Origin of the sequence: Cryobacterium sp. MDB2-A-1 (assembly GCF_004402675.1) — a bacterium.
Taxonomy (GTDB): domain Bacteria; phylum Actinomycetota; class Actinomycetes; order Actinomycetales; family Microbacteriaceae; genus Cryobacterium; species Cryobacterium glucosi.
This window is the reverse complement of record NZ_SOFK01000020.1, coordinates 54039-111086: the sequence shown is the minus strand read 5'-3', so window position 1 is coordinate 111086 and position 57048 is coordinate 54039. Positions and strand designations below refer to the sequence as shown.

At 67.0% G+C, this 57048-nt stretch carries 54 protein-coding genes, 4 tRNA genes and 2 pseudogenes (2 of these 60 running past the window's edge); 41 read left to right on the top strand and 19 right to left on the bottom strand.

The features are described from left to right. A protein-coding gene (locus E3O39_RS04785) for a DUF389 domain-containing protein (protein ID WP_198413382.1) crosses the window boundary here: on the bottom strand, positions 1-810 show its 5' portion. The gene continues 177 nt to the left of window position 1, outside the view; the window shows 810 of its 987 coding nt (coding positions 1-810); it begins with the start codon at positions 808-810; its stop codon lies off the left edge, out of view. 143 nt (positions 811-953) lie between these two features. Between E3O39_RS04785 and E3O39_RS04780 the strand changes: the two genes are divergently transcribed. Further along, a complete protein-coding gene (locus E3O39_RS04780) occupies positions 954-1634 on the top strand; it encodes an NUDIX domain-containing protein (protein WP_134446277.1) in 681 nt (226 codons plus the stop codon). A gap of 139 nt (positions 1635-1773) precedes the next feature. On the opposite strand, the gene E3O39_RS04775 is transcribed toward E3O39_RS04780, so the two are convergent. From E3O39_RS04775 to E3O39_RS04765, 3 genes are all read right to left on the bottom strand, one after another. After that, a complete protein-coding gene (locus E3O39_RS04775; protein WP_134446278.1) occupies positions 1774-2010 on the bottom strand; it encodes a hypothetical protein in 237 nt (78 codons plus the stop codon). 105 nt (positions 2011-2115) lie between these two features. Continuing rightward, positions 2116-2958 carry a sigma-70 family RNA polymerase sigma factor gene (locus E3O39_RS04770; protein ID WP_241984974.1) on the bottom strand — a complete coding sequence of 281 codons (843 nt, stop codon included), beginning with the start codon at positions 2956-2958 and terminating at the stop codon, positions 2116-2118. 65 nt (positions 2959-3023) lie between these two features. Further along, positions 3024-3926: a LysR family transcriptional regulator gene (locus E3O39_RS04765; RefSeq protein ID WP_134446279.1), complete on the bottom strand. Its 903-nt coding sequence runs from the start codon at positions 3924-3926 to the stop codon at positions 3024-3026. A gap of 12 nt (positions 3927-3938) precedes the next feature. Between E3O39_RS04765 and E3O39_RS04760 the strand changes: the two are divergent. Further along, positions 3939-4844: pseudogene (locus tag E3O39_RS04760) on the top strand (DMT family transporter); the annotation flags it as partial. Positions 4845-4914: 70 nt separating this feature from the next. On the opposite strand, the gene E3O39_RS19815 reads toward E3O39_RS04760, so the two are convergent. Together E3O39_RS19815 and E3O39_RS04750 are read right to left on the bottom strand one after the other, a co-directional pair. Then, on the bottom strand, positions 4915-5445 hold the full coding sequence (locus tag E3O39_RS19815) for an N-acetyltransferase (protein ID WP_134446281.1): 531 nt from the start codon (positions 5443-5445) through the stop codon (positions 4915-4917). Positions 5446-5508: 63 nt separating this feature from the next. Further along, positions 5509-5937, bottom strand: a complete 429-nt coding sequence (locus E3O39_RS04750; RefSeq protein ID WP_134446282.1) for a GNAT family N-acetyltransferase — start codon at positions 5935-5937, stop codon at positions 5509-5511. A gap of 513 nt (positions 5938-6450) precedes the next feature. Between E3O39_RS04750 and E3O39_RS04745 the strand changes: the two genes are divergently transcribed. From E3O39_RS04745 to E3O39_RS04730, 4 genes are all read left to right on the top strand, one after another. After that, positions 6451-7026, top strand: a complete 576-nt coding sequence (locus E3O39_RS04745; RefSeq protein ID WP_134446283.1) for a helix-turn-helix domain-containing protein — start codon at positions 6451-6453, stop codon at positions 7024-7026. Continuing rightward, positions 7026-7628: a DUF6036 family nucleotidyltransferase gene (locus E3O39_RS04740; protein WP_134446284.1), complete on the top strand. Its 603-nt coding sequence runs from the start codon at positions 7026-7028 to the stop codon at positions 7626-7628. The genes E3O39_RS04745 and E3O39_RS04740 overlap by 1 nt, the downstream gene beginning before the upstream one ends. 755 nt (positions 7629-8383) lie before the next feature. Beyond that, complete coding sequence (locus E3O39_RS04735; RefSeq protein ID WP_241984971.1) at positions 8384-9292, top strand: nuclease-related domain-containing protein; 909 nt, start codon at positions 8384-8386, stop codon at positions 9290-9292. Positions 9293-9530: 238 nt separating this feature from the next. Next, entirely contained in the window at positions 9531-10199 is a 669-nt protein-coding gene (locus E3O39_RS04730) for a hypothetical protein (protein WP_134446285.1), read from the top strand. Positions 10200-10409: 210 nt separating this feature from the next. Here E3O39_RS04730 and E3O39_RS04725 read toward each other — a convergent pair. From E3O39_RS04725 to E3O39_RS04715, 3 genes are all read right to left on the bottom strand, one after another. Beyond that, positions 10410-10482, bottom strand: a tRNA-Phe gene (locus E3O39_RS04725). 68 nt (positions 10483-10550) lie between these two features. Then, positions 10551-10624 (bottom strand) — tRNA-Asp (locus tag E3O39_RS04720). 97 nt (positions 10625-10721) lie between these two features. Beyond that, positions 10722-10794, bottom strand: a tRNA-Glu gene (locus tag E3O39_RS04715). 251 nt (positions 10795-11045) lie between these two features. Between E3O39_RS04715 and E3O39_RS04710 the strand changes: the two genes are divergently transcribed. Then, on the top strand, positions 11046-12443 hold the full coding sequence (locus tag E3O39_RS04710; RefSeq protein ID WP_134446286.1) for a M23 family metallopeptidase: 1398 nt from the start codon (positions 11046-11048) through the stop codon (positions 12441-12443). Beyond that, on the top strand, positions 12436-13851 hold the full coding sequence (locus tag E3O39_RS04705; protein WP_134561769.1) for an NlpC/P60 family protein: 1416 nt from the start codon (positions 12436-12438) through the stop codon (positions 13849-13851). Before E3O39_RS04710 ends, E3O39_RS04705 begins: the two co-directional genes overlap by 8 nt. Positions 13852-14102: 251 nt before the next feature. On the opposite strand, the gene E3O39_RS04700 is transcribed toward E3O39_RS04705, so the two are convergent. Beyond that, complete coding sequence (locus E3O39_RS04700) at positions 14103-14594, bottom strand: inorganic diphosphatase (RefSeq protein ID WP_134446288.1); 492 nt, start codon at positions 14592-14594, stop codon at positions 14103-14105. A 45-nt stretch (positions 14595-14639) separates the two neighbouring features. Here E3O39_RS04700 and tilS point away from each other — a divergent pair, with 45 nt between their 5' ends. From tilS to cls, 16 genes are all read left to right on the top strand, one after another. Then, complete coding sequence (gene tilS, locus E3O39_RS04695; RefSeq protein ID WP_134446289.1) at positions 14640-15878, top strand: tRNA lysidine(34) synthetase TilS; 1239 nt, start codon at positions 14640-14642, stop codon at positions 15876-15878. Further along, the gene (hpt, locus tag E3O39_RS04690; protein WP_134446290.1) at positions 15859-16410 is read left to right on the top strand and encodes a hypoxanthine phosphoribosyltransferase; all 552 of its coding nucleotides are present in this window, start codon (positions 15859-15861) and stop codon (positions 16408-16410) included. Before tilS ends, hpt begins: the two co-directional genes overlap by 20 nt. An 87-nt stretch (positions 16411-16497) precedes the next feature. Further along, positions 16498-18510, top strand: a complete 2013-nt coding sequence (ftsH, locus tag E3O39_RS04685) for an ATP-dependent zinc metalloprotease FtsH (protein ID WP_134446291.1) — start codon at positions 16498-16500, stop codon at positions 18508-18510. A 7-nt stretch (positions 18511-18517) separates the two neighbouring features. Continuing rightward, on the top strand, positions 18518-19087 hold the full coding sequence (gene folE, locus E3O39_RS04680; RefSeq protein WP_134446292.1) for a GTP cyclohydrolase I FolE: 570 nt from the start codon (positions 18518-18520) through the stop codon (positions 19085-19087). Beyond that, positions 19084-19890 (top strand): dihydropteroate synthase, encoded by an 807-nt coding sequence (gene folP / locus E3O39_RS04675; protein WP_134446293.1) that lies wholly within the window; start codon positions 19084-19086, stop codon positions 19888-19890. The genes folE and folP overlap by 4 nt, the downstream gene beginning before the upstream one ends. Beyond that, a complete protein-coding gene (gene folB, locus E3O39_RS04670; RefSeq protein WP_134446294.1) occupies positions 19887-20252 on the top strand; it encodes a dihydroneopterin aldolase in 366 nt (121 codons plus the stop codon). The genes folP and folB overlap by 4 nt, the downstream gene beginning before the upstream one ends. 95 nt (positions 20253-20347) lie before the next feature. Continuing rightward, positions 20348-20851: a 2-amino-4-hydroxy-6-hydroxymethyldihydropteridine diphosphokinase gene (folK, locus tag E3O39_RS04665; RefSeq protein ID WP_134446385.1), complete on the top strand. Its 504-nt coding sequence runs from the start codon at positions 20348-20350 to the stop codon at positions 20849-20851. Then, positions 20848-21333 carry a DUF3180 domain-containing protein gene (locus tag E3O39_RS04660; protein WP_134446295.1) on the top strand — a complete coding sequence of 162 codons (486 nt, stop codon included), beginning with the start codon at positions 20848-20850 and terminating at the stop codon, positions 21331-21333. Before folK ends, E3O39_RS04660 begins: the two co-directional genes overlap by 4 nt. A gap of 115 nt (positions 21334-21448) precedes the next feature. After that, positions 21449-21919, top strand: coding sequence for a PH domain-containing protein (locus E3O39_RS04655; RefSeq protein WP_174774641.1), 471 nt, complete (start codon positions 21449-21451; stop codon positions 21917-21919). Further along, positions 21916-23619, top strand: a complete 1704-nt coding sequence (locus E3O39_RS04650; RefSeq protein ID WP_134446296.1) for a PH domain-containing protein — start codon at positions 21916-21918, stop codon at positions 23617-23619. Before E3O39_RS04655 ends, E3O39_RS04650 begins: the two co-directional genes overlap by 4 nt. Beyond that, a complete protein-coding gene (locus tag E3O39_RS04645; RefSeq protein WP_134446297.1) occupies positions 23616-24431 on the top strand; it encodes a Rossmann-like and DUF2520 domain-containing protein in 816 nt (271 codons plus the stop codon). The genes E3O39_RS04650 and E3O39_RS04645 overlap by 4 nt, the downstream gene beginning before the upstream one ends. Further along, positions 24428-25318, top strand: a complete 891-nt coding sequence (gene panC, locus E3O39_RS04640) for a pantoate--beta-alanine ligase (RefSeq protein WP_241984970.1) — start codon at positions 24428-24430, stop codon at positions 25316-25318. Before E3O39_RS04645 ends, panC begins: the two co-directional genes overlap by 4 nt. Positions 25319-25431: 113 nt before the next feature. Further along, positions 25432-26997: a lysine--tRNA ligase gene (gene lysS / locus E3O39_RS04635; protein WP_134446298.1), complete on the top strand. Its 1566-nt coding sequence runs from the start codon at positions 25432-25434 to the stop codon at positions 26995-26997. 5 nt (positions 26998-27002) lie between these two features. Further along, on the top strand, positions 27003-27215 hold the full coding sequence (locus tag E3O39_RS04630; RefSeq protein WP_134446299.1) for a hypothetical protein: 213 nt from the start codon (positions 27003-27005) through the stop codon (positions 27213-27215). 12 nt (positions 27216-27227) lie between these two features. Next, complete coding sequence (locus tag E3O39_RS18905) at positions 27228-27401, top strand: hypothetical protein (RefSeq protein ID WP_166787248.1); 174 nt, start codon at positions 27228-27230, stop codon at positions 27399-27401. 6 nt (positions 27402-27407) lie between these two features. After that, entirely contained in the window at positions 27408-28871 is a 1464-nt protein-coding gene (gene cls, locus E3O39_RS04625; RefSeq protein ID WP_134446300.1) for a cardiolipin synthase, read from the top strand. A 47-nt stretch (positions 28872-28918) separates the two neighbouring features. On the opposite strand, the gene E3O39_RS04620 is transcribed toward cls, so the two are convergent. After that, positions 28919-30073, bottom strand: a complete 1155-nt coding sequence (locus E3O39_RS04620; protein ID WP_347233234.1) for a pirin family protein — start codon at positions 30071-30073, stop codon at positions 28919-28921. A gap of 124 nt (positions 30074-30197) precedes the next feature. On the opposite strand from E3O39_RS04620, the gene E3O39_RS04615 reads away from it, so the two are divergent. Next, positions 30198-31523, top strand: a complete 1326-nt coding sequence (locus tag E3O39_RS04615; protein WP_134446301.1) for an amidohydrolase — start codon at positions 30198-30200, stop codon at positions 31521-31523. Between the two features lie 22 nt (positions 31524-31545). Here E3O39_RS04615 and E3O39_RS04610 read toward each other — a convergent pair whose 3' ends face one another. Then, complete coding sequence (locus E3O39_RS04610; protein WP_166787249.1) at positions 31546-32757, bottom strand: AI-2E family transporter; 1212 nt, start codon at positions 32755-32757, stop codon at positions 31546-31548. 216 nt (positions 32758-32973) lie between these two features. On the opposite strand from E3O39_RS04610, the gene E3O39_RS04605 reads away from it, so the two are divergent. The 4 genes from E3O39_RS04605 to E3O39_RS04585 all read left to right on the top strand — a co-directional run bounded on the left by E3O39_RS04605 (position 32974) and on the right by E3O39_RS04585 (position 39140). Then, positions 32974-35499: an ATP-dependent Clp protease ATP-binding subunit gene (locus E3O39_RS04605; protein WP_134446303.1), complete on the top strand. Its 2526-nt coding sequence runs from the start codon at positions 32974-32976 to the stop codon at positions 35497-35499. A 117-nt stretch (positions 35500-35616) separates the two neighbouring features. Continuing rightward, positions 35617-36129 (top strand): amino-acid N-acetyltransferase, encoded by a 513-nt coding sequence (locus E3O39_RS04600; protein ID WP_134446389.1) that lies wholly within the window; start codon positions 35617-35619, stop codon positions 36127-36129. Positions 36130-36198: 69 nt separating this feature from the next. Beyond that, positions 36199-36828 carry a hypothetical protein gene (locus E3O39_RS04595; protein ID WP_134446304.1) on the top strand — a complete coding sequence of 210 codons (630 nt, stop codon included), beginning with the start codon at positions 36199-36201 and terminating at the stop codon, positions 36826-36828. A gap of 680 nt (positions 36829-37508) precedes the next feature. Beyond that, positions 37509-39140 carry a diguanylate cyclase gene (locus E3O39_RS04585; RefSeq protein ID WP_134446305.1) on the top strand — a complete coding sequence of 544 codons (1632 nt, stop codon included), beginning with the start codon at positions 37509-37511 and terminating at the stop codon, positions 39138-39140. An 18-nt stretch (positions 39141-39158) separates the two neighbouring features. Here the strand turns inward: E3O39_RS04585 and radA are convergent, their stop codons facing one another. Together radA and E3O39_RS04575 are read right to left on the bottom strand one after the other, a co-directional pair. Beyond that, on the bottom strand, positions 39159-40526 hold the full coding sequence (gene radA, locus E3O39_RS04580; RefSeq protein WP_134446306.1) for a DNA repair protein RadA: 1368 nt from the start codon (positions 40524-40526) through the stop codon (positions 39159-39161). A gap of 120 nt (positions 40527-40646) precedes the next feature. Then, positions 40647-41447, bottom strand: coding sequence for an SGNH/GDSL hydrolase family protein (locus tag E3O39_RS04575; RefSeq protein ID WP_241984969.1), 801 nt, complete (start codon positions 41445-41447; stop codon positions 40647-40649). A gap of 148 nt (positions 41448-41595) precedes the next feature. Here E3O39_RS04575 and E3O39_RS04570 point away from each other — a divergent pair. The 3 genes and pseudogenes from E3O39_RS04570 to E3O39_RS04560 all read left to right on the top strand — a co-directional run. After that, positions 41596-41685: transfer RNA gene (locus E3O39_RS04570), tRNA-Ser, on the top strand. Between the two features lie 391 nt (positions 41686-42076). Next, entirely contained in the window at positions 42077-42538 is a 462-nt protein-coding gene (locus E3O39_RS04565; protein WP_166787250.1) for an SRPBCC domain-containing protein, read from the top strand. 442 nt (positions 42539-42980) lie between these two features. Then, a pseudogene (locus tag E3O39_RS04560) lies at positions 42981-43136 on the top strand (transposase); the annotation flags it as partial. Between the two features lie 21 nt (positions 43137-43157). Here the strand turns inward: E3O39_RS04560 and E3O39_RS04555 are convergent. Then, positions 43158-43988, bottom strand: a complete 831-nt coding sequence (locus E3O39_RS04555) for an aldo/keto reductase (protein ID WP_134446308.1) — start codon at positions 43986-43988, stop codon at positions 43158-43160. Between the two features lie 422 nt (positions 43989-44410). On the opposite strand from E3O39_RS04555, the gene E3O39_RS04550 reads away from it, so the two are divergent. The 6 genes from E3O39_RS04550 to E3O39_RS04525 all read left to right on the top strand — a co-directional run bounded on the left by E3O39_RS04550 (position 44411) and on the right by E3O39_RS04525 (position 50256). Further along, on the top strand, positions 44411-44776 hold the full coding sequence (locus tag E3O39_RS04550) for a hypothetical protein (RefSeq protein WP_134446309.1): 366 nt from the start codon (positions 44411-44413) through the stop codon (positions 44774-44776). Positions 44777-45174: 398 nt separating this feature from the next. After that, positions 45175-45858, top strand: coding sequence for a TetR/AcrR family transcriptional regulator (locus E3O39_RS04545; RefSeq protein WP_134446310.1), 684 nt, complete (start codon positions 45175-45177; stop codon positions 45856-45858). 11 nt (positions 45859-45869) lie between these two features. Continuing rightward, the gene (locus E3O39_RS04540) at positions 45870-47633 is read left to right on the top strand and encodes an oleate hydratase (RefSeq protein WP_134446311.1); all 1764 of its coding nucleotides are present in this window, start codon (positions 45870-45872) and stop codon (positions 47631-47633) included. Positions 47634-47873: 240 nt separating this feature from the next. Continuing rightward, entirely contained in the window at positions 47874-49064 is a 1191-nt protein-coding gene (locus E3O39_RS04535; RefSeq protein WP_134446312.1) for a CE1758 family FMN-dependent luciferase-like monooxygenase, read from the top strand. Continuing rightward, complete coding sequence (locus E3O39_RS04530) at positions 49061-49537, top strand: MarR family winged helix-turn-helix transcriptional regulator (protein ID WP_241975547.1); 477 nt, start codon at positions 49061-49063, stop codon at positions 49535-49537. Before E3O39_RS04535 ends, E3O39_RS04530 begins: the two co-directional genes overlap by 4 nt. Continuing rightward, positions 49534-50256 (top strand): CE1759 family FMN reductase, encoded by a 723-nt coding sequence (locus E3O39_RS04525; RefSeq protein WP_134446313.1) that lies wholly within the window; start codon positions 49534-49536, stop codon positions 50254-50256. The genes E3O39_RS04530 and E3O39_RS04525 overlap by 4 nt, the downstream gene beginning before the upstream one ends. Positions 50257-50340: 84 nt before the next feature. On the opposite strand, the gene E3O39_RS04520 is transcribed toward E3O39_RS04525, so the two are convergent. From E3O39_RS04520 to E3O39_RS04510, 3 genes are all read right to left on the bottom strand, one after another. Continuing rightward, on the bottom strand, positions 50341-51945 hold the full coding sequence (locus E3O39_RS04520; RefSeq protein ID WP_134446314.1) for a M1 family metallopeptidase: 1605 nt from the start codon (positions 51943-51945) through the stop codon (positions 50341-50343). A 133-nt stretch (positions 51946-52078) separates the two neighbouring features. Next, positions 52079-53365 carry a DJ-1/PfpI family protein gene (locus E3O39_RS04515; RefSeq protein WP_166787251.1) on the bottom strand — a complete coding sequence of 429 codons (1287 nt, stop codon included), beginning with the start codon at positions 53363-53365 and terminating at the stop codon, positions 52079-52081. Positions 53366-53388: 23 nt separating this feature from the next. Beyond that, positions 53389-54333, bottom strand: coding sequence for an alpha/beta fold hydrolase (locus E3O39_RS04510; protein ID WP_166787252.1), 945 nt, complete (start codon positions 54331-54333; stop codon positions 53389-53391). Positions 54334-54478: 145 nt separating this feature from the next. Between E3O39_RS04510 and E3O39_RS04505 the strand changes: the two genes are divergently transcribed. From E3O39_RS04505 to E3O39_RS04495, 3 genes are all read left to right on the top strand, one after another. Continuing rightward, a complete protein-coding gene (locus E3O39_RS04505) occupies positions 54479-55438 on the top strand; it encodes a GlxA family transcriptional regulator (protein WP_198416937.1) in 960 nt (319 codons plus the stop codon). A 102-nt stretch (positions 55439-55540) separates the two neighbouring features. Then, positions 55541-55999, top strand: a complete 459-nt coding sequence (locus E3O39_RS04500) for a hypothetical protein (protein WP_134446317.1) — start codon at positions 55541-55543, stop codon at positions 55997-55999. Positions 56000-56002: 3 nt separating this feature from the next. Continuing rightward, positions 56003-56575, top strand: coding sequence for a TetR/AcrR family transcriptional regulator (locus E3O39_RS04495; RefSeq protein WP_134446318.1), 573 nt, complete (start codon positions 56003-56005; stop codon positions 56573-56575). Positions 56576-56681: 106 nt separating this feature from the next. On the opposite strand, the gene araA is transcribed toward E3O39_RS04495, so the two are convergent. Next, a protein-coding gene (araA, locus tag E3O39_RS04490; protein WP_134446319.1) for an L-arabinose isomerase crosses the window boundary here: on the bottom strand, positions 56682-57048 show its end. It continues 1154 nt past the right edge of the window; 367 of the gene's 1521 nt are visible here — the last part of the coding sequence; its start codon lies beyond the right edge, outside the window; its stop codon occupies positions 56682-56684.

Genomic DNA, 57048 nt, shown 5'->3' with positions numbered 1-57048 from the left:
GACCGACTGCGCCCAGGTCTCCGCGACCCGATGGACGCCCTGCTCGACGATGGCGCGCGCACTGATGCCGATGCTGGTGATCGCGAGCGGCACGCCGATCACGAGGAACATGACGGTGAGCAGGGCGATGGTGCGGCCCATTCCCCGGTGTGGTTCACCCGCAAGGGGGTCGCGCGCGAGCCGGGTCACCCCGTAGACCGACATCACGACAACGCCCGTCCCGATGATGGCCACGACATTGGTCACGAAGAGCAGCAGGGCGCCGAGCGACTGGGCGACGGAGCCGGACTCGAGGGCGAGGCCCGCAACGGTGAGCGGCGGGACGAGCGAGATCGCGATCGCAACGCCGGGCAGGGTGTCCGAGATGTCCTTGCGCACGAGTGCGACCGACCCGACAAGGCCGGTGCCGAGCGCCGCGAGCAGGTCGATGAGGCCGGGCGTGACCCGGGCGGAGACCTGTGCGTTCGTCTCCGCGAGCACGTCGTTGACGACGAGGAAGCCGACCAGGTACCCGATCGCGACCGCCGTCGCGGCGCCTGTGACGACCAGGAGCAGCGATCGGAGCAGGTTCGCCCGGTCTCCGATCACCGTCGCGAGCATGGTGCCCATGATCGGCGTCATCAGTGGGGCGACGATCATCGCCCCGATCACGGTCGCCGTGGAGTCGCCGACGATCCCGGCCGAGGCAATGACCGCGGACAGAACGAGCAGCATCCAGAAGCGGCTGTAGCGGCTGCGCACGTCCGGGCCGTCGAAGAACACCGACGCGCGCATGTTCGCGACGGTGTTGAAGCGGGCCTCATCCAGCACGGTGCCGCCCTCCCGCTGTCGCGAGGCCTGGCATGCGGGACGTCGGTGGGGGCATGCAGTGATCCTAGGGAGAATCCCGGGTCAGCGGCAGGGGCACTTCGCTCGATGGTGTCGCCTGGGCGCATCACCGTACGTTTGTAGTCATGACTTCTCTTCCGACCCTTCCCCTGCCCGGCCGGCCCGGCGAGGACACCCCGGACGGCCGGGGCAGAACCGGCCTGGATCGGGTCGGAGCCGACCTGCACGGGAACCCTGACGTCACCGTGGACCGCGTGGAGGTGACCTCCGACGGCTGGCACGTTCTGCGCCGCACCACCTTCCGGTACCGCGGACGCAACGGGAAGCAGACCAGCCAGCAGCGCGAAACCTACGATCGCGGCAACGGTGCCACGATCCTGCTCTACGACCCGGATCGCAGGACGGTCCTGCTGACGCGCCAGTTCCGGTATCCCGCCTACGTCAACGATCACCCCGACGGCATGCTCATCGAAACCGCGGCCGGCCTTCTCGACGAGGACTCGCCCGAGGTCGCGATCCGGAGGGAGACGAGCGAGGAGCTCGGAGTGACGGTCGGGGAGCTGCGGCACGTGTTCGATCTCTACATGAGCCCGGGTTCGGTCACCGAGCGCGTGCACTTCTACGTCGCCGCCTACGGCCCTTCCGACCGGGTGTCGGCAGGAGGCGGCCTCCCCGAGGAGGGCGAGGAGATCGAAGTCCTCGAGATCCCCTCCGGTGAAGCCCTGGCCATGGTCGCCGACGGCCGCATCGTCGACGGCAAGACCGTGCTCCTCCTGCAGTGGGCCGCCCTGGCCGGCCTTCTCTGACTCGCTCGGCGACTCTGGGCGGATGCCGGTTGCAGCAGGGGCGCATGCCGCCGAGCGTCGTCCGTTCATCATCCGCGGGCGTTTGTTCCAGCAGTCCGTCGTCCGCGTTCTGGAGTCAGGTTCGAACGCTATCCAACGGTCACGCCCCTGGGATTTCGGCAAACTCCTTCTTCGCTGAGGTGTACCAATCCATCGACTGCTTCGGATGCCTCCAACGAGCTTTCATCTCATTGTGGGCTTGCTCATGAGTGGCGTCTCCGGCTTTGACCGCGTCCTTGAGATGGCGGTTCTGGGCCTCGATGACGTCATCGGCGGTCTCGCCGTGCAGCGGTTGATCGCACGGTCCACCCAGCTGGCGGCAGGTCATGGTCTTCATCGATTCGGGTCCTCACTGTAAAGGCGGTCCCCGTTTGAGGCCCGCTATCTATATGACGATCGATCGGCTCCAAGTGTGACCGCTGCCGTGGTGGACGGTCGCAGGTCAATCTCGGCTCGCTCCCGCTTCACGCCGGATGATGTGTTCCAGGACCTCCGGGTCTGCGCGGAAGTCGATTCGAGACACGACGCCGTCGAGGACCGTGAAGTCAAACGCAACACGGGGGGAACCGCGATGAAACCATGCGGCCCCGGCGCGCCCGTCAACAAAGACGGGGAGAGCGGCCTTGGCTGCGCCGTTGAACATCGTTGCCACCGCTGTCCGCCCTTCGATCCGCGACGGGGTCCCCGCCGCTATGGCCGCGTCATCGCCGACGACCACTACGTTCGGTGCCAGCAGCTTGAGGAGTTGCTCGAAATCGCCTTGCCGCGAGGCGGCGAGGAATGCGTCCACGACTTTCCAGTCGGCGCGGCCGTGCTCCTGGCCCTGCGGGCGGATCTTGCTTCGCGCCCTCGAAGCGAGCTTGCGTGCAGCGGCTGGAGTGCTCCCGAGGATTGCGGCGATCGTGGGAAAGTCAATGCTGAAGCTGTCGTGAAGGACGAACGCGACACGCTCCGTAGGCGTGAGGCGGTCCAACACCACCTGGAGGGCGATCCCGACCGTGTCGGCGAGGGCGAGCTCATCCGCTGGATCGGCGGTTCGCGACGGGGACTCGAGGTCGTCAACGAGAATGGGTTTCTCGACGCGCAGTCTGTCCAGGCACAGCCGTGTCGTGACCGTGGTCAGCCAGGCCGGCAGATTGTCGATCACGGCCTCTGTGGCGTGAAGCCGCAGCCAGGCCTGCTGGACGATGTCTTCGGCTTCCGCGCCATCGCGCAGGATGCGTCCGGCAATACGCAACAGCCGGGGACGCTCTCGCTCGAAAACTGCTGTCTCGTCCATGATCATCACGCTTTCAGTGGAGGTCTCATGTTATGGCTGACCTGTGGGCGTCGGGCCGTGAAACGGAAAGATCACTGGGTGAGAGTCTCGGTTATCGCCTTGATCTGCGCCAGTACCGCCTGCGCGTTGGCGCGCTCGAGGGTCTCCGGCCGGGCAAGGCAATCGATGTGCCGTCCGAGTCCGGGGTAGGCCAGCGGACGAAGGACCAACCCCGGGTGGTCGCGCAGGTCGGTTGTGTAACGAGGCATCAGGGCGACGCATCCGCTCGCGTCGACGATGGACGCGGCTACCGAGAATTCGTTGATCCGGTGCAGGATCCGCGCCTCGTTCCCTCCGATTCCCGCGATCAGGGCGAGAGCCTGCGTGAGCGGAAAGCCTTCGTGCACCGCGACCCATTCCTCGTCGCGAAGATCCGCCGGCTCGATTGCGGCTTTCGCTGCGAGTCGGTGATCGTGTCGGACCGCGATATCCAGGGGCTCGTACAGGAGGGGTTCCACCCGAACCGACCCCGGCCATGCGGGGCTGCCGACCAGCCGATGGGCGAGCACAAGATCATGATCGATGGTGAGGAGGGGGAAGTCCTCCTGGGCCACATCAAAATCGCTCAGCCGAACGCCGGGCAGGTCGGGCCTCCGGCAGGCCGCGATCAACGATCCGAAGACGGCCAGGCCCACGCTATGGAAGGCGGTCACGGAAACGGTGCCCAGGTGATCGCCCTGGAAACGCGCCACCGCCTGCGCGGCGCGTTCGAGTGCCACCTCGACGTCGATCGCCGCCAGCGCGAGGGCGCGCCCGGCATCCGTGAGTGCCGTCCTTCTGCCGTCCCTGAAGGTCAAGGGAGCGGGCGACTGACGTTGCAGGGCACTGATCTGCTGGGACACCGACGACGGCGTGACGTGCATCGCCGCCGCGACGGCAGCAATGCTGCCCCGGTCACCCAGCTCTCGCAACGCGCGAAGCTGACCGAGTTCCATAAGTTGAAACTAATGCATGTGACACTAAAGTGCTCTCTTGTATTACGTGAAGTCAGGCCGGACGATGGAGGAATGCCCGCCCTCCTCAGTCGATTCCGCGTCGACCTGCTCCTGCTCCTGGTGGCCGCCGCGTGGGGATCCACGTACCTCGTCGCCAAAGAACTGGTCACGCCCCAATCCGTCGTCGCCCTGCTCGCAACACGGATGCTGCTCGCTGCGGTCATCATGGCGGCCCTCGTCGCCGCACGGCGGCACCGGATCACGCAAGCGGAATTGCGATCCGGGATACTGCTCGGGATTGTGCTGGCTGCCGTGTTCGCCTTCGAAACCTTCGGGATCGCCCACACATCGGCCACGAATGCCGGAGTCATCATCAGCCTGACGATCGTATTCACGCCGATTCTGGATTCCGCCGTCTCGGGTCGCCGGCTGCCCGGCAGGTTCTTCCTGGCCGCGCTGATCGCCATCGGTGGAGTCGCCCTGCTCGCCAGCGGCGGTGTCTTCCAGGCGCCGAGCCTCGGCGACCTGCTCGTGCTCGCCGCGGCCATCATCCGTGCCATCCACGTCACGTCGATGTCCAGGCTCACGGGCAACACTCCGATGAACTCGCTCCACCTCACCACGGTGCAACTCTCGACCTGCGCGATGATCTTCTCGGCGGCGTCACTGTTCTACGGCGACTCGATCCCGCACTTTCTGGCTCGTCTCGACCCCGGACGTACGGTCCTGTTCCTCTACCTCGTCGTCGCGTGCACCGTCTTCGCGTTCCTGATCCAAACCTGGGCCGTCCGACGCACCTCGCCCTCCAGAGTGAGCCTCCTCCTCGGAACTGAGCCGGTCTGGGCTGCACTTGTCGGAATCGCCGTCGCCCATGACCCGGTGGCCGTCGTCGGATACGTCGGTATCGCCCTCATCCTCGCCGGAACCGCCTGGGGCCGGTCCGTCGAGCAACGGCACCGCCTGGCGTCATCGTTCTCGCGTCAACGGATCAGCCCTTCGCGCGTGAATCCAGGTCGAGCGCATAGGTTTGCGCAGGCCTCTTCAGAAGTGAGTGTTGGAACGGCTCTCCCAACGGCCGCCATCCCTCATGCCGATAGAGATCGACAGCAGGGTGGTTGTCCGTGAGGACGTGCAGGACAGCGTGCTTGTGACCGTGGTGCTTGAGTTCCTCGGCAACACTGACCAGAAGCGCTCTCCCGAGCCCACGTCCCTGCGCGTCTGGTGCAACGGCGAGCAGGCTCACCACCGCAGCGTCGGGTGGATCGGTCGGTAGCCCTCTCTTCGGCGTTGTTGCGAGAACGAAGCCCCGGATTCCGGCACCGGTTTCCTCAGCCACGATCCAACTCTCGGCGTGGTCGAACTTCGGTCGAGCCCGTTCGGCCACTCCTGCGACGGCCGCCCCATCGCGCGTGGCGCATGCCCGGACCCACAGCGCGACGCACTCCGCGGTGTCAGCAGCACTACCGGTGCGGAACGCGGGGGACTGGCGGGCGCTCGCCCCTCGAAGCCGGATACTCATGACGCGAGCCTAGCGACGGCCCGCCCTGCCATCCCGTGATCATCGCCCGACGGCGCATGTGGATCAGGAGTGTGGCTGGTCGGGACGTTCCATCCAGGTCTCAGGTGCCACCACGCGGGTGAATCCGAATTTGGCGTACAGGCCGTGAGCGTCAGCGGTCGCGAGAGCGATGCGGCGCAGTCCGAGGGGTCGGCAGTCTTCGACGATGCCTGCGATGAGCATTTCCCCGAGGCCCTGGCCGCGAACCTCCGGGTCGACGAACACGTCGCACAGCCAGGCAAATGTCACTCCGTCGGTGACCATTCGGCCGTACGCGACCTGCCGGCCCGATGCACTGTCGTAGACGCCGAAGTTGCGAGAACCGTCGATCGCCGCGTCCTGTCGTGAACGGGAGCGCCCAGGGGCCCAATATGACTGCTCGCTGATCCAACGATGGACCTTGTCCCGGTCGATCTCAGTAGAATCTGCGGAAAACCGATAGTGAGCAGTCATGACATCATCTAACCGGTCACAAGCGCCGAGAATCGGCCCTATTGTCGAGCTCCTGTGCGTAGGCGATTCTCAGAACGAACGGAGATTCTCGACGGAGAACGTCGAGGCATCCACTTCCGCTGAACCGGGAGGCCGGAGAAAAGGCATCCGTTAACGATAAAAACCCCGGATAACCGGGGATTTCAGCGGGTGGCCCCGACGGGCGTCGATCCCGTGACCTCTCGATTTTCAGTCGGATACAGGCCCCTGTGACCATGCGGAAGGGGGTCAAGATCCGCGTAAAATCAACGAAGTTGCCGTCACAGTGATTACTGAAATCACCTAGTTTTCCCCCAGTTGTGGGCAAAATGTGGGCAAAGATACGGGCACCGAAGGTCCATGGAGAGCCCGTTCAGCCGTGATATTCGTCACAGTCTGACGTGATCCATTTTCTGAAAACTCGGCTGAATGAACCGGTGACTTCACGCGGCGACGGTGCTAGATTTTTACTAACTAGTAAAAGGTGGTGGGGTCATGAGCGCAGGAATCTTGGCTCGTTCTGCCCGTGCGGCCAGCGGCCTGAGCCAGAGTGAGTTGGCAGTGCGCTCCGGGATCGCCGGCTCCTCGCTGTCGCTGATCGAGAACGGCAAGCGCGAGCCCACTGTCGCGACGCTCGAGGCGCTCCTCCTCGCGACGCGGCACACCGTGGTCACACTGCCGACTGTGCGCAGCGACGCCGCCCGGATCGCCTCGGAGATCGCTGCCGCGCTCGCCGTATCCGACGAGCCCCTGGCCTTCCGGCGCTTCCTGCAGCTCGCCGACAACCTGGCTGCCGAGCGAGGCGCGACACGGGTCGGCCTGACCCTGACCGAGCCGCTCCCGACCGGCTCCGAGCGTTGGGACACTGCCATCGCCGCGCTGTGCGAGTACCGACTGAACGCGGATGCGTTGCCAATCCCGGACTGGATCATCGCGAGAACCGGGGCCCCGGGCAGCCCGTGGTCGCCCCGGACGAGCGACTACGACATCCCCGCAGAGGTGGACCGGGTGCCGCGCGAGTTCCGTGACCGCGGCATCCTGATCGAGGCTGCCACGCTGGAGAGCGTCTGATGCCTGGTGACCAACTCGACCGCGACGACCTCATCCGCGGCCTTAGTGCGGTCATCGCGAAACTCCGCACGGCGGGCCAGCCCGTCGGCATCCGGATCGTGGGCGGCGCGGCGCTTGCTCTGCGCTATTTCGACCGGCGCACGACCGCCGACATTGATGCGTACCTGCTGCCCGAGGAGCCCATTCTCAAGGCGGCCGCCGAGGTCGCCAACGAGCAGGGTTGGCCGCACGACTGGCTCAACAGCAGCGCCACCATCTTCATCCCCGCTTACGGTGCCGACCCGGACTGGGAGATCCTCTATTCGGATGAAGACGTCACCGTGGAAGTCGCCTCCGCGCGCGCGTTGCTTGCCATGAAGCTCAACGCCTCGCGGCCCGGGCGAGACGTGCAGGACATCGCCAACCTGCTTGCAATCTGCGACATTCAGAACGTCGACGAGGCAGAGGCTCTGCTGGAGGAGTTCTACCCGGGCGACGGACTCCCCGACAAGGCGCTACGTCTACTGGGTCCGATCTTCGCGCAGGGGCTCCCGGCCGTGCCTGACACGCCAGCCTTCCCATTCCTCGGCGTGCCACCTGCGGACTCGGCCCCAGAGCAATAGCGAGTTGCGCGGGCTCAGGATGGTATCCATTTCGGGGACGAAGACGGTCAGCGTCTGGCCCAGGGAATGGAAGAGCGTCGGCTCGAATTGCGGATGCCTTGGCGTGAGCGATCGGTAGCTACCTCCGGTCGATACGTCAAAGCGCGACCGTCAGCGAGGGTGCGACCATCGCTGACCGGTGTGCCGAGCGTTGTTCCGAGGCGGGCAGGACCGCAGTCGTGTGGCCCATTTTCGTCACCGAAACGAGCACCACGGAGGGGGCCCGAGACGGCTGCCTATTCGTTTGGGTATTCGTTGAGAGCGAATACCCAAACGAATGGGTAAGGGGCCTCTTTCCCTGTCCCACCGCGACCCCCTCGCTGCGCTCGCTTCCCAACCCCCCACACCCAACGGCATTGTGTGGGGGGTTGGGAAGTAAAGGGGTAGCGGTGGGACAGGGAAAGAGAAAGAAGTGTGAGGGAGAGAGAAGAAGAAAAAAGAAGAGAAGAGAGAAATACAAAGACAAGTACAAAAAACAGAGGGACCAACGGGAATAGCAGGGCGAACAGAGTCAGGAAATCAGGAGCTTCAAGGTGTGCCGAGATCGCGAAGTGGCGGACCGGGGCAGTGCGATTGGCGACTGACTGGAAGGAATGCGTTCGGACAGATGGATGCAATCGGAAGCGCAGGCATCCTCGGAGTCGTGGCCCCCAGTCGTGGTCACACGGGCCCGCTATTGCCTGAGTTCTCGTCTGGGCCGCCGTAGCGTTTCAAGAATGAGCGGTGAAGCGGCGTTGACGCCCAAGAGAATGCGACTGCGGTACTCCGGTCCATGCCGCATATGCGACGTCGAAATCCTCGCAGGGACACTGGCACTCTACGAACGCGAGACCAAGACGGTCTCCTGCTTGACCTGCGCTCAGGATTCGGCGGTGGCCACTCCAGCCGTCGCCGGCCCGATTGAACGCGGCCCTATCGATGCAGACGCGGTCACGAGCCCGGAGCCAGCACCCGAGAACCTCGAGGTGTTTGGGGGCACGGCCGGCGCATCGGCACGGCGAGAGTACGACCGCCGCAAGGACAAGCGTGAGACAAGGATCCGTGAGAACCACCCGCATATTGGTGGGCTCATCCTGGCGCTGAGCGATGAGCCGCAGAGCACCCGGGCGTGGGCCGTCGGGGCGCAGGGCGAGGTGGCCCTGGGCCAGCGGCTCGACAAGCTCAGCGGGAGTGGCGTGCACGTTCTGCACGACCGTCGCATTCCTCCGACGCGAGCCAATATCGATCACATTGCGGTCTGCCCCTCGGGAGTCTTTGTCATCGACGCGAAGAAGTATCAGGGTCGCCCCCGGCTGCAGGTCGAAGGAGGTCTGTTCCGGCCCCGGACCGAAACGCTCATGGTCGGGTCGCACAAACAGGACGGGCTGGTTGCCGGTGTGCTCAAGCAAGTCGCACGAGTCAGCGCGGCACTCGCGGACGCAGGCATGGACGGGGTCCCTGTGCACGGGATGCTGTGCTTCGTGGCCGCCGAGTGGCCGCTTTTCGGCGGAGACTTCGTTATTGACGGAGTTCACGTCCTGTGGCCCAAGAAGGCGGTCGAGCACCTGCAGAAGGCGGGGCCTCTCGACGAGCCGACTATGAGGCAGATCCACCGAGCTCTCGCGTCGGCCTTCCCGCCGGCCTGATTACGTGACCCGTTATTGAGTACCGCTGGGCCAGGGCGAGTCAGGCATCGGTCGAAGGTTTCGAATTCTTCAGGGCGCGGATAAGACGGGTCAGCCCTGGGGTCTCAGCTATCGCTGTGCGTTCGTAGGGGTGAGTACGCGCGGATTTGAGCTGATCGACCGTTATGTTTGGCGGAAGGACCATGCGTGCGCGTGTCGAGTTCTCGATCGCGGGTTCGTGCTCGTGGTGGAAGCCCGCTTGACCGTGAGCGACATGGTCTTGGGAGGACATGTGATGGAGACCGATTCGGGTCGGGGAGTCGGCAGCAGACGCTTAGGGACTAGCGGGCGCCAGCGGGGTATCGTCGCGATCCTGCTCATTTTGGTCGCCGTTGACGCTGTATTGATGATGGTTGGGCCGTTCCTTGGACGAGGGTATGTCGTGTCGGTGATCGCTGGGGCAGTGCTGGTCGTGGCTGGCATGCTTTACCAGCGGCGCGTCATGAACGAGCTGCGGGCTGCCATGCTCCGAGCTGATCCAGGCGCGAGGGTGATCCTGGGTCAACTGACACGCACGTCCCCAACTCCGGCCTCGATCGCTGGTTTTCACAAAAGCTCCTCGATCAACCGGAGCAGCTGGCAAGTCGGAGTTTCTATTCGGGCGAACTCGATGGAGACCTGGGCGTGGGACAGCCGCACTCCCCGTCGCGCCAGCCGGATTTCACGTTCCGTGATTACGTCGGTGACTATCGACTCTGGCTATGTTGATTTTTTGCGGATCGAGTGGACGGAGCGCGGAACGACTCAATGGATCGAGCTTGCGCTCATCGACTTGGATCGGATAGTTCCGAGATTCATGAAAAGCGCTGCGATTGAACAAGCCACTGCCGGGCTGCGAATTGAAGCCACGGGATCGCTGATCGAATGACGCTGTTGTTTCGGCAAACCGGAACACTGACGGCACCAACCTCCGTCCGTACGCCTGCACGGAATCGCAGTCTGAAGGCCGTTCCAACCGCCGTCCTGACCACGTAACTGGTTCAAGTGTGGGCAAAATGTGGGCAAAAGCCGAATTCGAGGCCGGAGAAAAGACATCCGTTAACGAGAAAAACCCCGGATTACCGGGGATTTCAGCGGGTGGCCCCGACGGGCGTCGATCCCGTGACCTCTCGATTTTCAGTCGAACGCTCTACCAACTGAGCTACAGGGCCAGAAAGTAACTCGAGAAGTCGCTTTCCAAGGAAAAAACCCTCTCTCGCGAAAGGGCGTTTTACCTTTGCGACCCTGACCGGACTTGAACCGGCGACCTCCGCCGTGACAGGGCGGCGCGCTAACCAACTGCGCTACAGGGCCTCACAATGAGAACCAAACGTACGTTTTCATTTATTCGGTGTTACTTGTACTGATTTACTACCTGCTTATTGTTGCACATTCAGTTAGGCAGGTTGCGTAGCCCCAACGGGATTCGAACCCGTGTTAACGCCGTGAAAGGGCGCCGTCCTAGGCCTCTAAACGATGGGGCCGAGACGCCATAAACATCATGACTACCGACGAGTAAGCATACGGTCTCTTGGGTGAAAACCCCAAATCGGCACGTGGACCGATGCCCGCGGCGTGTCGCCCGCGCCCCGGCGCGCCCGCGAATGGCGGCCGATCCGCCCGGTTGGGGGTTAGATTCGGGTCCGATAGCGGGCGATACTGGCGCGAACTTGTTACTGTGAAAAGAGTGGCATCGTGACCAGTGTGTTCACGCGGTGCCCAATCAGGGAGTTCTATGCGCAAGGCAGTGACGAGTGACCGCGGGGCCAGCGAACAGTCGGGTCCACTCCGGCCGGCCGGCGGACGCCGCGTTCACAGTCATCGGGGCCTGTTCAGAGGCACCGCCGCAACGGCCCTCGCAACGGCCCTCGCCCTCATCGTGACGCTCGTGATTCCCGCCGGCGGCGCCCAGGCGGTCGACTACCCGAGCTGGCAGGACGTGCAGAACGCGAAGTCGAACACGGCCGCCGCGTCCGCCAAGGTCACCGAAATCCAGAATCTGATCTCGAATCTTCAGACCCAGGTCGCCCAGACCCAGGCCGAGTCCGAGAAGCGCGGCGCCGAACTCCAGGTCGCCCAGCAGAACTACGACGACGCCACCCGGCGCGCATCCGACCTCCAGGCGCAGGCCGATACGAGCAAGGCGACAGCGGACGCCGCGACGAAGCAGGCCGGTCAGCTCGCGGCCCAGCTCTACCGCACGGGAGGCACCGACCTCACCGTCAACCTCTTCCTCGACGGTGATGCGAGCGGCCAGGGCGCCGACGCCCTGCTCGCCAAGCTCGGCAGCATGAGCAAGATGGTCGAGCGCAGCACCGGCGTCTACGAGGAGGCCCAGGCCGCCACGAACTCCGCCCAGGCGCTCGGAGACCAGGCCAAGATTGCCCAGACCGAACGCGAGACCCTGAATGTCGCTGCGCAGGCCGCGATGGTCGCCGCGCAGGCGGCCGCAGAGGCCGCCGCGAGCGCTCTCGCCGAGTCAGAGTCCAAGAGTGTCGAACTCGCCGCCCAGCTCGCCTTCATGCAGGACGCGCAGGCGTCCACCACCGCGGGCTATGAGGCCGGCGTCGCCGAGCGCGCCCGTCTCGCGGCGATCGAAGCCGCCCGGGCGGCGGCGGCTGCTGCCGCGGCCGCCGCAGCCAACCGCGGCAACTCGAGCGGCGGGGCAACCGGCAGCGCCGGAGCCGGCCTCGGCGGCGGGTACATCAGCTCCCAGGGCTGGGCCGTTCCGGCCAGCGGGCGCATCACCGATGGATTCGGCCCGCGCGCATCCATCTGCGGCTCGACCGGCTGCAGCGGAACATTCCACTACGGTACCGACCTCGGCGCCAGCTGTGGCGCTCCGATTTACGCAGCCCACGACGGTGTCGTTGAATACGCCGGCCCCAATGGTACGTACGGCAACTACATCCAGATCAACAACGGCGGCGGAATTTCGACCGGGTACGCGCACATTCGTCCCGGCGGCATCTTCGTGTCGAACGGCCAGAGCGTCAGCGCTGGACAGAACATCGGCAGCGTCGGGATGACCGGGGCCGCAGATGGCTGCCATCTCCACTTCGAAGTGCGGATCAACGGCGTCAAGTCCAACGCCGTGCCCTTCATGGCAAGCAAGGGAGCACCACTTGGCTAACGACGGCACGTCCTTCACGAAACGGAAGCCCGTGCGCCTCTTCGCCGCGGCCGTCGCGATCGGCGCGGTCTCGGCATCCGTCGGCATCATCGCTCCCGCCGCCTACGGCGACCAGGGTTACCCTAGCTGGGACGACGTACAGAACGCGAAAGCCAATGAGGCGACGAAGCAGGCCGAGATCGAGAAGATCACGGCGCTGCTGACGGGCCTGCAAACGGCGGCGGATGCCGCGTCCAAGGCCTCACAAGTCGCCGCCGAGGCGTACCGGGTCTCCCAGGACGAGCTCGACGCCGCCACCCTGCGTGAGACGAGCTTGACCGAACAGGCCGCGACCGCGTCGAAGAAGGCGGACACCTCGAAGATGCGGGCCGGCCTGATCGCCGCGCACCTGGCCAAGACCGGCGCGCAGGACCTCTCGCTCAACCTGTTCCTGAACGGCAGCAGCGCCGACGACCTCCTCGAGCAGCTCGGAACCGCGAGCAAGCTCAGCGAGCAGTCCGAGACCATCTACCGGGAGGCCGTCCAGGACAAGAACTCGGCAGAGTCCCTCGGCGGGCAGGCCGCCGCGGCGACCGTCGAGCGCACCCGGCTCACGGGCGAGTCCATGACGAAGTTCGATGCGGCAAGTGGCGCGGCCCAGGCCGCGGAAGCCGCCCTCGAGGCCGAGCAGCAGAAGTCGAACGATCTCTACGGGCAGCTCGCCCTCCTCAAGGACACCACGGCAGACACCGAGCGTTCCTACCAGGCCGGTGTGGATGCCGCGGCTGCGGCGGCCGCGCTCGCTGCGGCGCAGTCCGCGGCAGCGGCCAGGGCTGCCGCAGACCAGGCGGCGTCGGCCGCGCGGGCTGCAGCCGCGTCTGCTGCTGCTGCGGCTCAAGCCCAGGCTCCGGCCGCGGGGGGCGGGAGCAATTCGGGATCCGGCAGCTCCGGGTCCGGCAGTTCGGGATCCGGCAGCAGCTCCGGCTCCGGCAGCTCGGGATCCGGCTCGTCCTCGGGCGGCGGCGCGGCGACCGCGCCCGCTCCGAACGCGAGCGCCGTGCAGACCGCAATCGCCTTCGCCCGCGCTCAGCTCGGCGACCGCTACCTCCTCGGCGGCTCGGGCCCCGACGCGTGGGACTGCTCCGGTCTGACCAAGGCCGCCTATGCCGCGGCCGGGGTCTACATCGGCACCCATTCCGCCACGAACCAGTACAACACCATGGCCAGCCAGGGCCGGCTCGTCTCCTTCAGTAACGTGCAGGTCGGGGACCTCGTCTTCTGGGGCAGCGGCGGCGACTACTACCACGTGGCCATCTACGTCGGCGGTGGCCAGGTTCTCGAGGCCCCCGACGTCGGCAAGCCCGTGCGCATCCACTCAATCTGGTCGCCCGGCGACGTCGCGTCCTACGTGGGCCGCCCCACCGGCTGACCCGACCGCCCCTCGCCCGTCCCGTCCCGCAGCGCTCGCACCCTCCCGCGCGCCATTTCCGCCGCTACGCTGCCGGCATGCCTGGCGCACGTGGCGCACGTGGCGCACGTGGCGCACGTGGCGCACGTGGCGCACGTGGCGCGCGAGAGCGGATGCCGGGGGGTCCGCGACGCAGAAAGGCCCCCCGGAGCGATCCGGGGGGCCTTCGTGGTGCGGCAGCGCGCGAGCGCGATGCACGAAGCGCGCTAGGGTCAGTGGCCCTCGGCGGCGAGCTTCTTGATGCCGTCTTCGACGATCTGGTTGGCTTCGGCGGCGTCGCCCCAGCCCTCCGTCTTGACCCACTTGTTCGGTTCGAGGTCCTTGTAGTGCTCGAAGAAGTGCTCGATCTCCTTGCGGGTGTACTCCGGGATGTCGAGGACGTCCTGGATGTGGTCCCAGCGGGGGTCGCCCGCGGGAACGGCGATGACCTTGGCGTCCGAGCCGCCGTCATCCGTCATGTTGAAGACACCGACCGGACGCACCGAGACGCCGACGCCGGGGAACAGCGGGAAGTCGAGCAGCACGAGAACGTCGACGGGATCGCCGTCGAGGCCGAGGGTGTTCTCGAAGAACCCGTAGTCCGTCGGGTACACGAAGCTCGTGTAGAGCACACGGTCGAGGTAGACCCGTCCGGTCTCGTGGTCGACCTCGTACTTGTTGCGGCTTCCCCGGGGAATTTCGATTACTGCGTCATATGCGGCCATGGCCTGGTCTCTCCCTTGTTCACAGTCTCCGGATAACGTTACTGGATGGAGTCCACGCGCCGCCCGAGACTGACACCGGAGATCGCCGACATCCGCCGGGCGATCCGCGTCGTGCTGGCGGACGCCGGGCTCGGCTCCTCAGCGACGCCGCCGGCTTCCGGGTCCGAACCCTCCGCCCCCGGCACCTTCGTCCCCGGTGCATCCGCACCAGACGCCGAAACGCGCGGCCTCGTCCTCGTCGGCCTCAGCGGCGGCCCGGATTCGCTCGCGCTCGCGGCCGGGACTGCCTTCGAGGCAGCGCGGGCGGGACTCCGCGCCGGGGCCGTGATCGTCGACCACGCCCTGCAGCCCGGGTCCGCGGACGTCGCCGCCGAGGCCGCCCGGCAGGCAACGGCCCTCGGCCTCGACCCCGTGCTCGTCGTGCGCATCACCGTCGACCACGGCGAGAACCACCGGGGGAGTGCCGCAGACACCGACCCCGCCGAGACCTACAGCGGCCCGGAGGCCGCGGCCCGCACCGGCCGCTATGCCGCGTTCGTCCGTGCACTCGCCGACACCGGCGCGAGCCACGTGCTGCTCGGTCACACGCTCGACGACCAGGCCGAAACCGTGCTGCTCGGCCTCGCCCGCGGCTCCGGCCCGGTCAGCCTGCACGGCATGCTGCGGGTCAGCGGCGCGTACCTCCGCCCCCTGCTCGGGATCCGCCGCGCCCAGACCGTCGCCGCCTGCACGGATTCCGGCCTCACCCCCTGGACGGACCCGCACAACGCGGAACACCGGTTCGCCCGCGTCAGGGTGCGCGACACGGTCCTGCCGGCGCTCGAGCGCGAGCTCGGACCCGGTGTCGCCGAGGCACTCGCCCGCACCGCGGACCTGTTGCGGGAAGACGCCGCAGCCCTCGACGAACGCGCGGCGGAGCTCGCCGGCGGATCCTTCGAGATCGTCGCAGGCGGCATCCGTGTGCCCGTCGAGGTGCTCGCCGAACAGCCCGTCGCGCTCCGGAACCGGCTGATCCGGCTCGCGGCGGCACGCACAGTCCTGCGCGCCGCCGGTGCCGGCGCTGGCACCGTCGTGATGGCCCTGCCCCGCGGGGCGACCCTGGCCGTCGGCCGGCTCGTGACCGATTGGCACGGCCAGGGCCCGCTCGACCTGCCAGGCGTTAGAGTTGTACGGCACGATGGCTGGCTCGTCTTCACCGGGCCCGGCCTCGCACGGCACGCACGGCCAACTGAATACGCACAAAGCAAAGGACCCTCCCTCCCCCATGGAACCCCGCGACATTGATGGCGACCTCACCGAAATCCTGATCGAAGAAGAGCAGATCCACGGCCGCCTCGCCGAACTCTGCCGCCGGATCGAAGCCGACTACGCGGGCAAGGATCTCCTGCTCGTCGGTGTCCTCAAAGGCGCAGTGATGGTGATGGCCGACCTGGCCCGCGAACTCAAGCATCCGATCGCGATGGACTGGATGGCGGTGAGCTCATACGGCTCCGGAACCCAGTCGAGCGGCGTCGTCCGGATCCTCAAGGACCTCGACACCGACCTGCACGGCCGCAACGTGCTCATCGTCGAGGACATCATCGACTCCGGCCTGACCCTTTCCTGGCTGATCGCGAACCTCAAGTCCCGCCAGCCGGAATCCGTCGAGATCTGCGCGCTGCTCCGCAAGCCGGACGCCGCCCGGGTCGACATCGACGTCAAGTACCTCGGCTTCGACATCCCGAACCAGTTCGTCGTCGGTTACGGCCTCGATTATGCCGAGAAGTACCGCAACCTGCGTTCCGTTGCCGTGCTCGCCCCGCACATCTACTCCTGAGAAGCGGATGCCTGCCTCGGCCTCGCATCGCGCTCAGGGCGAACACACGGTGACCGCTCAGTGCGGGCACGGTAGCCTGACAAGACGATGAACGTCAAGAAGCTACTCCGCGGGCCACTCCTCTACATCATTCTGGCGATTATCGCCGTCTGGATAGGGTCGAGTCTGATCACCATGTCCGGGTTCCGAGAGATTCCGACCGCGCAGGGACTCCAGTTCCTCAAGGACGGAAAGGTCTCGGAGGCCAAGATCGTCGACGGCGAGCAGCGCGTCGACCTCACACTGTCCCAGGCCGACGACAAGCTCGGCACCAAGGTGCAGTTCTACTACGTCGCTCCGCGTGGCACCGAGGTCGTCAACGCCGTCACGAGCGCCGACCTGTCCGGCGGCTTCACCGATGAGGTGCCGCAGACCAACTGGTTCGTGACCCTGCTCGGCTACCTGCTCCCCGTGATCCTGATCGGCGGGTTCGCCTGGCTGATGCTTTCGGGCATGCAGGGCGGCGGCAACAAGGTCATGCAGTTCGGCAAGTCGAAGGCCAAGCTCGTCTCGAAGGAGAGCCCGCAGGTCACCTTCGCGGACGTCGCCGGCGCAGACGAGGCCATCGAAGAGCTCGAAGAAATCAAGGACTTCCTCAAGGAGCCCGCGAAGTTCCAGGCCGTCGGAGCGCGCATCCCCAAGGGTGTGCTGCTCTACGGCCCTCCCGGAACCGGTAAGACCCTGCTCGCCCGCGCCGTCGCAGGCGAGGCCGGGGTGCCGTTCTACTCGATCTCCGGCTCCGACTTCGTCGAGATGTTCGTCGGCGTCGGCGCGAGCCGCGTCCGCGACCTGTTCCAGCAGGCCAAGGAGAACGCCCCCGCGATCATCTTCATCGACGAGATCGACGCCGTCGGCCGCCACCGCGGCGCCGGCATGGGCGGCGGGCACGACGAACGCGAGCAGACCCTCAACCAGTTGCTCGTCGAGATGGACGGCTTCGACGTCAAGGCGAACGTCATCCTGATCGCCGCGACCAACCGCCCAGACATCCTCGACCCCGCGCTGCTCCGCCCCGGCCGCTTCGACCGCCAGATCGGCGTCGACGCCCCCGACATGCTCGGCCGCAAGAAGATCCTCGAGGTGCACGCCAAGGGCAAGCCGATGGCGCAGGGAGTCGACCTCGAGGTCCTCGCCCGCAAGACCCCCGGCTTCACCGGCGCTGACCTCGCCAACGTCCTCAACGAGGCCGCCCTGCTGACCGCACGCTCGAACGCGCAGTTGATCGACAACCGCGCCCTCGATGAGGCCGTCGACCGGGTGATGGCCGGCCCGCAGCGCCGCACCCGCATCATGCGCGACAAGGAAAAGCTGATCACCGCCTATCACGAGGGCGGCCACGCCCTCGTCGCGAGCGCAATGAACAACACGGACCCTGTCACGAAAATCACCATCCTTCCCCGCGGCCGTGCCCTCGGTTACACGATGGTCATGCCGCTCGAAGACCGTTACTCCGTCTCCCGCAACGAACTCCTCGACCAGCTCGCCTACGCGATGGGCGGCCGTGTCGCGGAAGAGATGATCTTCCACGACCCGACCACCGGCGCGAGCAACGACATCGAGAAGGCCACGGCGACCGCCCGCAAGATGGTCACCGAGTTCGGCATGAGCGCCGCCGTCGGCCCGCTCAAGCTGGGCCAGGCGTCCGGTGAGATGTTCCTGGGTCGCGACATGGGCCACCAGCGCGACTACTCCGAGCGCCTCGCCGAGAGCGTCGACACCGAAGTTCGCCTGCTGCTCGAGGCCGCCCACGACGAGGCATACGAGGTGCTCGGCAAGAACCGCGCCATTCTCGACACGCTCGCCGCGGAACTGCTGGAGCACGAGACCCTCGGCCAGACCGAACTCGCGCCGATCTTCGCCGGCATCGAAAAGCTCCCGCCGCGCCCGCAGTGGCTCTCGAGCGACAAGCGCCCGGTCTCGGACGTTCCCCCCATCGAGATGCCGCTGCCCAAGGCGCCCATCGAAGAGGGCATCGTTGACGGCGGAGTGTCCAGTGGAGACGCCGCAGAGACCAAGCCCAAGCGCGCGCCCGCCCGCACCCCGCGGCCCGCCACCGCCTAGGCCCCGGGTGGCAGTCGACAGGGCCCGAATCGAGGGTCTCGTCTCGGAGCTCCTCGCGGCGATCGGCGACGATCCGAACCGGCCGGGACTCGCCGACACGCCGCGCCGCGTCGCCGAGTCCTACGGGGAGTTCTTCGCCGGGCTCGGAACGGACCCGCTCGACCTGCTGCGGGACACCATCCCGGTCGGCCCGACGACGGGCGAGCTCGTGCTCGTGCGCGACCTCGACTTCCGGTCGGTCTGCGAGCATCACCTGCTCCCGTTCCTCGGCCGCGCCCACATCGCCTACCTGCCCGGCGAGAAGGTCGTCGGCCTCGGCCGGCTGCCCGCCCTTGTCGATTGCCTCGCCGCCCGCCCCCAGGTACAGGAACGCCTGACCGAGGAGATCGCGGAGGCGCTCCAGACCGGTCTGGAGCCCCGCGGCATCCTCGTTGTGCTCGACGCCGTGCACGGGTGCGTCACGATGCGCGGCGCCCGCCAGGTCAACAGCTCGACCGTCACACTCGCCGTACGCGGCGAACTCGCCGAACCGGCCCGCCGCGCCGAAGTGATGGCCCTGATCGGCGCAGGCTCATGACCCGCATCATGGGCGTGCTCAATGTCACGCCCGATTCCTTCAGCGACGGCGGCAAGTGGGCGTCGACGGATGCCGCGATCCGGCACGGTCTCCTGCTCCGGTCCGAAGGCGCGGACGTCATCGACGTCGGCGGCGAATCGACGAGGCCGGGCGCCGGCCGCGTCGCCCCCGCCGTCGAACAGGCCCGGGTTATCCCCGTGATCACCGAGCTCGCCCGGCAGGGCCTCGTGCTGAGCGTCGACACCCTCAACGCCTCGACCGCCCGCGCGGCCGCGGCCGCGGGGGCGAGCATCATCAACGACGTCTCCGGTGGCCTCGCCGACCCGCTGATGGCCAGCGTCGCCGCCGAGAGCGGCCTCACCTTCATCGCGATGCACTGGCGCGGCCACGCCCGCACCATGGACGACCTCGCGGTCTACGGCGACGTCGTCGCCGACGTCCGGGCCGAACTCGCCTGGCGCGTCGAGGCCCTCGTCGCCGCAGGGGTGCCACGGGAGCGGATCGTGCTCGACCCCGGCCTGGGGTTCTCCAAGCTCCCCGCCCACAACTGGGCCCTGCTCGCCAACCTCGCGGCCTTCGACATGCTCGGCCTTCCCGTCATGATCGGCGCCTCCCGCAAACGCTTCCTCGCGACCGCGCTCCCGGACGACGCCCCGATCGCCGCCCGTGACCTGCCGAGCGCCGTGGTCAGCGTGCTCGCCGCCCAGGCCGGCGCCTGGGCCGTGCGCGTGCATGACGTGGCGGCAACCCGCGCGGCCCTGAAGGTGCTTGCGCTCGTGGAGTCGGCCAGAATAGAGCCATGATCCGCGATTGCATCACTCTCACCGGGCTGCGGGTCACCGCTCACCACGGCGTCTACGACTTCGAGCGTGAGAACGGCCAGGATTTCGTGATCGACGTCACCGTCTGGCTCGACCTGCACGCCGCGGCGTCGAGCGACGACGTCAGCCGCACCATCCACTACGGCGAACTCGCGATCGAGGTGACGGAGGCGGCGGCGGTCAACCCGGTCGACCTGATCGAGACGGTCGCGGAGCGGATCGCGGGCGTCGTGCTCGCCCACCCCGCCGCCGAGACCGTGCAGGTCACCGTGCACAAGCCGCAGGCCCCGATCAGTGTCCCCTTCACCGACGTCTCCGTGCAGATCACGAGGTCCCGGCCGTGAACCCCGCCCCCGTGACGCCGAACCCCGCCCCTGAGGTGTCGCAAATCGACGTTCACGAGGCTCGCGAAGGTCGATTTGCGACACCTCACGAGGCTGTGGACGCGGTGTTGTCGCTCGGGAGCAACCTGGGTGACCGGGAGGCGACCCTCGAAGCCGCCGTCCGAGACCTCGGGAAGGTGCCCGGGCTCTCCGTCACCGGGGTATCTCCGCTCTACGAGTCCGCTGCCGTGAAACCGGACGGGGTCGACGAGGACGCTCCCCGGTACTTGAACCTGGCCGTCGGCATCCGCTTCACCGGAGACGCCCTCACCCTGCTCGACGCGGTCAACACCATCGAAAACGAGCACGGCCGGGTGCGCTCCGAGCGCTGGGGCGACCGCACCCTCGATATCGACGTCGTCGTCTTCGGGGCGCTCGAACAGGCGGATGCACGGCTCACCCTCCCGCACCCGCGTGCGGCAGACCGCGACTTCGTCCTCGCCCCCTGGCTCGACCTCGACCCGGACGCGGTGCTGCCGGGCCGCGGACCCGTGTCCGGTCTCCTCGCCGCGATCGGTTCGACCGTGCGCCGCTATCCGGCCCAGGAGGCGAGCCGATGAAGCGCACGCGTGCTTCCGTGATCGTCGCCTGGGTGCTCGGCGCCCTCGTCGGCGGGCTGCTGCTCGAGCTTGCGCTCGCGGCCGCCGGCCGTTCGATCCTGCTGCCGCCGGCGAGCCTCGCCCTCGCCCTCGTGCTCTGCGCGATCGTGGTCTTCGGCCTGGCCTGGCCGATCCGGAAGTCCACGAGAGGCGCCCTGGACGGCAAGCCGCGCAAGCCGGTCAACCCGTTCATGGCGGTTCGCGTCGCCGCGCTCGCAAAGGCATCCGCGTACAGCGGGGCCTTGCTGCTCGGAGCCGCCGGCGGCCTCGGCCTCTATCTGCTGACCCGTTCGGTGACTCCGGCGGTAGCATCGGTATGGCTCACCATTGGGATGGCGTTCGGCGCAGCGGTCCTCCTGGTGAGTGGTTTGGTTGCCGAGCATTTCTGTACTCTCCCTCCGGACGACGACGAGAACAGCAAACGAGGAGAAGTGCGTGCCTGACACCACTGAGGGATTCGCCGCCCCGGTACCCCCTGCCCCCGCACCCGTTGCCGTGTCGGTTTCCGAACCGGCACCCGAACTCGCCCAAACCCTCGACCCGGCCGGTCGCCTCGAACTGCCCGTCGCCGGCGAGTGGAAACGGGTCTCTCCGCGTTACGTCGTCGTCGAAATCGTCGGGACGGTGATCTTCGGACTCGTCCTCTGCGCCGGCGCGACCGCCCTCTGGCTCCTCGCCGAGGTCTCCTGGGCGCCGATCGTGCTCGCCCTGATCGTCGTCGTGACCCTGGTCGTCGTATTGTTCGAGCCCCGCCGGGTGCGCTCGATCGGCTACCAGCTCCGGCAGGACGACCTCCTCTTTCGCCGCGGCATCATGTTCCAGCGTTTCGTCTCGGTGCCGTACGGCCGGATGCAGCTCATCGACGTCACCCGCGGCCCGGTCGCCCGCTGGCTCGGCCTCGCCGACCTCAAGTTCGTCACCGCCGCCGCATCCTCCGGCGTGCTCGTTCCCGGCCTCGCCTTCGATGACGCCGAGGCGCTCCGTGACCGGCTCATCGAACTCGCCGAGAGTCGCCGGGCGGGACTGTGACCACCCTCGCCGACGGGGAGTGGCACCGGCTGCACCCGGCGAGCCCGCTGCTGCGCGGCGGACTCTTCATCGTGGCTATCCTCGGTTTCATCATCAGCAACCTCCGTGAGCGCCTGATCGACTTCTTCTTCCACGTGCCGACCTACGGCGACGACCCGATCGACGAGCTCTTCCGCCGTGGCGCGGTCGGCTGGGCGCTGCTCGGGGTCGTCGTTATCCTCGTCGTGATCCTGGTCGCCTTCTACCTGTCGTGGCGGATGCACACCTTCCGCGTCAGCGGCGAGGTCGTCGAGGTGCGCAGCGGGCTCGTCTTCCGCAGCAACCGCCGCGCCCGCCTCGACCGCATCCAGGGCGTCAACATCGTGCGCCCGTTCATCCCGCGGCTCTTCGGTGCAGCGAAACTCGAAGTCAGCGTCGCCGGCCAGGACGCCAACGTGCACCTCGCCTACCTCGGCTCCGCGGCAGCGGATGCCCTCCGCCGCGACATCCTGCACCTCGCCTCCGGAGCCCGCGCGGCCGCGGCACTTCCCTCCGATGCCGCGCCCGACGCCGCGGCGGAGGGCGAGGACTGGGTCGAGCACGCGGGCACCCGGGCGGCGGGCAGTGCCCTCGGCCCGTCCCTCGGCAGTGCCATCGGCACCGCGGCCGGCGGCATCGCCGGCGGGATCGGCGGCTTCGCGACCGACCGGGCCCACGAGTTCTTCGCCCCCGAGCTCGACCCGGACGCCGCGCCGCCCGAATCCGTTGTGCGGATCCCCCCGGGTCGCCTGATCGGCTCCGTGATCTTCAGCGGCTTCACCGTGTTCGTGCTGATCGCGATCGCGGTGCTGATCTGGAGCGTCTCCGCCGGCGGCAGCGGCTGGCTGCTCATCGCGATCTTCCCCGGACTGATCGGGAGCCTCAGCTTCTACGTCAACCGCTTCACGAAGTCCCTGCGCTACAGCATCGCGGGCACGCCGGACGGGGTGCGCGTGGGCTTCGGCCTGCTCTCGGTGAGCAACGAGACGCTCCCGCCCGGCCGCATCCATGCCGTGCGGGTCTCGCAGCCGTTGATCTGGCGCCCGTTCGGCTGGTGGCAGGTGCGCATCAACACCGCTGGCCACTCCACGAACAAGGGCGCCGCCGGCGAGGCGCACACCACAACCCTCCCGGTCGGCACACTCGCCGACGTCGCCAGGGTGCTCGAACTGATCCTGCCCGGTTTCGACAGCGACTCCGGCTCCGAGAACGGCCGGGAGAAGCTGCTCGTCGACCACGGCGTGCGCTCACCCGGCGGTGACGACGGCTACACCAACGCGCCGCGCCGGGCCGCGTGGCTCCGTCCGTTCTCCTGGCGGCGCACGGGCTTCACCGTCGCAGCCGACACGGTGCTCCTGCGCCGGGGTTTCGTCAGCCGGGAACTCACGCTCGTGCCGCTCGCCCGGCTGCAGAGCATCGCGATCGAACAGGGCCCGATCCAGCGGATGCTGCGCCTCGCGAAGCTCCGGGTGCACACCGTCGCCGGCCCGGTCGTCGCCACCCTCCCGGTCATCGACGTCCGAGAGGGGGAGCGCCTGTTCGAGCGCCTCTCCGCGGGAGCGATCTCGTCCGCTCGCGCCGACACCAGTCATCACTGGGCCGACCCCGGGCATCCGCTGAACCGGGCGATGCCAGACCGGCCGGCGCAGACCCTCGCACCGGCAGCGGAGGCGGCGCTGTGAGCGCCCGCCCCGGGCGTCTCGGCATCGGCATCGTCGGTGCCGGCAGGGTCGGCCCGATCCTCGGAGCCGCCCTCGCCGGAGCCGGCCACGCGATCGTCGGCATCTCGGCGATCTCGCAGTCCAGCCGCGACCGGGCGGAGGCGATCCTGCCGTTCGTGCCGATCCTGACCGTGCCCGAGATCGTCGAACGCAGCGAACTCGTGATCCTCGCCGTGCCGGACGCCCAGCTCGCGAGCCTCGTCGCCGGGCTCGCCACGACGAATACGTGGCAGGCCGGGCAGCTCGTGCTGCACACCTCGGCGAGGTTCGGCATCGGGGTGCTCGCGCCGGCGCTCGCCCAGGGCGCGATCCCGCTCGCCATCCACCCCGCGATGAGCTTCACCGGCACGAGCATCGACCTCGCCCGCCTCGCCGACAGCTATTTCGCCGTCACCGCGCCGACACCCGTGCTCCCGATCGGGCAGGCGCTCGTCGTCGAGATGGGCGGGGAGCCCGTCGTTGTCGCCGAGGGGGATCGGGCCCGCTACGCCGAGGCCGTCGAGATCGCCACCGCGTTCTCGACGTCCATCGTCGACCAGGCCGCAGCCCTGCTGACCTCGATCGGCATCGACCGGCCGGGCGGCGTGATCGGCCCGCTGATGCGCTCCGCGATGGAGAACGCCCTCTCCCGCACCGCGCCGGACCGCCTCGACCTGTCGGCACTCGACGACGACCACCTCGACGACCTCGACGATCTCGACGATGCCGTCGACCCCGAAGACCCCACCGGCCAGAACGACCGCACCGACCGCACCACAACGGAGGACGAGTGAACGTGCTCATCAAACCAGAAGTCATCGGCACCATCGACGGGCTGCGCGAGCGCATCGCCGCCGCGAAGAGGCGTGCAGAGCCCGGCCCGGCAGCGCGGGTCGTCCTCGTCCCCACCATGGGAGCCCTACACGCGGGGCACCTGTCGCTCGTGCGTCGCGCCCACGCCCGCGGCGGCATCGTCGTGGTCTCGATCTTCGTCAACCCGCTCCAGTTCGGGCCCACCGAGGACCTCGCGTCCTACCCGCGCACCCTCGACGCCGACGTCGCGGCGCTCGCCGCTGAGGGTGTCGCGTTCGTGTTCGCGCCCGAGGTGTCCACGATGTACCCGGACGGCGCCGCGGACACCCGCGTCACCGCCGGCCCGGTCGCCGCCCTCCTCGAGGGCGCTGTGCGCCCTGGCCACTTCGACGGCATGCTCACGGTCGTGACCAAGCTGATCAACATCGTCGGCCCCGACGTCGTCGTCTTCGGACAGAAGGACGCCCAGCAGGTCTTCCTCCTGCAGCAGGCGTTCGCCGACCTCAACGTGCGCACCGAGATCGATGTCGTCCCGATCGTGCGCGAGGCAAGCGGGCTGGCCCTCTCCAGCCGCAACCGCCGGCTCGAACCCGCGGACAAAGAGGCGGCCCTGGCCCTCTCCGCGGCGCTCACGGCCGCGGTCGCAGCCGCCCCCGACGGGCTGCAGGCGGCCCAGGTCGCCGCGCACACGATCCTCGCCGCCCAGCCACTGGTTAAGCTGGACTATCTCGTGGTCGTGAGCCCGCAGGACTTCCAGCCGGTCGCGGCGGGCTTCACCGGCCCGGCACGGATGCTCGTCGCCGCGCATGTCGGCAGCATTCGGCTGATCGACAACGAGGCCATCGACCTCGGAAGCGCAACCGCCTGAAGCGCTCGCCCGAAGCATCGGCACGACCCGCATGACCGCACGACGCGCACGACCGCACGAGCACGAGCACGACCTCGCACCTGCACGAACCTGAATCGCCAACGGAGATCCGCATGAGCCAGCACACCGAAACGACCGAGCCGACCGAGCCGACCGCCGAGCAGGCGGTGCAGGCCGAGCAGGCCGAGCAGGTCAGGGTCGAGCAGGAGAACAGCGAGCAGAAGCTCGTGCGCCTCGCCAAGCGCGACCGCCTCATCCAGGCGGCAACCACGCCCGGCGGTGGGGCATACCCGGTCGGCGTTCCCGTCACCGACACGATCCCCGCCGTTCGTGCCCGCTTCGGCGACCTCGAAGCGGATGCCGTCACGGGCGTCACCGTCGGCGTCGCCGGCCGCGTGGTGTTCCTCCGCAACACCGGCAAGCTGTGCTTCGCGAGTCTCCAGGCCGGCGACGGCAGCCGGATCCAGGCCATGGTCTCCCTCGCCGCCGTCGGCGTCGACTCCCTCGCCGCCTGGAAGGACCTCGTCGACCTCGGCGACCACCTCTTCGTCGCCGGAGAGGTCATCTCCTCCCGCCGTGGCGAGCTCTCCATCATGGTCACCGAATGGCAGGTCGCCGCGAAGGCCTTGCTGCCGCTGCCGAACCTGCACTCCGAGCTGAGCGAGGAGACCCGGGTGCGGAGCCGCTACCTCGACCTGATCAGTCGCGAGCAGGCCCGCCGCAGCGTCATCCAGCGCTCGCAGACCGTCGCGAGCCTGCGGAAGACCTTCACGGACCGGAACTTCCTGGAGATCGAGACGCCGATGCTCCAGGTGATGCACGGCGGAGCATCCGCTCGCCCGTTTTCGACCCACAGCAACGCCTTCGACACCGAACTCTTCCTGCGCATCGCGCCGGAGCTGTTCCTCAAGCGCGCGGTCGTCGGCGGCATCGACCGGGTCTACGAGATCAACCGCAACTTCCGCAACGAGGGTGCAGACTCGACGCACTCTCCCGAATTCGCGATGCTCGAGGCCTACGAGGCATACGGAGACTACAACTCGATCGCCGACCTCACCCAGACGCTGATCCAGAACGCGGCGACGGCGGTCTCGGGCTCGCACGTCGTGACCTGGGCGGACGGCACCGAGTTCGACCTCGGCGGCGACTGGGACCGGATCGGCATGTACGACAGCCTGTCCGCCGCGGTCGGCCGCACGATCTCCCCGGAGACCCCCCTCGCCGAGCTGCAGGAGCTCGCGGCCAGGGAGGACGTCGCGGTCGAGCACCCCATCCACGGCAAGTACGTCGAGGAACTCTGGGAGCACTTCGTCAAGGGCGGCCTCACCCGGCCCACCTTCGTGATGGACTTCCCCGTCGACACGAGCCCGCTCGTGCGCGGGCACCGTTCGGTGGCCGGCGTCGTCGAGAAGTGGGACCTCTACGTGCGCGGCTTCGAACTCGCGACCGGGTACTCCGAGCTCGTCGACCCGGTCATCCAGCGGGAGCGTTTCGTCGAGCAGGCCCGCCTCGCGGCCGGCGGCGACCCGGAGGCGATGCGCCTCGACGAAGAGTTCCTGCGCGCCCTCGAGTACGGCATGCCGCCGACCGGTGGCATGGGCATGGGCATCGACCGGCTGCTGATGGCCCTCTCCGGCCTCGGCATCCGCGAGACCATCCTCTTCCCGTTGGTAAAGTGAAGGCCATGAACACCCAGCCGCAGGACGACACCACCCCGGACGAGCCTTCCCAGGCAGCGGATGCCATCGACAAGGCTCCGACGGACTCGGCCTCCGAGCCCAAAGCGCCCAAGGAGCGCCAGCCGATCACGACCAACCGCATCGTGCTGTGGGTGATCGTCGCCGCGATCGGGATCTACTTTGTCGGCACCGGCCTCTACGGCATCCTCGTCAAGTAGTCTGAGGGAACTATGGACTTCTTCTGGGGTGCGTTCTTCTCGATCCTGCCGACGGTCGCGCTCGGATTGATCTTCTGGGTCATCATGCGCTCGATCCTCAGGGCCGACCGCACCGAGCGGAAGGTGTATTCGGAGATCGAGGCCGAAGAGCGCGCGAAGCTCGGGCTCGAAAAGCCCGTCACCTAACCTCGCATGTTCGGCATCGACATCTCGACCTTCATCCTCATTGTGGCCTTGGTCGTCGATTTCACCATCCGCGTCGTCGCCATCATCGTCGTACCCCGCAACCGTCGCCCGACGTCGGGTATGGCCTGGTTGCTCGCGATCTTCTTCATTCCCTACATCGGTGCCCTCCTCTTCCTGATGATCGGCTACCGCACCCTGCCGAAGAAGCGGCTGGAGATGCAGGAGGAGATCAACCAGTTCATCCTCGAGAGCACCGACGGGATCGAGCAGGTGCGTCGCGACCACCCGTGGCCCGGCTGGCTCGAATCCGTGGTCGAGCTCAACCGCAACCTCGGGGCGATGCCGCTCGTCGGCGGCAACACCGCGCGCCTGCTCGGCGACTACGAGGCGACCTTCGCCGAGATGATCGTCGACATCGACAAGGCCGAGAGATGGGTGCACGTCGAGTTCTACATCCTCTCCCTCGACAAGACCACCGCACCGTTCTTCGACGCGATGGAGCGCGCGGTGCAGCGCGGCGTGACCGTGCGGGTGCTGATGGACCACATCCAGTCGATGCGTAAGCCCGGCTACCGCAAGACCCTCCGCCGGCTCACCGAATCCGGGGTCAAGTGGGAGCTCATGCTCCCGTTGCAGCCGTTCAAGGGCAAGTGGCAACGGCCGGACCTCCGCAACCATCGCAAGCTCGTGACCGTCGACGGCGTCGTCGGCTACATGGGCTCGCAGAACATCATCGACCGCACCTACAACATGAAGTCGAACATCCGGCGCGGGCTCAAGTGGAAAGACCTGATGACCCGGCTCGAGGGCCCGATCGTCGCCGGGCTCAACGCGATCTTCATCACCGACTGGTACGGCGAGACGAACGAGCTCCTCACCCGCGACATCCAGGCGGTGCAGCCCACGACGGCGCCGCACACCCTGGACTGCCAGGTCGTGCCGAGCGGGCCGGGGTTCGAGGGCGAGAACAACCTGCGGCTCTTCCTCGCGCTGCTCTACTACGCGCAGGAACGCATCGTGATCACGAGCCCGTACTTCGTGCCCGACGAGTCGATCATGTACGCGATCACGACCGCGACCCAGCGCGGGCTGCACGTCGAGCTCTTCGTCTCCGAGATCGGCGACCAGGCCCTCGTCTACCACGCCCAGCGGTCGTACTACGAGGAACTGCTCCGGGCCGGTGTGATCATCTACATGTATAAGGCCCCGTACGTGCTGCACGCCAAGCACTTCACGATCGACGACGAGGTCGCGGTGATCGGGTCGAGCAATATGGACATGCGCTCGTTCAGCCTCAACTTCGAGGTGTCCCTGATGGTGCGCGGCCGCAGCTTCGTGCGCGACCTGCGCGCGGTCGAGGACGGCTACCGGGCCGACAGCAAGTTGCTCACCCTCGATGACTGGATGAAGCAGCCGCTGCGCTCCACCATCCTCGACAACCTCGCCCGCCTCACCTCCGCCGTCCAGTAGCCCCCGCCCCCGCCCCCGCTTTCGCGAGCTGAGTTGCTGGGCGCGGCTCAGGCGCGGGGCTTGAGGCGCACCGTCGGGAGCTCGGGGGCGGGGAGTGCGGGCCCCGGGTAGCCGGCGACGGTGCCGAAACGACCGACGGCATCCGCCCCCTCGATGACCTCGGACTGCCACTCGGCCCGCCACCCGGCGATCTCCTCGTGGCTGCGGCCGATGAAGTTCCACCACATCACGAGCTGCTCCTGGAACGGTTCGCCGCCGAGCAACAGCACCCTGGCCGGGTGCCTGGCGTGATTCTCCAGGCGGATGCCGCCGTGCCCTGCCCCGAGGTGGCCCAGCTCGCTGCGCGCGAGCGTGACGCCCTCGAGGAGCACCGGGCCGCGATCGACGAGCACCCCGTGTTCGAACGCGGGGTCGAGGTCCAGGTCGAGCGTCGCGCCGGCAGGGAGGTCGACCTGGGCGCCGAGCACCGGGCTGTAGACCCGGGCCGCCGAGACGACGGGGCCGAGCGTGCCGATGAACACCCGCGCGGTCGCCCCGCCGCCGAGGGGCGTCTGCGGAACCTCGTGGTGTTCGAAGTGCGGCGCCTGGTGCCGGTGCTCCTCGGGCAGCGCGAGCCAGAGCTGAACGCCGTGCAGTACGCGGGTCTCCGGCGTCGACACCTCGGAGTGGCTGATGCCGCGCCCTGCGGTCATCAGGTTGAGCTCGCCGGGGAGCACCGGCGCGTGGCTGCCGGCGCTGTCGCGGTGCTCGATCTCCCCTTCGAAGAGCCAGCTGACGGTCTGCAGACCGGTGTGCGGATGCGGCGGCACGACCATGCCGCGACGGGCGCCGTCCGCGACGTCTCCCGATGCCTCCTCGCGAGCGCCGGTGCCGGTTGTGGTCGCCTGTGCAGTTTCGAGGGCGATCGGGGGTGCGATCTCGTCTGGCCCGTAGTGGTCGATGAAACACCAGGCCCCGATCGTGGACCGACCGCGTTGGGGCAGGGTGCGGCGCACGTTCATGGCGCGGGGGCCGCCGAGCGGCACGTCCCGCGGGAGCAGCAGGAGCACCGGGCCGCCGGCATCCGCCGTGTGGCCGGGGGCGGTTCGCGCACCAGCGGGGCCAGTGCTCGCATCCACCGAACCGGAGGGAGCCGTGGTCGCCACGGGTCCCTCGGCGCCGGCGATCACGAGCTCGGAGGGGTCACGTTCGAGGTTGCTCACGCTCGCAGCCTAGGCGCAACTGCGGCGCCGGCGCACGAAGCACTGGCGCCACACCCCCCGAACGGTCACGATGGACCTGTCGAGTCATCGTCGCGTCCGTAAACGCCTCTCTCCAGGAGCCGCAATGTCTGATCAGACCCCAGCCGCGCCCGCCCACGCTTCGCCCGCCCCCGCTCCCGCGACGGCCCCTCCGGCAGCGCCCGGCACAGGGGAGACGCCTGCCGCCGTCGAGGACCTGCTCCCCGGGCTCGGCGCGCTCTACGAGGACCTGCACCGGAACCCCGAGCTCTCCTTCGCCGAGCACCGCACCGCTGCCCTGCTCGCCGGGCGGTTACGCTCCCTCGGCTACGCGGTGACCGAAGGCGTCGGCCGTACCGGCGTCGTCGGTATCCTGCGCAACGGCGCCGGGCCGACCGTGCTGCTGCGCGCCGACATCGACGCCCTGCCCGTCGCTGAGGCCACAGGGCTGCCCTATGCGAGCACGGTCACCCAGGTCGGCGTCGACGGCGTCGAGTCGCCGGTCATGCACGCCTGCGGCCACGACATGCACGCCACCTGGCTGATCGGCGCCGCCGCCATCCTCGCCGGGCAGCGCGCCGACTGGTCCGGCACCCTTCAGCTCGTGTTCCAGCCCGCCGAGGAGCTCGGCGCCGGCGCCGCCGCGATGATCGACGACGGCTTCTTCGACCGCTTCGGAACGCCCGACATCACCCTCGGCCAGCACGTCACCCCGTGGCCGGCCGGCGAGCTGCTCTACCGTGCCGGGAGCGTCATGACCGCGGCCGATTCGATCCGCATCGTGCTGCACGGCACGGGGTCACACGGATCCACCCCCGAGCAGTCCGTCGATCCCGTCGTGCTCGCGGCATCCGTCGTCTTGCGCCTGCAGACGATCGTGTCGCGCGAGATCGCCGCCGCCGACTTCGGCGTGCTCACGATCGGCACCCTGCACGCCGGCACCAAGCAGAACATCATCCCCGACTCTGCCGAGCTCGGCATCAGCATGCGCACCTACGAACCGCTCGTGCGTGAGCGGATGCTCGCCGCCATCACCCGGATCGTCACCGGCGAGTGCGAGGCGGCCGGTTCGCCGCGCCCGCCGGAGATCGAGGTCACCTTCTCGGTGCCGGCCCTGGTCAACGAGCCGGCCGTGACGGCCGAGTTCGCTGCACTGTTCACCGAACGCTTCGGCGCCGGCCGGGTGGGCGTCGGCCCGCAGGCGGCGCCGAGCGAGGACTTCGGCCTCTGGGGCACCCGCGCAGGCTGCCCGTCCTTCTTCTGGTTCAACGGTGGCGGCGACCCCGCCGCGTTCCGTGCCGCGATCGCCGCCGGCCGCATGCAGGACGTGCACTTCAACCACTCGCCGTTCTACGCTCCGGTACAGGACCCCACGATCCAGACCGGCGTCGAGGCCATGGTGGCCGCGGCCCGCCACGCCCTCGCCCGCTGACCGTCAGGGTCGGTCGGGAGGGTCAGCGGGCGCGGTCCTGCCGGGGCACGACGACGGTCTTGATGATCAGCAGGATCGAGGCCGTGACCGGGATCGCGATGAGCGCCCCGAGCATCCCGAGCAGTGCCCCGCCGGCGATCGCCCCGATCACCACGAGTGAGCCGGGCACGGCGATCGCCTTGTTCATCACCCGCGGGGTGAGCACGTAGGCCTCGATCTGCAGGTACACGAGGTAGTAGAGGCCGATCCAGAGTGCCGTCGCGGGGGAGGCGAGCAGGGCGACCGCGACCACGATCGCCGCGGCGAACACCGAGCCGATCAGCGGCACGAGCGCGAGCGCGAAGACCACGACCGCGAGCACCCCCGCGAACGGCACCCCGATGATCAGCATCGCCACGAGGCCGAGGCCCGAATTCAGGCACGAGAGCAGCAGCATCCCGTTCACATAGCCGCCGATCGAGCCGGTGATCTGCTCGGAGATGTCGATGAAGCCCGGCCGGCGCGGGCGTGGCACGAGCGCGTACAACGCCTTCTTCATCGGGTCGAGCGACGCGAGGAAGTACAGGCTCAGGATGAGCACGATCATCCCGCCGGTGATCCCGTTGATGAGGCCGACGCCGACCTTGACCAGGCCGGAGCCCACGAACAACCAGCTCGCCGGGTCGGTCGCGAGGGCGATGAGTCCCTCGAAGAGAGCGGGCAGGTCGATGATCCCGAGCTGGTCCGACAACAGGATGAACCAGTCCTGGTGCTCCAGGCCGACCAGGTAGCCGGGCGCCAGTTGGGCGAAGGTCACGACCTGCCGCACGACCACGGGAACGACGAGCAGTACGAGCAGCACGGCGATGACGGTGAGGGTCACGAACACGAGCCCGATGGCGAGCGGGCGGCGCAGGCCCCTGCCGACGAGCAGCCGCACCACGGGATCGAGGCCGAGGGCGATGAACAGGGCGGCGCCGATCGAGATCAGGATCGTCGAGAGCGACGCAAGCGCGACCCCGAGCACCACGGCAGAGAGCACCCCGAGCGCCCCGACGAATCCGGCGATGAAGGGCGATCGCAGCGTCGTGGCGACCGCGAGCGGCTCGTCCTGCCGAGCGGATGCCGCCACGCGGCCCCAGCGCACCCCCGGTGTCACGCGCGGCCGGGACGCCCGGCTCCGGGCATCCGCCTCATGCGGCCGGTTCTTCGTGAGACCGTTTTTCGCCCGGGCCGTGACCTGCGGATTGTCCACGCCGTCCATGCTGCTGCCTCTCGCCGCCGTCGACCCGGTGCGGCTGCCGCACGGACCCGATGATGAGGGTATTACCCACTCAAGCGACGCCGCAAGGATTGCCGGACGCAGACATCCGTCACGCCTGCGGCGAACAGAGGCGCGCTTTGGTTGCTTCCCTCGTTACTCTCGATGTATCGGCGCCACACCTGCCCCTGGTGCCAAGGGAGTGATCACATGTTTGAGAGATTTACCGACCGAGCTCGTCGTGTCGTCGTTTTGGCCCAGGAAGAGGCCAAGATGCTCAACCACAACTACATCGGCACCGAGCACATCCTGCTCGGGCTGATCCACGAGGGTGAAGGCGTCGCCGCCAAGGCCCTCGAGAGCCTGGGCATTTCGCTCGACGCCGTGCGCGAGCAGGTCCAGGACATCATCGGCCAGGGCCAGCAGCAGCCGACCGGGCACATCCCGTTCACGCCGCGCGCCAAGAAGGTGCTCGAGCTGAGCCTCCGTGAGGCCCTGCAGCTCGGCCACAACTACATCGGCACCGAGCACATCCTGCTCGGCCTCATCCGCGAGGGTGAAGGCGTCGCCGCCCAGGTGCTCGTCAAGCTCGGCGCTGACCTCAACCGGGTGCGCCAGCAGGTCATCCAGCTCCTGTCCGGCTACCAGGGCAAGGAGCAGGTCCAGGTCGGTGCCAACGAGACGGCGAGCGGACCGGCGGGCAGCCAGATTCTCGACCAGTTCGGCCGTAACCTCACCCAGGCCGCGCGCGAGAACAAGCTCGACCCCGTGATCGGTCGTGAGAAAGAGATCGAACGGGTCATGCAGATCCTGTCCCGGCGATCGAAGAACAACCCGGTCCTGATCGGTGAGCCCGGCGTCGGCAAGACCGCTGTCGTCGAGGGCCTCGCCCAGGCCATCGTCAAGGGTGATGTGCCCGAGACGCTCAAGGACAAGCAGCTCTACTCGCTCGACCTCGGCTCGCTCATCGCCGGAAGCCGCTACCGCGGTGACTTCGAGGAGCGCCTGAAGAAGGTCACCAAGGAGATCCGCACCCGCGGCGACATCATCATCTTCATCGACGAGATCCACACCCTCGTCGGTGCCGGTGCCGCTGAGGGCGCCATCGACGCGGCGTCGATCCTCAAGCCGCTCCTCGCCCGCGGTGAGCTGCAGACGATCGGTGCGACGACGATCGACGAGTACCGCAAGCACTTCGAGAAGGATGCCGCGCTCGAGCGCCGCTTCCAGCCGATCCAGGTCGCGGAGCCGTCCCTTCCCCACACCATCAACATCCTCAAGGGACTGCGCGACCGGTACGAGGCGCACCACAAGGTGTCCATCACCGACGGCGCCCTCGTGGCCGCGGCGAACCTCGCCGACCGCTACGTGTCCGACCGGTTCCTCCCGGACAAGGCCATCGACCTGATCGACGAGGCCGGCGCGCGCCTCCGCCTCTCGATCCTGTCGAGCCCGCCCGAGCTGCGCGAATTCGACGAGAAGATCGCCGTCGTCCGCGCCGCGAAGGAGACCGCGATCGAGGACCAGGACTTCGAGAAGGCCGCCGGTCTGCGCGACGAGGAGAAGAACCTCCTCGGCGAGCGACTGCGCCTCGAGAAGAAGTGGAAGTCCGGCGACGTCAAGACGACCGCCGTCGTCGACGAGGGCCTGATCGCCGAGGTGCTCGCCCAGGCGACCGGCATCCCGGTGTTCAAGCTCACCGAGGAGGAGTCCTCGCGGCTCGTCTTCATGGAGAAGGCCCTGCACCAGCGTGTCATCGGCCAGGAAGAGGCCATCTCGGCGCTCGCCAAGACCATTCGACGCACCCGTGCCGGACTCAAGGACCCGAAGCGCCCGAGCGGTTCGTTCATCTTCGCCGGCCCCACCGGCGTCGGCAAGACCGAGCTCGCCAAGGCGCTCGCCGAGTTCCTCTTCGACGACGAGGCCGCCATGATCTCGCTCGACATGAGCGAGTACGGCGAGAAGCACACCGTGTCGCGCCTGTTCGGTGCGCCTCCCGGGTTCGTCGGCTTCGAAGAGGGCGGCCAGCTCACCGAGAAGGTGCGTCGCAAGCCGTTCTCCGTTGTGCTGTTCGACGAGATCGAGAAGGCCCACCCGGACATCTTCAACTCCCTCCTCCAGATCCTGGAAGAGGGCCGGTTGACGGATGGCCAGGGTCGCGTGATCGACTTCAAGAACACCGTGATCATCATGACCACGAACCTCGGCACCAAGGACATCAGCAGCTCGCCCGTCGGCTTCCAGCTCTCGGGCGACACGACGACCGGCTACGAGCGGATGAGCGGCAAGGTGAAGGAGGAGCTCAAGAAGCACTTCAAGCCCGAGTTCCTCAACCGCGTCGACGAGGTCATCGTCTTCCCGCAGCTGACCAAGCCGGAACTGCTCCAGATCGTGGACCTGTTCATCAAGCGCCTCAGCGACCGCCTGCTCGACCGCGACATGACCGTCGAACTGACGATCCCCGCGAAGGAGCACCTGATCGAGGTCGGCTTCGACCCCGCTCTCGGCGCCCGGCCGCTGCGCCGTGCGATCCAGCGCGAGGTGGAGGACCGTCTCTCCGAGAAGATCCTGCAGGGCGAGCTCAACGCGGGTGACCACGTGCACGTCGACTTCCTCGCCGGCGAGTACGTGTTCACCACGACGGCGCGTGCCACGCCCGTGTCCATCGGCGTGAACGCCTCGGCCGCGCTCGGCACCGGGTCGGGCACGCCCGACCTCGCGGTCGCAACGGACTAAGCACCCGACGCACGACAACCTGGAGGGGCCAGGCGGCTACATCCGCCTGGCCCCTCCTGCGTGCCCGTGCTCAATAGACTGGGTGTGACGCACACGAGCACGGGCGAGAGGGCTGGCATGCAGGAGCAGGAGTATTCGGTACGCCGGGCGCGCACGAGCGACGTCCCGCGCATCCAGACCCTGGTGGCGCCGCTCGTCCAGGAGCGCATCCTGCTCGGCAAGGAAAGCGTCGTCTTCTACGAGGCCGTCCAGGAGTTCCGCGTGGTCGAAGACACCGCAGGCGAACTCATCGGCGTCGGTGCCCTGCATGTGATGTGGGAGGACCTCGGCGAGGTGCGCACCCTCGCTGTTACTGCCGACTGGCTCGGCCGCGGCGTCGGCCACGCTCTGCTCGCCCGCCTCGAAGCGGATGCCCGCGAGCTCGGCCTCTCCCGACTGTTCTGCCTCACGTTCGAGGTGCCCTTCTTCACCCGGCACGGATTCACCGACATGGGCTCGGAGACCGTCGACCCGCTCGTCTACGCCGAACTCGTCCGCTCCCACGATGAGGGCGTCGCCGAATTCCTCGACCTGGCCAGGGTGAAGCCCAACACGCTCGGCAACACCAGAATGGTGAAGCGGCTCGGCTGAGGCCGGGAATCCGCGCCGACACGCAGCGCCTTCCCGCGGCTGCCGGGCAAAGCTCGTTAGCCTTGGGGCATGTCGACGATCAAACATCCGGTCGGCCCCCAGTCAAGCAAGGTCTACTGGCGCCGCCGCCTCATCGTGGGTCTTGGCCTGCTCTTCGTGATAGTCATCATCGTGCTGATCGTGGTGCGCCCGGGATCCGGCGGTGGCCAGCCGGCCCCGACCCCCACGCCGACCACGACCGCCGGCGCTGACGCCCCCGCTCCCGCCGCCGCTGCTGCGGACGCCGCCCCCGCCGCCTGCGACCCGGCCGCCGTCACCGTCGAAGCGCTGACCGACGCCGTCACGTACCAGCCCGGCCAGAAGCCCGAACTCTCCCTCAGCATCACGAACACGGGCACCGTCCCCTGCGTGATCAACGCCGGCACCTCGAAACAGGTCTTCACGATCTCGAGCGGCCAGGACATCTACTGGACCTCGACGGACTGCCAGAGTGCGGCCGCCGACGCCGACGTCACCCTGCAACCGGGCGTTCCGGTGAGCTCGACAACACCGATCGCCTGGGACCGGGTCCGCTCCAACGCCGCCACCTGCGACGAGTCCACCCGCACCGCCGCGCCGGCCGGGGGAGCCTCCTATCATCTCGCCGTCTCCGTCGACGGCATCGCATCGGCGACACCCAAGCAGTTCATCCTCGACTGAACGATTGCCCGTACCGCACGTCAGCCCAGAGCGGAATAGTCCGCTCCGGTGCCCAGCCGGTGCGGACGGAATGATTGAATGGGTGGCGTGACTGACCCGACTGACCCGACTGACCCGACTGACATGACGCCGCCGACCCCACCGACCCGCTCCGTGGCCCTTGCTACCGCCCTCGCCGCCCAGGACGTAGCAGCCGTCGCATACGCCCTCCGCAACGACGTCGTGATCGTGCCGCAGCTCGTCGTCAACGGGCAGGGCGAGCAGGTTCGCGTCTTCGGCCGCGAAGGCACCGACAAGCGGATGCTGCTGCTCTTCTCCTCCGCCGAGAATTACGTCCGCATGGTGCCCGATGAAGTGGACCCCCAGGTCATGGTCGGCAACGCCCAGTGGCTGCGCGACTTCCTCACCGTGCATCGGAACGTGCTTGAGATGGTCTTCTTCGACATCGCCGGCCNCCTGACGACCTGATGGCGGCGCTCGGCACCCTCCCGGAAACCGATTCCAGCGACGACGCCTGAGTCGGCACCCCCCCCCATCGGCGGCATCCTGCGGCGTCCATTCGCCGGTGTCCGGGCTGGGCGCTAGGCTGAGCCTCGACAGTGTTCCTCCCTCTCTCGGAGAGGGTTCCCGGTGGGGAGATTGAAGGCCGGGAACACACGCCTGTCGGGGAGCAGGCCACGATGAACGCACCGCCGAATGAATCGATCGAGGCGAGACTCGCGCGCGTCGAGCGCCTCTTCTGGATCGACCGCGACGAGGCCAACCAGGCCGCCAGGGACTGGCTGATCGAGCTGCGCGTCGTCGACATCGATGGCGCGAACGGTGAGTTCGTCGACTACAGCAGCGTCGAGACCGGCCTCGGCAGGGGAGCCGTCGCGCGGCGCCTCCGCGTGCTCCTGGCCAACATCAGCCGCACCCGCGGAGATCCGAGCCGCAGCGCGGCCGAGGTGCAACAGATCCTTGCCTGGGCCGAGCGGCACGGCGAAGTCGCCCTGCAGTCCCGCTGTCACGACGTGCTCGGCTCGGTGTTCGAGATGGTCGGTGACCCCGCCCTCGCCCTCGAGCACGCCGTTCTCGTCAACGATCTGATCGACGAGAGCGAGGTGCCGCTGATGCGGGCCGCAGCCCGACTCTGCCTGGCCGACGCCCTTGGATCGGCCGGATCCTTCGACGAGTCGCGGCGCCGCTACAACGAGGCCCTGCGGCTCGTCATCGACGACACCGACACCAACATCCGCTACATGATCCTGAACAACCTCGCGTACACCGAGTATCTCGCCCACAACCACGTGGCCGCGCTCGAGACCGTCGAGCAGCTGCTCGCACTGTCCACGGCGAACTCCCGCCCGATCGGCATGTACGCGCGCGACACGATCGCCAGGGTCTACCTGACCGCGGGGCGGCTCGACGAAGCCGAGCGGATGCTGCTTCCGGCCATCGAAACCGCGAACGACGACCCCAACCCCGATGCGGTCTCGGCAGCACTGGTCACCCTCGCCGAGGTCTACCGGATCCAGGGACGGCTCGACGCGGCGCAGCGGGTGATCGACCAGTGCGCCACCCTCGCCGCCGGTCACGGCCTCGTCCGCTGGCTCACGGAAGTCGCCCGCGAACAGGCCGAGGCCTACGCCGCGAACCTCGACTACCGCCGGGCCTTCGAGGCCTACCGGAGCTATCACGCCCAGTCGGTCGCGCTCGGCGCGAGCGAGAACGAATCCCGCGGGCGGATCCTCGAGGCCATGTTCCAGACCGCGGAATCGCGGCGCGAGAGCGAACGCTACCGTGAACTCGCCGAGCGCGACCCGCTCACGAGCCTGCACAATCGCCGCTTCGTGGACGAACACCTGAGCGTCGCGGCGATCCGGTCCGGCGAGGGCGGGCCGTGCTTCGCCATCGCGATGATCGACATCGACCACTTCAAGCGCATCAACGACGCCCTGTCCCACGCGGTCGGCGACGAGGTGTTGCGCATGCTCGGCGAGATCCTGAAGCGCGCAGCCAACCGGGTCGCCGGCGGGATCGCCGCCCGCCTCGGCGGAGAGGAATTCCTGCTGATCCTGCCCGGCGCTGACGCGGCAGAGGCCCGGGAACGCTTCGAGGAGGCCCGCAGCGACATCGCCGACTACGACTGGACCCCGATCACCGCCGGGCTGCCCGTCACCGCGAGCATCGGGGTTGCTCTCGCCCCCGAGGACGGCGTCCAGGCTTCCGACCTCCTCCGAGCCGCGGACGTGCGGCTGTACGTCGCCAAACGCGACGGCCGCAACCGGGTCGTGCACACCGCAACCGTTCAGGCCTCGGTGTCGCGCTAGCCCGCCCGGCGCCCGTGCCTACCGGAACGCCGCGTCGAGCTCCGCGTCCCGTGCCGAGACAGGCTCCCGCAGCGCGAGGATGATCGCAGAGTCGAGCCGCCCGGCACCGGAGTCGATCCGGGTCACGAACCCGAGCCGAGCCGCCTCACTCGCACGCTGTTTGGCCGACGACACCGGCCGCACCTCGCCGGCGAGGCTGATCTCGCCGAACGCCACGACGTCATGCCCGATCGGCTTGTTCCGCGACGCGGAGGCGATCGCGAGCGCGATGGCGAGATCGGCGCCGGGTTCGGTCAGACGGATGCCGCCTACGGTCGACACGTAGACATCCGACGCCCCGAGGCCCTTCACCTCAGCCCTCTGCTCGAGCACGGCGATGATCATGGCGACACGCGATGAGTCCACGCCGTTGGTCACCCGGCGCGGGTTAGGGGCCGAGCTCGGCATGACGAGTGCCTGCACCTCGACCGGCATCGCCCTCCGTCCCTCGAGGGCGACCGTGACGCAGGTGCCGGGCACCAGGACGCCGCCGCGGGTGAGGAACAGGCCGCTCGGATCGGGAACCTCGGAGATGCCCTCGCCGGTCATCTCGAAGCAGCCGACCTCGTCGGTCGGCCCGAAACGGTTCTTGAGCGCTCGCACGAAGCGCAACGCGGTCTGCCGATCGCCCTCGAACTGGCAGACGACGTCCACGAGGTGCTCGAGCAGGCGGGGGCCGGCGATCGACCCGTCCTTGGTGACGTGCCCGACCAGGAGGATCGGCAGGTTGCGGTCCTTGGCGACCCGGATGAGAGTGGATGCGACCTCGCGCACCTGGCTCGGCTGGCCGGGAAGCCCGTCGGAGAGACCGCTCGCGACGGTCTGCACGGAGTCGATGATGACGAGGCTCGGCTGCACCGCGTCGATCTGGCCGAGGATGGTCGCGAGGTCGGTTTCGGCGGCGATGAACAGCTCGCGCTGCAAGGCCCCGGTGCGCTCGGCGCGCAGGCGCACCTGGCTCACCGATTCCTCGGCGCTCACGTAGAGCACCCGGGACTTGGCTGCCGCTGCCTTCGAGGCGACCTCGAGCAGCAGCGTTGACTTACCCACGCCGGGCTCGCCGCTCAGCAGGATGACCGAACCGGGAACGATGCCGCCGCCGAGCACCCGGTCGAACTCGCCGATGCCGGTCGGCCAGTGCGAGACCGCGGTGGTGTCCACGTGCGTGATCGGACGCGCAATGCCGGACCCGATCACGGCGACAGGCTTGACGGCGCGGGTGAGGCTCGCCTTCTCCGTCATGTCGACCACGGTGCCCCACTGCTGGCACTCGCCGCAGCGCCCGGCCCACTTCAGGGTGGTCCAGCCACACTCGGTGCAGCGGAAGGAGGAAACGGGTCTGGCCATGCTTGCGAGCCTAGCTTCGGCCACCGACACCCGGGCAATCGGCCGCGTGCCCACGCCGGTTGAAGCTCGAGCGCACGCCCTGGCCGAAGTCCGCGCGCCCACCCGGCCGGTCGGGCGCGCCTACCCCTCGCGCAGGTCGGCGAACTCCTCGGCGTCCTCGGGAACGAGCAGAGCGATGTCCTCGCTCAACGCCGGGAGGAATGCTTCGGCCCAGACCCGGTAGCCGCGGTCGTTCGGGTGGAACAGGTCGTTGGCCACGTGGGTGGCGACGCTGCGCAGCCCCGGCCGCTTCGTCGTCGCATGCAGGGGCACAACGGTGAGCCCGTACTCGGTGGCGACCGTCCGCAGTATCCGGTTCCCGACGGCCACGATCCGTTCGTTGTGCGGCAGGTGGAAGCACGGCAGGTCGGCCACGAGGGCGTGTGGTGGTAACGCAGCGAAGATCGCGCGGATCCCTGATTCGAACACCGCAGCATCCCACACCGCCACGTTGTTCGCACCGATCGCGACCGTGACGATGTCGGGGGAGAGTTCCGAGAGGAGCGGCAGCTGGTCGCGAACGGCAAGCTCGACGGTCGCTCCCGAGACGCTCAGGTTGGCGACGCGCACCGTGCGACCGGTGGCCAGGCGGATGTGATCGGCGAGCAACCCGACGTAGCTGCGCCGCGGTTCGCTTGCCCCGATCCCCTGCGCGGCGCTGTCGCCGATGGCCACGTAGAGCAGCTCGCCCGGCTCCCGGCCATGCTCCCGCCACCACTGGGCGTGCGCGGGGAGGGTCTCGTTGAGTACCCGGGCGTTGCCTTGGCGCCATTCCCGGAATCCGCGCGCCCGAACGACGGCGGCAGCGGTCATTCCGGTAGCTGTGGTGACGGCGCCGAGGGCGACCAGGAGCGCGCGAAGGTTCGGTTTGACGTTAGACACGGGGGGAGCGTACCGCCGGTTTCTGGGTGCCGGCTTTCTGCTTCCTGTGTTCGCGTGTCGCGGTTTCCAGTGAAGCGGATGCCGCCCGCGAGCCCCGAATATCGGCTTGATTCGCGCAGACCCCTGTTTCTCACGTACAATCTCCCTCGGTACCGTGTCCGAGCGGCCGAAGGTGCAACTCTCGAAAAGTTGTGTGGGGGAGACTCCACCGTGGGTTCAAATCCCACCGGTACCGCCACAGGGTTGCTCCTGGAACTGCGTGATTCTGTTCCAAGAAATGGTCCCAAAACGAATGGCCTCCGAGGTTTTGGAGGCCATTCGTCGTTTCCGAGGTGGGCTGGGCGCTGATTCGCTCTCGTGGCGGCCGGTGAGTGCGGGTTTGATGAGAACGCGCGGCCACGGATGCCTGAGCGGCCGGTCTTTTGCGCTCGCTACTTGATTCCCCGAGTTCCGGAGATCCCCACGGAGGGAACTCTGATGAGTTGCAGCTCGCGTTCACGCGGTTCTCCCGCCCGTGAACCGATACGCAATCATGGGTACGCTCGATGAGGTGCGTTTGCAGAACTCAGTGACGTGCCGCTCGGCGGCCAATGTCCCGTCGCGCTGGGCTCGAACGTGAAGGAAACACCGTGTCCGATCAAGCAAGAATCAAGGGCCACACTGTGACCCGCACCGTTCGCATCGAGGCTTCGCGCGCGAGCGTCTGGAAGGCGCTGACCGACCCCGAGGTAATGGTCAAGTGGTTCGGAGACGGTGTGGCGTTCGCAGCGCTCGAGCCCGGTGCTACCGGCAGCATCGACTGGGATGACTACGGCAGCTTCCCGATCGAAATCACCGAGGTGGTGCCCGACAGCGCGTTCAGCTTCCGGTGGTCGGGAATCCCTGCCGAAAAGCTCGACGAGTACTCGACGCACGTGCGCTTCACCATCGCCGATGCGGGGACCGGGACGGATGTCACGGTGATCGAATCGGGCTTCGACACACTCCCCGGCGGAACCCTCTACCGTCGCGAACGTCTTGAGCAGAACCGAGAGGGCTGGGACGTCGAACTCGACGAGCTCGCAAACCTACTCGAGGGCGTCACCCAGTAGTCCACGATTACGGGGGAGTCGCTTGACGAGTTGCCCACGTTGCTCGGTCGGTAGAGGATTATTTGGCAGAGCACAGAGGATGTGCCAGAAAACACCGCGAATCTGCCTAGTCATTCAGCAGTCTGTGGGTTGTAGGAACAACCCGCCACAGTCAAACCCTCTGAATCCCTTGGAAACGCTGGGAAGCAGGGTTTTTCACTGCCCGGAAATGCTCCGAAATGGCCCCGTGCCCATATTTTGCTCGTTACTTTGTTTGGGTGCCATCAGGTGGGAGCCTGGTGGTGGTGGTGGCCTGCTGTGTCTGGCATGACTAATCTGCTCTGTCATCACTGATCGAATGTGTGTCGCCGCCAGGCACGGGTGGCAGTGTGTGATCGCTTGTAAGGACTAAATCCGGGCCTGTCGCGAGGTCGCCGTAACGTGGCCGTCGAGGCTTACCGCTATTGGTCAGGCCGCCCGCACACTCCCGCACGCGTTGCGGTCCGTTCAACTCGCCGATGAGAAAATCGCCGAGCTGTCGCTTCTCTGTGGCTTCGATGATGATCTGGCCACGCAGGTGAACGCAACCGTGAACCGGGTCCGCGGCCTCCTGACCCAGTCGATGTTGGCTCGACCGGCGCTAGTGGCCCTCAAAGTCAGAGTCAACTCCAGCGCCCTGACTTCCGTCCAGCGCTGAAATTGCGGCTACTTCAGCGAACTCAAGAACGAATTCGAAGACGTCTAGATTTTGCTGCAGCCGTCCAACATTGGCGGATTTCGGGATTGCGATTAGGCCGAGTTCAACATGCCACCGGAGCACGATTTGTGCGGTGGTCTTGTGATACTTTTCCGCCAGAGCCACAATGACGGATTCGGCGAGGAGCGAATTTCCTTGCCCGAGTGGGCTCCACGACGTTGTTGCGATCCCGTGGGTCGCATCATATCTGCGCTCTTCTATTCGGGCGATGTAGGGGTTGAGCTGGATCTGGTTCACCGCTGGGATGACATCAGTTTCCTGACGCAGACGCTCCAGGTGGCTCGCCTTGAAATTCGATACGCCGATGGAACGTGCTAATCCGGAAGCCATGATGTGCTCAAACGTCTTCCACGTCGAGACAAACAGGTCTTCTTCGGGACATGGCCAGTGGATGAGCAATAGGTCCACGTAGTCGGTACCGAGGCGACCAAGCGAATCAGAAATCCCTCTGAGGGCTCGATCGTCGCCCTGATACGTTCCGTCGAGTTTGGTCGTGATGAATAGTTGGTCGCGAGGAAGACCGCAGCTGCGCACGCCATCTCCAACTCCGGTCTCATTGCCGTACTTGAACGCGGTGTCGATGTGCCGATAGCCCAGCTCAACCGCAGCAACGATAACGGGAACGACAGACTCGTCGGTGAGGGGCCAGGTTCCGAGACCCAACTGCGGAATCGTGTGACCGCTGCTGAGCGTCAACAACGGCGCTGTCACGATGCAACCTCCCCTATCTCAATAGTCCTGACGGTATGAGTTCGGTGAGCCAGACGGTGGTGCGCGGTCCTAGCCGAGCAATGGATTGGATTCTCGGGTAAGGCAAGACCTTCGTCGCGATGGTCGAACGATTGTGCCAGCGAACTCGTTTCAATGGCGTCCATGGTTGCTCCTGTCCTGTCCTGGTCAGATCTCGCCGAAGCGGGGGTCGAGTTCCCACTCATCATCGGCAGTGCACGCCCGCATTCACCACGAGGATTTGTTGTCTCACGGACGACTACACCGACGTCACCGGTTACTACTCCACGCATTTTCCTCAACCACAGCCCCCGTTCGTGCGTGAAGCCCCCTCCCACTTTCGGCGAGGGGGAAAGCACTACCTGATTACATCCGGGACGACCGGGTATTACCCGAATCCCTCGGAGGTGGCCGTTGCCCCGAGCTACCACGGGCCGTACTCGATTCTTGGCGATCCGCACCCGTCTGATGAGAGTCACACTTCGTTTCACGCCCAGATTTCGTCAGTCTTCAAGCATTCGGGGAAGAAGGATCTCTACATCGCGCTCGGAGACCGTTGGCTCCCGGGCTACCTGGACGACAGCTCGCGCGCGGTCACCGAATTCACGAAGCACTTCGCTCCTGGAAACGACGGCGACAAGCCAATGGACGAGTTTGCCATGGTCGATACCGCCATCGCCGATTACGTCTGGCTTCCGCTTCGATTCGAAGGCGAGAAGGCCTTCATCGACTGGCGGGATGAATGGAGCGTCGACGAGTTTGAGGACATGTAGTCGGAACGCGGTCTTCTCGTGCGGTCACGCGTGAAGCGTGTGTCGCTCGAATCGCGCAACCGATCGCGTCCACATCTGTCGTGACCGCCACAGTCAAACCCCCTGAATCCCTTGTAGCAACTGGGAATCAGGGGGTTTTTATTGCCTGGATTCGGGGTTTGCCCACATCTGAAGCCTTCTTTGCCTGATTGAGCGCGATTCCCTCATTCACATGAGGCGACGAGTTAAAGCCCACTCGGCCACCCTGATCACCCCCCTCGCGGTGTGCGAGTGCGGGGGCCGGGGAGCGTCTCGCGCCGGCTTCAGTGGGCGACGTCGGGGCGCTGGGGGTCCGGCGCGGAGTTGCGCCCGCGCATAAATGAGCGTAGTCATTAATGAGTCAACTCATTGGAGGCGTCATGGTCGGTCTGCCGGAGTACACGGACGCGAAACGTACCCCTTTCCGAGGCCGCCGCGAACGAAGCATGCAGGACAAGCAGTTGCGGATCTTCGCGGCCGCAGCCGCTCTCTTCGCCGAGCGCGGGTTCGACGCGGTGGGGACGCAGGAGATCGCCGAACGCGCCGACGTGGCTGTCGGCACGGTGTTCCGGTACGCCTCGTCCAAGGCTGAGCTGCTGCTCATGGTCTACAACGGCGAACTGCGCGATGCGATCAACACCGGCGTGCGGGCCGCGGCCGTGGCCGCAGACCCGGTCGAATCGGTGAACGCGCTCGTCCAGGCCGTGCTGGAGAGCTCGGCGTGCAACCCTGCCACCGTCGTCGCCTACCAGCGCGAGCTGCTGTTCGGTTCGGCCACCGACGAGCACCGGACCGCGGGCCTCGCGCTCGTCGGCGAGCTCGAGGACGCGATCGCGTCCCGCCTCGCTACGGCGGTCCGGTCAGCCGGGGTCGATGGCGAGCCGGTCCTGCGCGAGGGACAGCGCGCCGCCCGCACAGTCTTCGCGGCGCTGTCGCTCCTGCTCGCTGGGCCGTCCACGGGCGCGCATCCCGGAGCGGACCCCGTCGAAGAGCTTCGAGGGCAGGTCACGCAGATCGTGCGCGGCTTCCTCGCCACGTTGCCATCAACCATCGAAACATACTAAGGAGACTGACTATGTATTACAGCAGCGGCACTATGGAGGCGTTCGCGCGTCCCCGCAAGCCTGAAGGGGTCGAGAACAAGACCGCGTGGTTCGTCGGCGCCGGCCTGGCGTCGATGGCCTCGGCGGCGTTCATGATCCGCGACGGACAGATGGACGGGTCGAAGATCACCATCCTCGAACGGCTGAAGCTGCCCGGCGGGGCTCTGGACGGGATCGATGAGCCCAAGAAGGGCTTCGTGATCCGCGGCGGCCGTGAGGTGGACGACCACTACGAGTGCCTGTGGGACCTGTACCGGTCGATCCCCTCGATCGAGGTCGACGGCGCTTCTGTGCTCGACGAGTTCTACTGGCTGAACAAGGACGACCCGAACTTCTCGCTGCAGCGGGCCACCGTCGATCAGGGTCAGGATGCCGGCACCGGCACCCTCTTCACTCTCTCGAAGCAAGCGCAGAAGGAGCTCATCGGGCTCTTCCTGGCTACCCGTGAGTCCCTGGAGAACAAGCGGATCAACGAGGTCTTCGGCGAGGAGTTCTTCGCCAGCAACTTCTGGATGTACTGGCGCACCATGTTCGCCTTCGAGGAGTGGCACTCTGCGCTGGAGATGAAGCTGTACGTGCACCGCTTCATCCACCACATCGGCGGCATGCCGGACTTCGCCAACGTGCGGTTCTTCAAGTACAACCAGTACGAGTCGATGGTGCTGCCGCTGTACCGATGGCTGCTCGACCAGGGAGTGACGTTCCAGTTCGACACCGAGGTCACCGACATCGACTTCGCGATCACGGCCGACCGAAAGCAGGCCACCGCGATCCACTGGATCCGCGAGGGTGTCGTCGGTGGCGTCGAGCTCGGCGAGAACGACCTGGTGCTCGCCACCATCGGCTCTCTCACCGAGAACTCCGACAACGGCGACCAGCACACCGCGGCGAAGCTCGACGAGGGACCGGCCCCGGCCTGGGACCTCTGGCGGCGGTTGGCCGCCAAGGACCCGTCATTCGGGCACCCGGACGTGTTCGGCGCACACATCCAGGAGAGCAAGTGGCAGTCGGCCACCGTCACCACGCTCGACACGCGCATCCCCGCCTACATCGAGAAGATCGCCAAGCGTTCGCCGTTCGGCGGCAAGACCGTCACCGGAGGGATCGTCACGGCCCAGGACTCCGCCTGGCTGCTCAGCTGGACAGTCAACCGCCAGCCGCACTTCAAGAAGCAACCCGAGGACCAGATCGTGGTCTGGGTGTACTCGCTGTTGGTCGACGTCCCCGGCGACTACGTGAAGAAGTCGATGCAGGAGTGCACCGGCGAGGAGATCACCCAGGAGTGGCTTTACCACATGGGTGTCCCCGTGGCCGACATCCCCGAGCTCGCGGCGAATGGTGCCACCTGCGTGCCGGTGATGATGCCCTACGTCACGGCGTTCTTCATGCCCCGGCAGGCGGGTGACCGGCCCGACGTGGTCCCGGCCGGCGCCGTCAACTTCGCGTTCCTCGGCCAGTTCGCCGAGACACCCTCCCGGGACACGATCTTCACCATCGAGTACTCGGTGCGCACCGCGATGGAGGCGACCTACCAACTGCTCGGCATCGACAGAGGCGTGCCGGAGGTCTTCAACTCCACCTACGACGTGCGTACGCTGCTCGCCGCCGCCAGCCTGCTGCGTGACGGTAAGGAGATCGAGGTGCCCGGCCCAGCCATGGTCCGTGATCTGCTGATGAAGCAGATCAAGAACACCGAGATCGGCGAGCTGCTGAAGGAGTACGGCCTGCTGACCTGACCGAGCCGGCGAACCATGCGCGGGGCCCGGGACACGACGTCCCGGGCCCCGTCGCGTTGGCCGATCTGGGGCTCATTGACGAGCACGAGTTCGTTGTTCAGCCGGTCCGTGCGCACCCAAGATACACAACTGGGAATGTATTTGGCGGATGAGCGGTTACAGTCATCGTTACGCAGAACATACATAACCAGTCATGCAGTCAAGCCGCTCGGCTCCCCGGGCAGAGGAAAGGAACCGACGATGCAGTTCGGCATCTTCGCGGTCAGCGATATCACCCAGGATCCCACCACCGGATACACGCCCAGCGAGGCCGAGCGCATCGATGCGTCGGTGAAGATCGCCGTCAAGGCTGAGGAAGTCGGCCTCGACGTCTTCGCGATGGGCGAGCACCACAACGCCCCGTTCTTCTCCTCATCGCCCGTGACCCTGCTCGCTCACATCGCGGCGCTCACCCACCGGATCATCCTGTCGACGTCGACGACCCTGATCACGACCAACGACCCGGTGCGCATCGCCGAGGAATACGCGATGGCCCAGCATCTGGCCAAGGGCCGTCTGGACATCACCCTCGGCCGCGGCAACACCGTCCCCGTCTACCCGTGGTTCGGCAAGGACATTCGTCAGGGATTGCCGCTTGCCCTGGAAAACTACAACCTGTTGCACCGCCTGTGGTCCGAGGACGTCGTCGACTGGGAGGGAACGTTCCGCACTCCGCTCCAGGGATTCACCTCGACCCCGCGGCCTCTGGATGACGTGGCCCCGTTCGTCTGGCACGGCTCCATTCGCACCCCCGAGATCGCGGAGCAGGCGGCGTACTACGGCAATGGCTTCTTCGCGAACAACCTGTTCGCGCCCAACGGCCATTTCAAGCCGCTCGTCGACTTCTACCGCAAGCGCTTCGCCCACTACGGCCACGGCACGGAGGAACAGGCCATCGTCGGTCTCGGCGGTCAGGCCTTCATCGCCCACCGCTCCCAGGACGCCTTCGACGCCTACCGTCCCTACTTCAACAGCGCTCCCGTCTACGATCACAGCAACTCCCTCGAGCAGTGGGCCGAGGCTTCACCGCTCAGTGTCGGCAGCCCGCAGCAGATCATCGACAAGACGCTCGAGTTCCGTGACATGTTCGGCGACTACCAGCGCCAGTTGTGGCTGATGGACCACGCCGGGCTCCCGTTGGGGATGGTGCTCGACCAGCTCGAACTCCTCGGTTCCGAAGTCGTCCCCGTGCTCCGCAAGGAAATGGCCGCACGCCGGTCTCCCGGCGCCGCAGAGGCGCCCACCCACGAGAGCCGGGTCCGGGCGAAGTACGGCGATGCCGAACCGCGCCAGCCCCGCCCGAACGCCAACCGCGGCGACAACGTCACCGGCACGTCGCCCTACCAGGACAGCGACCCCGAGCGTCCCGCCAACTACCCTGTGCTGCTGTGAGCAGCGAGACCCGGTTGGCCAACGAAGCCTGGGAAGCGATGTTTCGGGCCCAGGTGGCGCTCCTCCGCACATTCGGCGCAGACGACGTCTGGATCGAGGTCTCCCAGAACGAATACGACGTGCTCTATACCCTGTCCAAGTCGGCCAACGGGATGAGCATGGTCGAGATCAACCGCGGCATCCTGATGACCCAGGCCGGCATCTCCCGCCTCGTCGCCCGACTCGAGACACGCGGACTTCTCGAACGCTGCGCGGACGATCACGATCGCCGGGCCGTCCGGATGATCCTCACACCCGAAGGCGCCCGCATTCAGAAAGTCGTCGGCCGTCGCCACGCGTCGGCCATCACATCAACCATGACCCGAGCCCTCAGCCGCGAGCAGCTGGAGCAGCTGCGCGACATCTCGCGCACGATCACGTCCGTGATCCACCCCACGCACACCGACCACGAAAGCCCGCGAATCCACGCATGAGCACCACAGCCCAGAACCTCTCCGATACCCCTGATGAGCCGCGGCGCATCGTCATCGTCAACGCAGGCACCAGCGACCCTTCCTCGTCACGGATGCTCGCAGATCGGATTGCGCAGAAGACCATCGATCAACTTGGTGCCCAGGGCATCCCGGCATCGGTCAGGCTGATCGATCTCGGCCCACTCGCCGGGGAGGTCGCGCACGCCATCGTGTCCGGGTTTCCCGAGGGCAAGCTCCTCGACGCCGTGCACCAGCTCGCCGCTGCCGACGGAGTGATCGTGGCCACGCCTGTCTACAAGGCCGGGATGAGTGGCCTGCTCAAGTCGTTCGTTGACATCCTCGACAACGACCTCCTGATCGCCAAGCCCCTCGTGCTCTCCGCAACAGCGGGCACGGCGCGCCACGCCCTCGTCATCGACGACCAGCTGCGCTCCCTGTTCGCGTTCATGCGATCGCTCACGACGCCGACCTCGGTCTTCGCAGCACCGGAGGACTGGGCAGACCCCTCTCTGCTCGGCAGGATCGAACGGGCGGCGAACGAACTGTCCGCCATGATCGCGACCGGCATCAGCGCCGCCATCACCGGCAAGATCTGGGACAAGTATCAGCATTCCTTCGGCAGCAATGCCCGCCCCGATGGAGCTGCTGCCGAGTTCAATTTCGACACCGACCTGATGCGCCTCGCGACCGGCGGCAGCTCAATCGCGGCACGCAGCTGACGGCGTGCGCCCGTGACGCGCGCCGAGAGCACTACGCGGCACCGGCGCACGGATAGGGTCAGGGCGAGGAATCACTCTCGTTGGTCAACGAGCGTCTTTGTGACCATTCTTGAGGTCGGATGCGGCGGGCCCCTGGTACGCGTTGTTCGGGCCCGCCGAGGGCTCTGCCTGCAGTTGCGCCGTTGCCGGGCGGACGCCTTGACGCAGCCACTCGTTGAAGAAGGTGGTGAGCGATTGGCCTGACGTCTTCTCCATCACGGCTTCGAAGTCTGCCGTGGTCGCCGTGGAGCCCTTGTACCGGTTCAACCACAAGCGGGCGCCCGCGAAGAACGCCTTGTCGCCGACCTTCGCGCGCAACGCCTGCAGTGCGGCCGCTCCCCGCAGGTACACCGGTGCCGCGAAGAGTTCGTCGCGACCGGGGTCTGCGATGTTGAGCGTCCAGCCGTTGTTCGCGTCCAGGTATGACACCGCGTCGGCAAACTGCGCAGGAATCGTTGCGGTGCCTTGATGTTCAGCCCACAGCCATTCGATGTAGGTGGCCCAGCCTTCGTTGAGCCAGATGTCCTTCCAATCGGAGGGCGTCACCGAATCGCCGAACCATTGGTGTCCGAGTTCATGGACCACTGTGGATTCGTCCGCGACCTGTGAGTAGACGGGCCGGGTTTGAGTCTCCAGGGCGTAGTCGACTGAATCGTCGTCGACAATCGCGCCGAACGACTCGAACGGGTACCGCCCGAACGTGCCCTCGAGGAAGGCGATCATCTGGGGCTGAAGCGCGAGTGACGCCTTCGTCTCCGCGAGGCCCGGGCCCGTTACGCCGGTGTCGATGGCATTGACGATCGGGAGTCCGTGTGGGCCCTTATCGGTGGCCAGGGTGAAGTCGCCGACCGTTGCCGTCGACAGGTAGCTGGACATCGGGTCCGTAGCTTCCCACGACCAGGTGGTCCACCCGGCTTTGGTCCGTGGCCGGCCGTCGGTCAGACCATTCGCAATGGCCGTCTTTCCGGCCGGCACCGTGATGTGGAACGAATACGTGGCCTTGTCTTGAGGGTCGTCGTTCACGGGATACCAGGTCGAGGCTCCATCGGGCTCGTTGACCACCATCGCGCCATCCGCAGTCGTGACCCACCCATAGAGGGCCCCGGTCGTGTCGAGCGGACGCCCCGTGCTTCCCCCGTACTCGACGATGATCGTTGTGGACTGTCCCTCCCTGAGCTTCGGCAGCAGACCGACGGTGAGCTCCCAGTACCGATTCGCGTCGTCCTGCTTCTGTGACCACTCGGCGCTGCCGGTGCCCGGCGATTTCCCGTGCGCCGCCGCCTTGCCGTCCACGCGGACCGACGTGACGTCGAGACCGCGCAAATCGAAGTTGAGCGACTGCAGGTTCTGCTTCGCGCGGAGTGTGATGGTCGCGACGCCACTGAGCTTTCCCACGAGTGCAGCGGGGTCCGTCGGCGGCGCATAGCGCAGGGCGAGGTCGTAGTGCAGCACGTCGTAGCCGCCGTTGCCGTCGTAAGGAAAGTACGGGTCGCCGCTCCCGGGAGCCCCGGCCGTGTAGGCGACGCCGTCTGTGCTTGCTGTGCCCGGGTGCGTACTGAGGGCCGCAGCGCTTCCCGCCCCGATGGAAGTGAGTGCCAGCACGGACAGCCCCGCGACGGCGGCGGTGTGGAGCCTTCTGAATGACTGCACGGAACATCTCCTTTGATGGACGGACCAGCGGCGCTCACGTGTCAACCTACTTCGGTCGCGCACAAGCGGCTAGCGTGATTCACCGGAATGGCCGGTCGCTCCGGCTGTGCATCGTCAGGCGCGCTGTGGAATATCAGGCGAGAGCCCTCCTGCGGCGTCGGACGAAGCCGAGGATGATGGCGGGCAGCATTCCGACGCCGAGCGCAAGCAGGAGGCCGAGAACCAGTAGCAGGGAAGTGCGTGCTTGCGCGATCAGCGGTGCCCTCTCCTGTCTGACCCGATCGAGGGGGTACTCGATCATCTTGGACACGGACTGGACGACCGACGAACTGCTGCTCCTCGACAGTTGTTCGAAGGCGGCGTCGAAGCCCTGCGGGCTTCCTGGTGCACCGAGTTCGCCGGCAACCACCGTGCTCGTCGCGCCATCGAGAACCGAGGTCTTCACGACGAGGCCGTGCTTGGTCGTGACGAACCCTTTCGCCGACAGGGCGGAGGTGGTGGCACCTTGCGAGTAGCCATAGACCTCGAAGAGTGCAGCAGCATCGATCTCCTCGACGCCGTCTTTCAGCTCGACGGCAACCCTCGGTCGCCCCCACGGGAAGGCCGTGTTCATGAGGAAGGCAGCGTCTTCGAACCCAAAATTCTTGACGGGCATCTCCGTCGGGCCACCCAATTTCCAGCCTGGGTAGCCGATGGATTCGCCGACCCGGTTGGCTTCCGTGTCACCTGCCATGTCGGCGATGACTTTGAGAGAGCCGGGGATGCCGGAGGTCACGCCACCGGTAGTGGTCACGCGGCCGTCCTGGACGTAGCGCTGTCCGGTGACCCAGGAAACTTCGGGGTTCGAAGTCCTGAGCGCGGCGATTCGGGACCAATGGGACGTCGCGCGAAGCCCATCGAGGACTCCGGAGGCGGCGAGCAGCCGGGAGCCCGCACAAATTCCGAGGATGCGGGCGCCCGCGTTGTACTGGTTGACGATGAACTCGCGCGCCGCGGCCTCCTCGGGCCCGGCAGGACTATTCACGGCCGGCACCACGACCAGGTCAGGCGTGGGTGCGGCACCCGCCGCCACCTCGCCAAAAGTGTGGGTCGGCACGACCCATATACCGCCGTCGACGACCGCCGGGGCGGCGGAGGCGGCAATCGTGTAGACGAAGAAGTCGGGTGAACTGGCCAGAACGTCATAGGGCGCGAGAACGTCGGCAGTGTCGGATCCGGACCGGCCGAGAACGACCGCAACGACGAACTGACCAGGGAGCGGCACGGCGCCAGGCCCAGGGGGTGGCGCCCCGATGCTTGCCGCGGAGGCCGTCTCAGCGCCCGATTGGGACAACCCGGTGACCGCGATGGCCGCGAAGGCGGTGATAGTGAGGGTGGTGGCGAGTGTGATGCTGCCGATTCGGCGGGCGATTCGTGACACGACGATCTCCTGGTGAGCGGGGGTTAGCGGCTGAGGTGGGAAAGGAACTCGGAGATGATCCGGGCAAGCGCCGGGGACTGTGTCCAATGCAAGTAGTGGCTTCCTTCGAGCACGGTGATTTCGTGTGTGGTGACGTTCTCGAGTTCGGCCTCGTGGTTCGGCAACCACTGGGGCATCGTCCGAACGCTGTCGCTCGAGAGGATCTCGAGCACCGGCAGGTCCGTGGCGAACGGCTGCATCGCGGCTTTGGTCGAGTTGGCGCCGATGCGGCTCCATTCGTCGGAGACCGACGCGTTGCCGTAGTTCCAGTTGGTCATCACGGCGATGCGGTGCCGCTCCTCCGCCGTATAGGCAGACCCTGGAGGCTGAACCAGGTCGGGGGCGATCGTCGTGACGAGGCGGAAGAGCCCGGTCGCGGCCTGCATGCTCTCGACGGTCGAGGGTGCACCCTCATCAAGAGACGACGACAGGGCGGGGGTGGGGTCGACGCCAACGATCGCCATCACCTCGTCCGGGTAGGCGTTCGCGTAGAAGCGGGCGTAGATGCCGCCGACTGAATGGCCGACCAGGATCACCGGCTCATCTACCCGAAGCTTGGCCAGGACCTCGTGCAGCTCGCGGGTGATGTTCTCGACGGTGCGATCGCTGACGTTGAGGTCGCTGTAGCCGTAGCCGAAGCCCTCGACCACGATGACGTTGAACGCGTTCAGCTGGCGGATGAGCGGGGCGAAGTCGATTGCCGGTGCCGGCGTCCCATACCCGCTGAGGAGCACCATCGTCGGCCCGGTCCCGCCGTTGCGGTAGACATTGATGTCGCCGGCGTCGATGGCGACCTTTTCCCCATACGGCACGAGGTCGGCGTGTTCCGAGGTATTGAGTGCCCCATTGACGGTCGTCGAGACGGCCGTGAGAGCCAGGACGACAGCGAGGCCGATGCCGGCGGCGCGTGCGATTCTGGGGAAGTTCATGTCAGGCTCCATTCGGATTCGGGAGGTAGGGGAGTCGCGGATTCGCCGCGCCCACGTCGTGTTTGTGGGTATGACTTCACGGTAGGGTTCGGTTGTCGGCCCACCTAGGACACGCTGTTGACGATCTCGGCCACGGAGGAAGACAGTGAGCGAACCACGCATCGTGATCGTCGGGTTCCCGTCCGTGCAGATCCTCGACGTGACCGGGCCTCTTGAGGTGTTTTCCACCGCCTCACGATTCCTGCCGATCGCTCGGTACGCCACGGAACTCGTGAGTACCGATGGCGGGCCGGTGCTATCGACGAGCGGCCTCGAATTCGCGACGGGACCGATCGATGCAGTGGCCGGAAACATCGACACTCTCGTGGTCGCCGGAGGCCGGGACATGGAGGAAGCCGCAGGTGATCCGAGGCTGGTCGACAGCATCCGGCGGCTGGCGTTGGTCTCGCGGCGGGTCGCATCCGTGTGCTCAGGCGCGTTTCTGCTCGGTGCCGCGGGCCTTCTGGACGGTCGCCGCGCGACCACCCACTGGGCCGAGTGCGAGGTGCTTGGGCGGGCCTACCCGGAGGTCACGGTCGACCCCGATGCCATCTATGTGCAGGACGGCAACGTCTGGACCTCGGCCGGCGTCACGGCCGGAATCGACCTGGCCTTGGCGTTGGTTGCCGACGACCATGGCCGCAAGGCCGCTGCGACCGTAGCGCGGCGCCTTGTCGTGTACCTCCGCCGCTCGGGCGGCCAGGCGCAGTTCTCAGCGCTGCTGGCCGCACAATCCGCGAACGACGAGCCCATCCGTGACGTGTTGGCCTGGCTCCCTGACAACCTCACCGCCGATCTCTCCATCTCCGGTATGGCTACTCGCGCCCACCTCTCGGAGCGCCAGTTCAGTCGTGTGTTCAAGTCCGAGGTAGGCGTCACGCCGGCCGAGCATGTCGAGGCGGTACGGATGGAGGCAGCGTGCAGCCTTCTCGAGACGACGACGCTGACAGTGGAGGAGATCGCGCGAGCATGCGGATTCGGCACCCCTGAAACCATGAATCGAGCGTTCCGGCGCCGCCTCAACATCACCCCCACCAACCATCGAGATCACTTCGGGTCAGACTGACCGTGCCAGGTCGCTTACGTTGACCGAGTGGTCATTGACCGCGCGATCAATGTAGAGTCGGAGCATCGCTTCTCCCTGGCCTCTCCCGACGAAAGCCGCAGCATGAACCTTCTCGCACCTCAGAAAAAGCGCACGACCGTGCTTCGCACCATCTTCAGGATGACGCTGGGAGCCTTCCTCCTGCTCGCGGGCATCAGCCATCTCACCGTGAACCGGGAGGCCTTCCTCGCCCAGGTGCCCACCTGGCTGCCGATCGCAGGGGACTTCGTCGTCCTGGCTTCTGGCGTCGTCGAGATCGTCCTCGGCGCTTCCCTGCTGGCCCTCGGCCGGTACCGGGTGCAGGTCGGTTGGATCGTAGCGGCGTTCTTCGTCGTCATCTTCCCGGGAAACATCTCGCAGCTAACGACGCACACCGATTCCTTCGGGCTGAACACCGATCTCGAGCGCAGCGTCCGGCTGCTGTTCCAGCCCGTGCTGGTGTTGTGGGCGCTCTGGTCCTCTGGCGCCTGGCTCGCGTTGCGTCGGTATCGCGCCTCCCGGCGCACCGGGGAAGACGCCTGATCGATGGGCGGCCCCAAGAAGCCCGAACAGGAGCGCTGCGACGCGATCCTTGCCGCGGCGTATGAGATCGCCCTCGCCGAGGGTCTCGATGCCGTCACCGCACGTCGGGTGGCCACCGCGGCCGGCATCTCGACGGGCCTCGTGTTCTTCCACTTCCAGTCGAAAGACGGTCTGCTGGAGGCGTTGCTCGGCGTGCTGCTCGACGGCACGCTCGACGCCCTGTCCGACTCCGGCCTGGCCCGGCTGGAGCCGTGGGACCGCCTGGAGCGGATGATCCGGGTCGAGCTGGAGCGACTGGTGGAGTACCACGATGCGGTCGAACTGATCTTCGCTTTCTACTTCTCCCGACGTGACGACTTGTTCCGCGCCCGCATCGAATCAAGCTTCGGACGCTACCTCGCGGCGTTCTCGCCGGTCTGTCGTGAGGTCGCCGCCGGGACCCGTATCCAGGGTGACGAGCTCGCGGCGACGGTGGTCGCCCTGGTCCAGGGTGCCTCGATCCAGGCGATCCGCAACCCGGAGACCTTCAACCCGGAGTCGATCCTCGCGACGCTCCGCGCGGTGCGCCCGGCCTGATCGGACCGGCCAGAGCGCGTGATCCGGGCTGGTGGGCTGCGCCGCCCTTAACGAACGGATCGCCTGACCGCAAGCGGCCAGGCGATCCGTTCTCAGGTTCCTAGGTTCAGAGGCCCTGGGCCAGACGGTAGTACGCCGCGTTCCAGCGGATCCCCTGTTCGAAGCTCCGCAGGTCGGTCGTCTCGTCGATGACGAGAAGCTCCGTCTTCGCGATGTCAGCGAAGTCAGTGAAGGCCTCGAGGCCGACCGCGGTCGACATCACGGTGTGGTGCGCCGCACCGGCGGTGAGCCAGGCGGCCGCCGAGACAGCGAAGGACGGTGCGGGCTTCCAGACGGCGCGGCCGACCGGCAGCTTCGGCAGCGGCTCTGTGGGCTCGACAACTTCGACGACGTTGGCGACGAGGCGGAACCGGTCGCGCATGTCGCTCATCGCGACCACGACGGCGGGTCCAGGATCGGCCGTGAACACGAGG

Coding starts and splice junctions, on each gene's coding strand:
- E3O39_RS04780 (WP_134446277.1), top strand. CDS start 954: ATGACTTCTCTTCCGACCCTTCCCCTGCCCGGCCGGCCCGGCGAGGAC.
- E3O39_RS04775 (WP_134446278.1), bottom strand. CDS start 2,010: ATGAAGACCATGACCTGCCGCCAGCTGGGTGGACCGTGCGATCAACCG.
- E3O39_RS04770 (WP_241984974.1), bottom strand. CDS start 2,958: ATGATCATGGACGAGACAGCAGTTTTCGAGCGAGAGCGTCCCCGGCTG.
- E3O39_RS04765 (WP_134446279.1), bottom strand. CDS start 3,926: ATGGAACTCGGTCAGCTTCGCGCGTTGCGAGAGCTGGGTGACCGGGGC.
- E3O39_RS19815 (WP_134446281.1), bottom strand. CDS start 5,445: ATGAGTATCCGGCTTCGAGGGGCGAGCGCCCGCCAGTCCCCCGCGTTC.
- E3O39_RS04750 (WP_134446282.1), bottom strand. CDS start 5,937: ATGACTGCTCACTATCGGTTTTCCGCAGATTCTACTGAGATCGACCGG.
- E3O39_RS04745 (WP_134446283.1), top strand. CDS start 6,451: ATGAGCGCAGGAATCTTGGCTCGTTCTGCCCGTGCGGCCAGCGGCCTG.
- E3O39_RS04740 (WP_134446284.1), top strand. CDS start 7,026: ATGCCTGGTGACCAACTCGACCGCGACGACCTCATCCGCGGCCTTAGT.
- E3O39_RS04735 (WP_241984971.1), top strand. CDS start 8,384: ATGAGCGGTGAAGCGGCGTTGACGCCCAAGAGAATGCGACTGCGGTAC.
- E3O39_RS04710 (WP_134446286.1), top strand. CDS start 11,046: ATGCGCAAGGCAGTGACGAGTGACCGCGGGGCCAGCGAACAGTCGGGT.
- E3O39_RS04700 (WP_134446288.1), bottom strand. CDS start 14,594: ATGGCCGCATATGACGCAGTAATCGAAATTCCCCGGGGAAGCCGCAAC.
- tilS (WP_134446289.1), top strand. CDS start 14,640: ATGGAGTCCACGCGCCGCCCGAGACTGACACCGGAGATCGCCGACATC.
- hpt (WP_134446290.1), top strand. CDS start 15,859: ATGGAACCCCGCGACATTGATGGCGACCTCACCGAAATCCTGATCGAA.
- ftsH (WP_134446291.1), top strand. CDS start 16,498: ATGAACGTCAAGAAGCTACTCCGCGGGCCACTCCTCTACATCATTCTG.
- folP (WP_134446293.1), top strand. CDS start 19,084: ATGACCCGCATCATGGGCGTGCTCAATGTCACGCCCGATTCCTTCAGC.
- folB (WP_134446294.1), top strand. CDS start 19,887: ATGATCCGCGATTGCATCACTCTCACCGGGCTGCGGGTCACCGCTCAC.
- E3O39_RS04660 (WP_134446295.1), top strand. CDS start 20,848: ATGAAGCGCACGCGTGCTTCCGTGATCGTCGCCTGGGTGCTCGGCGCC.
- lysS (WP_134446298.1), top strand. CDS start 25,432: ATGAGCCAGCACACCGAAACGACCGAGCCGACCGAGCCGACCGCCGAG.
- E3O39_RS04630 (WP_134446299.1), top strand. CDS start 27,003: ATGAACACCCAGCCGCAGGACGACACCACCCCGGACGAGCCTTCCCAG.
- E3O39_RS18905 (WP_166787248.1), top strand. CDS start 27,228: ATGGACTTCTTCTGGGGTGCGTTCTTCTCGATCCTGCCGACGGTCGCG.
- cls (WP_134446300.1), top strand. CDS start 27,408: ATGTTCGGCATCGACATCTCGACCTTCATCCTCATTGTGGCCTTGGTC.
- E3O39_RS04615 (WP_134446301.1), top strand. CDS start 30,198: ATGTCTGATCAGACCCCAGCCGCGCCCGCCCACGCTTCGCCCGCCCCC.
- E3O39_RS04605 (WP_134446303.1), top strand. CDS start 32,974: ATGTTTGAGAGATTTACCGACCGAGCTCGTCGTGTCGTCGTTTTGGCC.
- E3O39_RS04600 (WP_134446389.1), top strand. CDS start 35,617: ATGCAGGAGCAGGAGTATTCGGTACGCCGGGCGCGCACGAGCGACGTC.
- E3O39_RS04595 (WP_134446304.1), top strand. CDS start 36,199: ATGTCGACGATCAAACATCCGGTCGGCCCCCAGTCAAGCAAGGTCTAC.
- E3O39_RS04585 (WP_134446305.1), top strand. CDS start 37,509: ATGAACGCACCGCCGAATGAATCGATCGAGGCGAGACTCGCGCGCGTC.
- radA (WP_134446306.1), bottom strand. CDS start 40,526: ATGGCCAGACCCGTTTCCTCCTTCCGCTGCACCGAGTGTGGCTGGACC.
- E3O39_RS04545 (WP_134446310.1), top strand. CDS start 45,175: ATGGTCGGTCTGCCGGAGTACACGGACGCGAAACGTACCCCTTTCCGA.
- E3O39_RS04540 (WP_134446311.1), top strand. CDS start 45,870: ATGTATTACAGCAGCGGCACTATGGAGGCGTTCGCGCGTCCCCGCAAG.
- E3O39_RS04535 (WP_134446312.1), top strand. CDS start 47,874: ATGCAGTTCGGCATCTTCGCGGTCAGCGATATCACCCAGGATCCCACC.
- E3O39_RS04525 (WP_134446313.1), top strand. CDS start 49,534: ATGAGCACCACAGCCCAGAACCTCTCCGATACCCCTGATGAGCCGCGG.
- E3O39_RS04510 (WP_166787252.1), bottom strand. CDS start 54,333: ATGAACTTCCCCAGAATCGCACGCGCCGCCGGCATCGGCCTCGCTGTC.
- E3O39_RS04500 (WP_134446317.1), top strand. CDS start 55,541: ATGAACCTTCTCGCACCTCAGAAAAAGCGCACGACCGTGCTTCGCACC.
- E3O39_RS04495 (WP_134446318.1), top strand. CDS start 56,003: ATGGGCGGCCCCAAGAAGCCCGAACAGGAGCGCTGCGACGCGATCCTT.